Here is a 57671-nt window from a genome sequence, read left to right as displayed (position 1 = left end):
TATTCATCACTTAACAGGACTTGCACAGCGCAGTGGAGAAATTTCCCGACAATATGAAGCAATTGTGCATGGACATGTAGGTCAGGATAGACAATCCATTATTGCGCCTATCGGACGGAAGGATACAAGCATCATTGAGCGAGAGGTACGTGAGGATGGTCAATTTGCCCATACGGATATGACTGTTTTACAGCGTTTTAGTTTTGATAATATACCTATGACTCATATAAGATTAAAGCTTCACACCGGTCGTACACATCAAATAAGGGTGCATATGGCGTATCTAGGACATCCGCTTATTGGTGATGAACTTTATGGTGGTAGTCGAGAACAGTTAAATAGACAAGCCCTGCATTGTGTCTCCTTAGCTATGCTCCACCCGTTGACAGGAGAAAGTCTCCACTTTACAAGTGCATTAAAAGAAGATATGCAGCGATTAATTCATGACTCCTTGGCTTGACTAAATAATCAGTCATAGTGTCACAATATTTTCAGTGAAAGCTAATGCTAAATAATCAAGGAGATGTTCGCGCAATCGGGCATCTCCTTATCGTTTTACTGTAGCGAATAATGAACGCTGGTTGATGATAGTGAATAATTTTTCTTAACGTTATGTTTACAGAAATTATAGCCATTGTAGGGTATAGTAAAATAAAGTTCTATATCTAAGTCAATATAGTAAGTAATATTGAAGTTTTGGCTTGAGATTAGTTTCAATTGTTATGAAATAAAAAAAGGGTTTGCAGAAAAGGTATAATACCCTCTATTATATAGAAGGTAGATTTACGACAACCTATTAATCATTAAATGCTCGGAAGGAGGGGACAAGCATGATAGAGGAAAGAAATGAAAAGGATGATGTGCAATTCGACGAAGCACATTTACGAGAAATGCTGGAAGCACATGATATTGATGCATTCCGTGAAGAGTTTTTAGAGCTTCATCCGTATGATCAGGCAACGTTTTATGAGAAGGTGGAACCTGATATAAGGAAGATCATCTATTCATTCTTGGCTCCGACTGAAATGGCTGATATTTTTGAGGCAATTGATATAGATGATGATGAATATACAGCATATTTAGCTGAGATGGAACCTTCTTATGGTGCTGAAATGCTTTCGCATATGTATGCAGATGACGCAGCGGATGTATTAAATGAATTAGATACAGAGCAACGTGAAAGCTATTTAGGCATGATGGATGAGGAAACGGCTGAAGAAATTAATGAGCTACTTAGCTATGATGAATATACAGCCGGTTCAATTATGACGACAGAGTATGTAGCAATTCCAGAAAATTCGACAGTTCGTTCAGCTATGGCCATCTTACGGAAAGAGGCACCAGATGCAGAGACTATTTATTATATCTTTGTTGTCGATGAGGCGCATCGATTAACAGGGGTTATTTCTCTTCGTGACTTAATTATTGCAGATGAGGATACGTTAATACGTTCTATTATGAATGAACGTGTCGTGATGGTGCATGCAGGAGATGACCAAGAAGAGGTTGCTCAAATTATGAAGGATTATAATTTCTTAGCAACGCCAGTTATTGATGATAAGGGAGAATTACTGGGTATTATTACAGTCGATGATATTATTGATGTTATCGATGAAGAAGCATCAGAGGATTACTCGAAATTAGCGGGTATTTCCGATATGGATAAATTTGATACGACTTCCTTACAAGCTGCAAAGAAACGCTTGCCATGGCTTGTGATACTACTATTTTTAGGTATGCTTACAGCAAATTTAATGGGGCAATTTGAGGCAACATTAGAAAAAGTTGCGTTACTTGCTGTGTTTATTCCACTTATTTCAGGTACCTCTGGAAATAGTGGAACACAGGCTTTAGCAGTAGCGATACGAGGAATCGCAACAGGTGATGTAGAAGAACATAGCAAGCTAAAATTATTAGCACGTGAAGCAGGCACAGGCTTAATGTCTGGAGTAGTATGCGGAGTAATTGTTATTGGCATTATCTATATTTGGAAGCAAGAGCTCTTATTAGGAATGTTAGTTGGGGCAGCATTATGTGGTTCTATTTTAGTTGCAACACTTGCAGGCTCTTTTATCCCACTTCTAATGCATCGCTTAAAAATTGATCCAGCCGTTGCATCAGGTCCTTTTATTACAACATTAAATGATATTACAAGTATTTTAATTTACTTAGGTTTGGCAACAGCATTATTAAGTCAAATAGGCTAAGAACCAAATTACTTACTTTTGCATATTGTATGAAAAAAAGGGAAGTGAGTAATGTGGATCGTGAGCCACGCTTATTTATAAAATCACCATCATATTTCCTGAATATTTCCAAGGTGTTACATGAACTTGAGTTGGATGAAAGTACATCTGTATATGTAAAGGATGGCTATTTTAGTGGGCAGCCTCTTGAGGAAAAAGAAGAAGTGATCGAAGAAGTACAAATAGATCCCTATTTACTAAAGCAACTTCAGTTTTTAGAAAAGCCATTTCGACAAAAAGCGTATCAGCCATTATTAATTTGTTTAAAAGATGGCAGGAAATTAAGCGGTTCAGCATCAGAAGTACAGATTGATTCATTGAAGCTTACTTCTTTAGAATTTAAGACACAAGAGATTATATATTTTGAGGATATTGATCAAATATTTTGGCGAGGAAGAAAATTGCCGACCCTATGAAAAAAGTGTACAGCAGAGGATGCTGTACACTTTTTTTATGTGTAGTGTGTCAAAGGAGAAAAGATTTTAGTCACATATCCCTAAGTCAACATCAGCAATACATTGTACTGCGCAGAAGCAAGATAAATCTACAGTGATACAGCTCTCAGTAGAATTCCAATCATCTACTTTACAGATTTTTTTCATGTTGACACAGCAGCCATCGCGGCTCAATAAATCTACTGTAGTTTCGCTAGAGTCAAAGGAACATAAAGGCTCTAACACACGTAAAGTAGCACAGCACTCATCAAACATATCTTCTACACGGAAGAAGACAGATGTACAGATACATGGATCTGCTGTTGGAGAATTAAAGAATGCTTTAAATGGAGTACCATCTTTTGTAATTAACATGAATACACGTGTATCTGCGTGAGAACGTGCAGGACTTACAATGCCTCCAAGTGGTTCTAAGAAGCAGTTAGCTGTACATGGTTGACACTCTTCTCTCACCGCTTGATTTTGAATATCTAATATAGCGCGAACTACGTCACAAACGCAGCCTGCTGATTGGATTGGTCCAATAGGATTTGTTGGCTTACCACAACCCATATTGTCACCTCCTTTCCTCGTTACTACTTCTACAATATGTCCTTATGAAAAATGAACTCGGGCTTTTGTATGTATCGACAAATGAATAGTTTTTTTATGTATGGAGAAACTTTAAACAAAAGGAGGGAGAGACTTGAAGCTACTCGGATTAATGTTACCTCTATTAGTCAGTTTGTCATTATTAAGTGGTTGTGGTGAAAAAGAAAAATTCGTTATCTACGGTTCGTCAGAAAACGAAAAAGATGTTGAATCCATTTTAAAAGAAGACTATGTGGACAAAACAACGGTTATTCAATATGACGATAGTATGCTTGTAGCAGTTCAAATTAAACCATGGGATAAGTGGAGAAAGACTAAATTAGAAAAAAAATTACAAAAGAAATTTGATAAGAAATATCCAAATAAAGAAGTTTTTGTTTCAGCTGATTATAAAATTTATTATGAAGCCAATAAAATAAAAAAGGATAAAGTTGAAAACAATATACTTAATGATAAAATCACTGAATTGATAAAACTTGCAAAGGAGGAGACATAAGTGGAAAAAGAGCAATATAAGCAGCTCGAACAAAATGTTACGCCGAAGCCCCCTATTTTAAAGAATGTTGTAAAGGCATTTTTCGTTGGTGGCCTAATTTGTACGATTGGACAAGCCGTGTCACTGTTCTACATCATTTTCTTTAATTTTACGGAAGCAACAGCAGGAAATCCAACAGTTGCTACAATGGTCTTTTTCGCCATGATTTTAACAGGCTTTGGCTTATATAAAAGAATTGGTCAATTTGCTGGTGCAGGTTCAGCTGTGCCTGTCACAGGTTTTGGTAATGCTGTTATTTCAGCAGCTATTGAGCATCGATCAGAAGGACTAGTACTTGGTGTTGGTGGAAATTTATTTAAATTAGCTGGATCTGTCGTGTTATTTGGTGTAGTATCTGCCTTTTTTGTTGCACTTATTAAATATATTTTAGTGACGATAGGAGTGGTTTCATGGTAATTATTTTTCAATCGAAGCCATCCTTAATAGCAGGTGGTGTAGTAGCAGGTCCACTTGAGAAACGAAGCATATTTAGCCAATATTTTGATGCAATTTATGATGATGAACGATGGCAAATGAAGACTAATGAACAGGGACATCGGAAAATGGTGGAGGAGGCCTGTGAATTTGCCATAAAAAAAGCAGGGGTGCATAATTCAGATATTGATTATTTAATGGGTGGTGATTTAGTCAATCAAATGACACCAACCAATTTTGCGGCTAGAGATTTAGCCATCCCCTTTATTGGCTTATTTTCTGCTTGTGCGACCTCCATTTCTTCAGTTATTGTAGCGAGTCTTTTAACAGAGGTTGGTGCAGCCAATTTATCATTAGCTGGAGCATCGAGTCAGCATAATGCTATAGAGAGGCAATTCCGTTATCCCGTTAATTATGGCTCGCAAAAGCCCCAAACCGCACAATGGACAGTAACTGCTGCTGGATATGCCATAATTGGTAAGCATCGAGAGGAGTACCCTTCGATAGAGGCTGCGACTGTCGGAAAATCTATTGATTATGGTATGGATGATCCTTTTCATATGGGTGCGGCAATGGCGCCAGCTGCCTTTCAAACGATCCAATCTCATTTAGAGCAGCGTAATCAAAAAATATACAATTATGATCTTATTTTAACGGGTGATTTAGGTCAGCTTGGCTTGAAGCTTTTAAAGGGAATGCTTGTGGATAGTGGCATAAAAAATGAAGAGCTAACGATTTTACGTGATGCAGGTGCGGAGTTTTATGGACAGGATGAAGCATTCCAATCTGGTGCAAGTGGTGCAGGCTGTTCAGCAGCTGTTTTTTTTAGTTACGTTATCCAGCAAATGCGAGCGGGTACCTATAAGCGAGTGCTTCTTGTTGCAACAGGGGCATTACTATCTCCGCTTTCATTTCAGCAAGGTGAAACAATTCCGTGTACGGCACATGCAGTTGAAATTACAATGAAATGAGGCAAAAATTATGGTAATGACATTTGTGTTTGCATTTATTGTCGGAGGTATTATTTGTGCTATGGGTCAATTAATGATGGATGTTGGTAAATTAACACCAGCCCATACATTAAGTACATTAGTTGTAGTGGGTGCCATACTAGATGGTATGGGATTGTATGAACCCATTATTGATTTTGCAGGAGCTGGAGCAACTGTGCCGATTACGTCCTTTGGAAACTCATTAACACATGGTGCAATTGCAGAGGCAGAAAAACATGGGCTTGTAGGTGTATTAACGGGTATGTTTGAAGTGACAAGTTCAGGTATCAGTGCAGCTATAATCTTTGGCTTTATTGGAGCATTAATTTTTAAACCAAAAGGAAATATCGATTAGACGAATAACCCTCCCATTTCTACACCGAAAACATATTATAGGTTGTAGAAGGGAGGGTTGCTTTTATGGGATATCAAGGCTGGTGCGCTCAACCGTATGGAGGTAATGTTGGTAGCTGGAACAATAATTATTGCGGAGGCAATGACTATGGTGGCTATTGCTATGGAGGCTATAGCGGTGGCAATAGTTCAACATTTGTTCTAATTGTTGTACTTTTCATTCTTTTAATTATTGTAGGCGCTACTTTCGTAAATTAATGTGACATTAGATAAAGGGCTTTAACTTTTCTTTGGAGTAACATTTCTAAAACAAGTTAAAGCCTTCACTAGTTGCTATGACATGCATACAATAGTGAGAATTAAACTGAATTGTAATGATAGGAGGGGAAACATGAATCGCTCGTTTTTTAATTCAATTGAACAAAAAACAGGAGTATCAATGGAGGAAATCTTCGCATTAGCAAATGCTATTCAACATGCAGATTTTAAAAGCGAAAAACAAGTAAGAAAAATCGTACGACGTGTAGCTAAGGTATCCAATAGACAAATAACTCAAGAGCTTGAGGATAAATTAGTACAATCTATTATTCAAGATGGAGCTTCACTAGATTTAGATAAAATTACTAGAATGATGAAATAGTATGAATTTACTATTATGCAAGAAAATATGTCAAATAAGACAAGATAAGGATTGGTTAAATGAATGTTCATTTATAAATCAATCTTTTAAACAGTGTAGAGAAATAAAAAGGGTGTTACGATATGCTGCAGCATTATCGTAACACCTATTTGTTAAATCTCTTTTTCCATAGCACGATGCGGAATGTCAGCATCCATAAATTCAGGTGAAGTGACTGTGTAGCCAAGCTTCTCATAAAAAGGGATAGCATAGCTTTGGGCATGGAGCTTTAGTTTTAGCTTATTCATGGAAATGGCGTGTTTCTCCATTTCCTTCATAATTAAAGCACCCAGTTTTTTTCCGCGTTGATCTTGTAAAATGCAAACACGTTCAATTTTCACAGCATCATTTTCAATACTGCGTAAACGTGCAGCACCAACAGGATTGTCGCCCTCATACATAATGAAATGCGTTGCGGTTGCATCCTCTGCATCACATTCAAGATGAAGAGGAACACCTTGTTCTTCTACAAAAACTTTTTTGCGGACTGCAAACGCATCATCATGTTCTTTCTTTGTTTCCACTATCTTTACGTTGTACAAAACTTACTCAGCTCCAGTCAATCGGAATGTTTCATAAGTTGTCCATGAGCCGTCCTCTAATTGATATAGTAGATGAATGCGGTCAATCGTATCTTTTTCATCAACGCCCGTCATACGTAATTGTCCAAAAATATCATCGTGCTCAGAGTCTGTCATTTTTTGTGCAATTGTAATATGTGGGACAAAGACATGCTTTGGTTCGCCGAATGGTACTTTTTCTTGTATAGCTTCGTTGAATGCTACTAACTGTTCAGTTGGTTCAATGCGGAAATAAATCGCATTGGTTGTTGGGAAAAACGAACTTATGCGTGATGCATGAATATTTAAAGGTGCATAATTGGCAGTAAGCTCATCTAATTGCTTTACGATGGATTGAATATCTTCTTCCGTAGCATCAAAGCTGTCTTTTAACGTCATATGCGGAGTAATTTGCGCATAATGAGGATCGTAACGTTTGCGATAAGTGTTCGCTAAATCTTGCAATTTTTTTGATGGAAATGCCACAATACCGTACTTCATAGTCCATTACCTCCCGAAAATAAACAATTTTTCTAATTAAGTATAACAGATTTTTACCTTTTCGTAATTTGAATCGCCTAAGATTAATTGAAATTTTCTATCAATGCACGTCTTAAATCAGGCTTCCAGTATTTCCACGTATGATTGCCTTCAAATTCATCATAAAATGTAGAAAATCCTTTGCTAAGCATGAGATTATGCAGTTGACGATTAGGTGTTAAAAAATCTTTTACGGTTTTGTCCATCGTTACAACTTTATCTTCTCCCTTGCCAACAATGTGATAGATAGAAATCGCCCCTGGATCTTTAAAATTCTCTACAGCCTTCAGAACATCCTCATCTACATAGGGTGATTGCATAATGACCTTACCAAAAATACTTGGGTATTTTAATGCGACCATTAAGGAAGCGGTTGCAGCCATCGAATCACCAATTACTGCACGACTCATTCCCATCTGGTAGGTTGCATATTCAGCATCTAAATATGGCACAAGCTCATGGGCTAAAAAACGCAGATAGGCTTCGTGCTGTTCTCCACTTGGAATATATTTGTGGCGTCGATCCTTAATATCCTTATAAGGAACGAATGCAATAATTAAATTTTCGATTTCATAGTCATCAATCAGCTCATCAGCAAGCTTTGTAATACCCCCAAGCTGGAAGTAATCCCGGCCATCAGATGCAATCAAAATGTTATATTTATATAGTGGTGAATAATTAGCAGGAACATAAATATAAAGCTGTAATTCCTCCTGTAATGCTTCACTATAGAACTTTAAATCCTGTACAGTTCCCTTATCCAATGGTGACACTCCTTCTTGTGTTTGTAACAAAATTGTACCATATTACCAAAGTAAAGGTATAATAGGTTGGGCTAGACTTATACTAGCAATAAAAACGAAATGAGGGTTAGTTATGCATGATAAAAGTAGTCGAATACACTCTGATGAAGTAGCAAAGGCAGCTCAAGCTGCACTCATTCGTCGCGGTGTAACACTGGAGGATATTGCAGAGATCGTTTATGAAATGCAAAAAACCTATAATGAAGGCTTAACATTAGAGCATTGCGTTCATTCTGTCGAGCGGGTTTTACGTAAACGTGAAGTTCAACACGCTTTATTGGTAGGCATTGAATTAGATGAACTTGCTGAGAAAAAATTATTATCAGCACCATTACAGCAAATAATTGAATCTGATGAAGGATTATTTGGTGTGGATGAAACAATCGCACTCGGATCTGTTTTTACATATGGCAGCATAGCAGTAACAACTTTCGGACACCTAGACAAACAAAAAATTGGTATTATAAAAAAACTCGATACGGATCCTGGGCATCATGTCAATACGTTTTTAGATGATTTGGTTGGTAGCATCGCAGCATCTGCCGCCTCACGTATTGCACATCGTATGCGCGATTTGGAAGAAGAGGGCGAGACATTTGCAGACATTGAACCACAGGAGCTAGGGCCAAAACCAAAATCACATAATGAGATTTAACATAGTGTTTACGAAATAGTAATGAGCCTCCTCAAATTTAATTGAAGAGGCTCTGTTTTAGTATGGTTAGAATTCTACTTTGTATGTTTATGTAAAGTGAAAAAAAGTTGTTTAAAGAATGCGAAACATTCAATAATCGGGGCAGATTGTTTAACAAAAATGAAGCTCTTAATTACAAAATTGTTGAATAAAATGGAACAAATTTACAGATCGTTCGTATTAATAGGTAGTAGAATTATCAGAAAAATGGTTGGTTCTCATATAAAAGGGGAGGGGTATATATTGAAGAATTCTTCGAATGTAATTGAATGTCCAAAATGTGGTGGGAAGGAGTTGGGGAAAGGCAAGCATAGTGGATATGGGACAATGTACCCGGACGGTAAGATGAGTTTAGGTTCGGATATTGAATATATTATTTGCACAGAATGTGGTTTTATAATCGAAGGCTATGTAAAAAAACCAGAGAAATTTAAGGGTACACTTTTTTGAGGAAGTATTGTAAATAAAACTACATAAGAGGCTTTCCTTAATGAAGATGAAATTAATCAAGTAACGAATGCGATTTATTAAAAAATCATATTTTTAACCCCGTCCTACATTTAGAACGGGGTTTGAGCTTTTAAAACGTTAAATAGCTTTATTTAATTTATTGCATGGAAAGATTACTTTGCGTCATTATAGGCTTTTAAAAACTCTTTTACTTTTTCGCTGTCAGCCTTAAGCTCTAATCCAGTGTTAACTAATGGTGAAACAGTAGATACAGCAGGTTTTTTATTGCCTTGGTAGTAGCTTATAAATTCATCCTGGTTGATGGAGTATAGTATAGCTTTACGTAAGTCCACTGAATCAGATACGGCACGGCCTGAAGTATTCATTTGTAAATATGATACAGCGTTACTGTCAGCAGTATTTAAAGTTAATTTATTATCAGATTTTACTATATCAAGCTTTGTTTCAGGTACTGTCTGAAGTACGTGGATTTCTCCATTACGAAGTGCAGATAGGGCACTATCATTATCCGCGATGAAACGAACATTGATTTTCGCAATTTTTGGTTCAAACTCACTACCAACACGGTATGCTGGGTTTTTCACAAATTGTGCTTCATAATCATTTTTCTTCACAAGAATGTAAGGTCCGCTTGCATATAAATGGTTGTTATATGTTGATGTACCCTCTGTTACTGTTGCTTGATCACCATATGCGATATCCTTATCTGGATTATAGCTAGCTACATCATAAGTATTGATACTTGTTACTTGTTTCTCAGATACAATCCCGCCAGATTGGTGTGCTAAATAATTTAACACCTGAGGGAATGGAGTCGGTGTTGTAATTTTTACAACCTGGTAAGTACCTGTTGCATTTTTTACAGCACCCTTATCTTTTGCTAATTGTGTTACAGAAGCAGGTAGGTTTTGAGAAAGTACATCTAAAATAGATTGGTCTGATCCTGATACTTTTTTATTTTGTAATTCTGCTAAATCTGAAACAATTTCTACAGATTCGATGTTTTCGTGGATACTATAAGTACGGTGATCAGGTACTGATGTTGAATCTTTTGCACGATTTAATGAGAATACAACATCTTCCCCAGACACTAATTCACCTGTATCTACTGCAACACCATCCTTGATAGCCGCGAAGTGAATATCATCACGTAAAATAAAGTAATACTCTTGATTACCTTCAGCAGTTGCATGGTTATAAGATAGTGATCCATCTGACACAACTTCATCTGTATCCGTTAAGTTGACAAGTCGAACATACATATTTGTATTCAATGTATTGATTGAGCCGTCATTACCTTTAATCGGATCAAGTGATGTTAAAGAATCTAGTGTTTGGTGTAAAATCAATGGTTCTGTCGCATTTTTAGATGCATCATTAAATTCAATGCTTTCCCAAACTTGTGCACGCGATTTAGATAAATGAACAGTTTTTGGATTCACTAATTCAGAGTATATGCCTTGATACTTATTAGAAATATATAAAGGCGCAATATATGCCTGATCGAAAACTAATAGCTGCTCTAATTCTTTATATTTTGCGGCAGCTTCATCACCAGTTAATGTACTTGCTTCATCAATTAAAGCATCTAATTTCGAGTCAGCAACAACACTATAGTCACCACCCGTTTTAAATAAACCACGAACAGCATAATCAGGATTTCCTGTAACTGTTGTCCAGCTAGAAAGTGCTAAATCATAATTGCCCGCCTCTTTTTGGGCAGAGAATGAACCATAATCAGGCTGAATGTTGAGTTTTACATCAAAGCCATTTTTCACTAATTGATCTCGTACAATATTCATATCCTCTTCAGAAGCGGACATGCCTAATAGTTCAATTGTTGAATTGCCTTTTCCTTTTGAATCTTTATTGCCTTCTACGTCCTTTTTTGTTTGAACACAGCCGGACAGTGCTAATACTGCTATGAATAACAATATAAGTAATCTCTTCATGTAAGAACCTCCATCTTAATTTGTTTTTGGATCTAAAGCATCCCGTAATCCATCCCCTAAGAAATTAAAGGAAAGAACGAGAAGCATAATACAAAGACCTGGGAAAATCGCAACATAGGAGTGTGTTTCCAGGTACGTACTACCAACCTTTAAAATATTGCCCCATTCAGGGATATGTGGCTCAATGCCAAGCCCTAAAAAACTTAAACTACTTGTTGAAATAACAGCTCCACCAATTGTTAGAGTTGCTTTAACAATCATTGGTGCTAATGAATTAGGAACGATATGCTTAAAGATGATTGAGGCATCAGAAGCACCTAATGCTCTAGCTGATTCCACAAATTCGAAATTAGCAAGCTGCATAACATTAGCTCGCATTGTACGAGCATATGTAGGAATAGCTCCAACACTAAGAGCAATGATTAAATTAACCGTATTGGCTCCAAAAGCAGCAATAATCGCAATAGCTAATAAAATACCAGGAATCGCATATAAAATATCAAGGCTACGCATGATAATGTTGTCTGTAGCTTTGCCATAAAAACCTGAAAACGCTCCAAGCACCCCCCCAATAAGTGCGGGAATAATGGTTGAGAAAAAGCCAACAATCAACGATATTTGTGCACCGAAAATAATGCGAGAAAATAAATCTCTGCCATAATTATCAGTGCCAAGTGGGTATTCCAGTGACGGTGTTTGTAGCAAAGCACCATAGTTATTTTCCGTAGCCAAATCATAGTCAAATGTCCACGAGCTTGTGACAGATAATGAAAATATTAAAACTATGAAAAATAACCCGAAAACGGCCATGGTATTACGTAAAATCTTTTCCCAAATGTTTTGCCATTTTTCTATGGATGATGGATTTGTCTTTCGTGCCTTTTGAATAAGGCTATAACCTAGGAATGTTGCAAAAAGATTGCCAGTAAGAGTTGCAAATAACAGCAATATACCAGGCAACAGCATCCATTTTGGAGCAGATTTTGGTGTAACAAATTTGTTACATAAAATTAGCATCACAATATAAAAAAGTGCAAGACACAGGAAAAGCCCCATCGCAACTAAAAAGGTATCTGTTACATACGGCTTAAACAGGTTAAGTGCTGAAATACCGATGATGAATAGCTGTGTAATAAGTGCATACGCAGCAAAAGTATATTCAGCTGTCTTTTTCTTAGACACAAGCATAAAAGCAAATGATGCTGAGAAAATATTACCTGTAGCTACTGTTAAAAATAATGGATATCCAAGGAGACGAGTGCTTTTTTTAATCTCTCCTAGCTTTGCTAAATTCTGTTTGATTCGAACAGTTAGGAAACCAACATAAGCGGTGGTAATCGCATAAATTATGAAAAAGGTACATACAATTGGCCGCCAGCTTTGGTTAGAGAAATCGTAGCTATAAGCTAGAAACAATAAAGAAAACAGGAAGGAAAAGACAAATGTAAAATGAGCATTGACATATTCCTGTGTAATCTTCAAGAGTAGTTTGACATGTAAGATGTTTTTCACAGATGCTCCCCCTTTAAGACTTCTTCATTTTTGAGCGAATGCGCGGATCGAAAAAGGCATACAAAATATCAATGAAGAGGTTAACAATCGAAATTGTAATAGCGATGTATACGACCCCACCTAGAATCGCTGGGATATCAGGGATAAACTGTTTGTCAACGATATAGCTACCAATACCACTGATATTAAAAACCTTTTCTGTAACTGATGCCCCTCCTAACATGCCGCCGAAGAGAAGCCCGATTACTGTAATAATAGGAATCATGGCATTACGAATCGCATGCTTTGAAATGACTTTAAATTCATTTAAACCTTTGGCCTTTGCTGTAATAATGTAATCCTCATGTATAACCTCAAGCATGCTCGATCTAGTCATACGGGCAATAGAAGCAGTAATAGATGTACCTAAAACTATTACTGGCATAATTAGAGATAACCAGTTTTGCGGATTATATGTAGCTGGTAACCACTGTAGCTTTAGCGCGAACGTCAAAATAAAGATCAAGCCCTGCCAGAAGCTTGGAATAGATAGTCCGATTAAAGCAATGAACATAAATGTATAATCCAAATAGGAATTTGGACGAACCGCTGAAATAATGCCAACCGGAATGGCAATAGCAATTGCCATTAACAATGAAAGGACGGCAATTTCAAGTGTGACAGGAAATTTATTTGCAATACTGTGAGTAATGTCTTCTTTCCCTGCAAAGGAAGTACCTAAATCGAAAGTGAATAGACCAGATAAAGCATTCCACAGCTGAGAGAAATAAGGTTGATCTAGGCCGTGAATGCGATTAAAATTTGCAATTTGTTCAGCCGTTGCCTCGACCCCTAATAAATTTCTTGCGGGATCGAATGGAGACAAATACAAAATTGTAAAAACTAGTGTAGCCACTCCTACAATAACAATGAAGCTTTGTAGTATTCGTTCAATGATGAATTGTAGAAATGGATTCGCATATAAAAGGAGTACTACATAAAATAAAGCAGCAGGTAAAAACGTAAAAGACAGGAATTTTCTATTTTTTAGTTGTTCACTAAAAAACTGTAAATATGAGAGATCCTCTATGCCTTCCTTTAATAAATCCTGCTCAATAAATTGCTGGATTTTTGCTTGAGCTAATCTAGAAGCTGTCTCCTGTATTTGCTTTTCAGATACTGTTTCATGAAAGAATGTAGCCTTTGATAATTCTTGTTCTGCAAATGTAGATTGCCATTTTGCCAATAAACCTTTTTCCTCGTAGTACAGCCACCGTTGTTCAAAAGCTTGTTTGTATTGTTGTGATTGTTTTCTTTTTCGATAGAAATAGTATGTAATTGGATGGACCAAAATACTTAAAAGAAAGAGCAACATATTATAGAGTTTTTGAGTTTTGAGCTTTTGATAAACCGTGAAAAAGAATACATGTTCTGTAGTTGCTGAATGATTGTTTGATATATCCATGCATTTCCTCCAAACGTAAGTTAAGTAAGTTTTAAGCAATTAAGCCTTCATTACTGATTAGTTTATGCAATATCTCGCTGACTCGTTATAGAAGTGATTGTCCTACTGACTGGATGCGGGATGACATGTTTTGTACTATATTGTATAATTCCTATCAGTATTGTAAAGTATGTATTATACTTGTACTTAAGTCAATCACAAAATTTATAAAGGGTGGATGGAATGAGTGAAAAGCTTCTAGAAATCAATAATCTTCATGTGTCCTTTCTGACAGGAGAGACAGAATTTGAAGCAGTTAAGGGTGTTAGCTTTCATCTAAATAAAGGTGAGACGCTTGGAATAGTAGGAGAATCAGGTAGTGGAAAAAGTGTTACAGCTCGTTCAATCATGCGTTTACTACCAACACCCCCTTCATTTTTGAAGTCAGGCAGTATTTTATTTAAAGGACAAGAAATAACCTCTTTGAGTGAAAAGCAAATGGAAGCAATTCGCGGACAAGATATTAGTATGATTTTTCAAGACCCTATGTCATCCACAAACCCAACTATTCGAATTGGGGAACAAGTAGCTGAAAGTTTAATCAAGCATCAATCAATGTCTAAAACTGAGGCCTATAAACAAACAATTGAACTATTAAAACTTGTAGGTATACGGGAGCCTGAAGAACGCTATAAGCAATATCCACATGAATTTTCGGGAGGGATGAGACAACGTGTCATGATTGCTATGGCATTAGCCTGTAACCCATCTTTACTCATAGCAGATGAACCGACTACAGCACTTGATGTAACGATTCAAGCGCAAATTTTAAAATTAATGCGCAATATGCAAAAGAAAATGGGTACCTCGATTATTTTGATAACGCATGATTTGGGCGTTGTGGCTGGTATGTGTGATCGACTGATTGTCATGAAAGAGGGAGAGATTGTCGAGCAGGGAACAACAGAGGAGATTTTTGCGAATGCTCAACATCCATATACAAAAAAACTATTGAATGCTTTGCCAAAACTCCATGAGAAAAAGCAGCCAAAACCGAATGCACATATGCAAACTGGCAGCAATCAACATAAACCATTAATTGAAGTGACACATCTTTCAAAGGAATTTGAATTAGGGCGTGGTCAAACAGTAAAGGCAGTTAATGATTTATCATTTCATATTTACCCTGGAGAGACATTGGGATTAGTGGGCGAATCAGGCTCAGGCAAATCAACGACTGGACGAACGATTTTACAGCTCCATCAACCTACATATGGAGAAGTCTTATATCAAGGAATACCCATTACAAGATTAACGAAGAAACAGTTGAAGGCAATGCGTCGTCATATGCAAATTATTTTCCAAGACCCATATTCTTCATTAAATCCTCGAAAAAAAGTCGTAGATATTATTGGAGAAGCTTTAGATATTCACAAGCTAGTCAAAACAAATGAAGAACGTCAGCAGCGTGTGGAGGAATTACTTGAACTTGTAGGCTTAAACAAAGAACATGCAATACGTTATCCACATGAATTTTCAGGTGGTCAACGTCAACGTATTGGAATAGCAAGAGCTTTAGCAGTGGAGCCAAATTTTATCGTTTGTGATGAACCACTATCAGCACTGGATGTTTCTATACAAAAGCAAATTGTAGATTTGTTAAAGGATTTACAGCAGCGCCTGGGCTTAACATACTTATTTATTGCCCATGATTTGTCTATGGTGAAGCATATTAGTGATCGTGTAGCAGTCATGTATGGTGGTAAAATTGTCGAACTTGCAGAAAGTGAGGAGCTCTATGCAAATCCTCAACATCCTTATACACAAGCTTTATTACGCTCCATACCAATTCCTGATCCAGCAATCGAAAAGCAAAAATATGCGGAAACTGAAAATGAAGAAACACAACTAAGCTATGAGATTGGAAATAGTCAGCTTGTTGAAGTATCTCCAAATCATTGGGTTGCCATTGCAGCTACATAGCTTGAATGTAGTAGCTTGATATTTTACAATAGAAGCAATGTGAAACTTTTAATTGCTAGGGTTACGGTTTTCCTAGAGATGATTAGTGGAACTAGTTGTACTTTAGGGAGGTTCCTTAAAGTGTAATGGAAGATCAATAGTTGTGAGGGACCTATAACATGAAGATGCAGGATATAAAAACATTAATAACGAGTGGTACTATTATTCTAGCTGTTGCACTATATATGATTTTTGGTAGATCACCAGCTGAAGAAAAAGATGCAACATCGACAGATCAAAACGGCATCATTTCCATTGAACAGGTTGAAGAAAAAACAGGAAATAAACGTTTTACAGTCGACTTTATTAAAGCATATGATGGTGATACAATTCAGGCGACAATTAATGGCAAGAAGGAAAAAATTCGCTTATTGATGGTTGATACACCAGAAATGAATTACAACAAAGGTGAAGCACAGCCTTTTGCTGAAGAGGCAAGAGACTATACGATTAACTTGTTAGAAAACGCCAAAAAGATAGAAGCAGTTTACGATGTAGGACCAGAAACAGACAATTACGATCGACTGTTAGCTTATGTTTTTGTGGATGATGTGTTATTACAGGAATCGTTATTGAAGGAAGGGCTTGCGGCAGTACGTTTTATTCATAAACCAAATAATACGTTTGAGGATGAATTTAGAGATATTCAGCAAGAAGCCGAACAAGAAAAATTAAATATTTGGTCACACGATAATTACTTCCAAAAAGATGGATTCCATCCGGAAGTATTAAATTAACCATAAAAAAACATTTACTGTATATAATCAGTAGATGTTTTTTTAATTTAATTAGAAGGAATGCAGATTTTCGGATACAACGCAAAGGTATTTACTTCCATAAATAATTCATTTACAATAAAATAAATAAACGTTTATTTATTTTATTGTGAGGGATGATAAAATGGCAAGAACAATTAACAATAAACAGAGACTAGTGAAACGAAATGCCATATTAAAAGAAGCAAAAAGGCAATTTCCAAGAGAGGGTTTTTCTAAGACTACTCTTTCTAGTATAGGGAAGGCAATAGGTATTAATCCTGCTACCATTTTGCTTTATTTTCCTAGCAAAGAGGATTTATTTGAGAATACCGTTAAAGAAGCATTTCAAGAAACCAGAAAAGGACAACTTTATTTACCAGAAGACTTAGTACTGGCAGAACAATTAGAGCAGATGGTGAGGCATCATGTGAGACAGTATCATGAAGATCCAACAAACCTACGAATTTTACAATATCTGTTTTCCCAATCTGGAAGGTTTCCAGAACTAGAGCAAGAAGCCATTTCCATCACTTACGAGTTTGTGGAGAGAATGACTGGATTGTTGAAGGAGCGTTCTAGTTCAAATGAAACTGAACAAGAGCTTCGCGATAAAACGTGGGCTTATTTATCTTTCTTAAGTGGATTTACGATGATTATGCTTGAACCTGAAAAATATCCATTATGGGAGGGAATTGTAAAACAAGGGGTTAGACTACTTGAAGCATAGAGGAGTTAAAGAAACATGATTCATAGCGAAATCAAGAAAGTAATGATGCTCTATAGTAGCAAGTTGAATGAAATGTTTCCAAATCAAGTTCTAGGTATCTATTTATATGGATCAACCGTTTTAGGTGCATTTCATCCTGAATGCAGTGATATTGATTTTGTTACAGTTTTTAGTCAAGAATTGTCGGGCAAAGAATTGAAAAAACTATCGCACCTTCATAAGAAAATTCGAGCTGAAAATCCATTGGTCAAAAAGTTTGAATGTGAATATTTATCCTTGGATGAGCAGAATCAATTACATTTACATAAAGCTTACCCGTTTTTTGAAGGTACAAAGTGTAAGGGAAAAAGAAGGCTTATGAAAATTGCGCTTTATCAGCTTGTTCATGACTCATATGCTGTTTACGGTCCAAATTTTTCTACTTATTACTCAAATAAAGTTTTGAATGATGATGTTATGCAGGAGATGGAATACAATCTTAACCACTATATAGCGAGTAAAGTTTCCAAAAGCTATTTGTTTTTATTCGATTCTTGGATTGAGTTCATTGTATTAACCCTATGCCGAGTGTACTATACATTGAAAACAGGAAAGATTACGTCAAAGGAACTGGCGTGTGAAGAAGTGATAAAGGATTTCGATTTAAGCTATTCTGATATTCTTCAAGAGGCACTTAGAATTAGAGGGAGAGTCCAAGACAAGTCCAAATATACAAATCGATGGGAACGAAAGAATGCAACGATCTATTTTATAAACTCTTTGAGTGAGTATTGTAATCGCGCTTTTTTATCTAGATAAATGCGGAATTAGTCCCTTAAGATGAATACTTCAAACTTAGTGGTAAAACATGAGATTTGTGATTTAACTATCTCATGTTTTTTTATTTTCAAAAAAACGAGCTTGCAAAATTTATGAAATATGTATATATTGTATATAAAGTATATACACAATATTCAAAGTGGGGGTACAGAAGTTTTAAAAAAGGTAATGTACATTAAAATGCTTAGGGAAGGATATTTATTTATGAAATGGATAAAACTTTTATTAATAGGATGGTCAACGTTAGTTGCAAGTCTTTTCTTAGCTTCTCTTTCTGGTGAAATTTCTGCACATTTGTTTGATGCATCAAGGGATTTGCAAAATTTTATAAAGGGTCTTTTGATGAGTGGGCTGGTCGTTCCTATTGTTTTGTATTTATATCAGCATGTCTATCGAATGACTGGCAGTAAACCCAGTACGCCCGTATATTCATGGAAAAGGCTGTATCACTTTTTTACTGGGGTTTTCTTGGCAATTGCATTGGCTTCATTGGGACTCATAATTGCTGGTTATCAAGGATGGCTAATCATTGAAGACTGGCATGCCCCTAATCAGTGGTATGGTGCGTTACTAATCAATATTATTTTTGCTTTCTTTTATGAAGCTTTGCCAGAGGAATTGGGGTTACGAGGATTGTTATATGATGTGTTACGTTATCGATTTGCCACTTGGCTTTCAGTATTATTGCAAACCTTACTATTTGTATTAGTCACTATTGCAGTTGCCTTGATTCAAGCACTTGTGGGATTAACCCCAGGAGTATCTATTAACATCGGTTATATTATTTTAATTCTATGCTTTGGATTATGTTTGCAGCTACTTCGTCTATGGACTGGGAGTCTTTGGACATCAATTGGTTTTCATCTAGCATATTTAGAAATCATGAGATTTGTCATCTCACCGCATCAATACGGTGTATCACCAATCATAACCTACGACGGTTCAATGCCTGAACTCGGTGCCTTAATTTCTGTCATTATGATGGTTATTGGGGGTATCATTGTCTCACTCGTTATACTAGGTGCTAAGCGTTTTATACGGAAAAGTACATAATTAAAACGACCCACTAATTTCATTTTTCAATGATTGGGTACGATTATGACTTAAATCAAATTAAAGAAAGTCGATTCCTTTTTATACCGGGAATCGACTCTTTTAGATTACATCTGTTTTGACGTTTTATATTATAATATGTAAAACAACTGTTCGTTATTTTACATCCTTTGACCACTCTGAAACCTTCTCTTCATTGTTTTTAATCCATTTTTTTGCCGCTTCTTTAGGATCAGTGCCTTCCATAATATCAAACATAACGCTTTCTATATCTTCTGCAGTCCAGTGGAAGTTTTTAAGAACACTATATGCGCCTGGATTATCCTCTTTCAATCCATTGCGTGCGAATGTGCCAATATATTCTTCAGCACCGTAAATACCTTTAGGATCGTCTAAATATTTTAAATCAAAAGCATTAAAGATCCAGTGTGGGGACCAGCCAGTAATAATAATTTCCTCGTTTTTAGCTAATGCCTGACTAAGTGCTGCTGTCATGGCACCAGCTGATGAGGTAAGTACATGCCAGCCCTCAAGGTTATGATACTCCTTATAAGCATTTTCTGTTGTCACCATCATATTTGCTCCTGGCTCAATACCTGTAATTGTTCGATTAGCCTCGTTTGTTAAATCTTCAATAGAATTTACATCCATATAACTTGGGACAACTAAGCCAATCTTAGCCCCAGTTAGATTTTCTCCCAAATCGTCTAGTTTATTCTTATACTTTTCAATTTGAGGGGCATGCGTTTGTGGTAGCCATGCTGATACCATACCATCAACCTCACCATTAGCAAGAGCCTCCCACATAATGCCATTATCAAGAGGCGTTAATGTGACATCGTATCCCAAGTTCTCTAAAACTTGTCCTACTACGTGTGTAGAGGCAACTTCAGTATCCCATTCCACATAGGCTAAATTAATCGCTTCATTGTTGGAGTCATCACTAGCTGAGCCACATGCCGTTAATAGCAACATGATTCCCAAAGCCAATCCCATTTTTAATAATTTATCGAACTTCATAAAATCTCTCCTTATTATAAGTTTTATGTTTCAGATAAACTGCATGAATAGTTACTTCTATAAAAATTTTAAAATACTATAAACTAAAAATTAGCAAGTAACAACTTAAAATTAACAAAGAGTTGTTACTTTTGTCAAATCACTAAAATGGAATAAATCTCTAGATGACAAACAATCTAAACTTATTGTCCATGGATTTTTAGGAATGACAGGGAGCTGAGTGGGAATGTAATGGGAGAATATCTAATGACCCATCTTCAAATCAATGCATTTAAGGAAGCCCATAAATCAAAATTTTGCCCACATATGATAGGTGAAAATGGATACTTGGGTTTGAGGAGGCTAAGAATGCATTGGATATCCATCATTCTGATTGGAATAGCTGCTAATTTAGATAATTTAGGAATAGGTCTTGCTTATGGTGTGAAACGGGTGAAAATACCTGCTCTATCTAACGCAGTTATTGCTATTATGTCAATGATTGTCACATTTGTTGCAGTAACAGCGGGGGGAACAATCGTTGAATATATATCCCCTCATATCGCAAATTTGCTAGGAAGTCTATTGCTTTGTACGATTGGATTCTGGACATTAGTGTCCAATCGTTTCTCTCAGCAAGGGATTGCAGAACAACCTGAATTATTTGATGAGGATAAGGACCATATTATTTCATTTAGAGAAGCAATAACACTTGGTTTTATCTTATCTGCTAACTGCTTAGCGGGGGGTATTGCTATTGGCGCACACGGTATTTCAGTCATCTGGACAGTGATTTCTATTGGAACATTTTCATTCATTACAGTTGGAATCGGTAGTCATTTCGGAAATTTACTAACTAAAACTTTTATTGGAAAATACTCAGCGGCTATATCAGGCTGGTTACTCATAATGATTGGGGTTTTGGAAGTTTTAGGATAGTGAAGGTTCATTTATGTAAGGGGTATCACAAATTTTTCGTGTGATATCCCTTTTATTGTAGAAAATTTGACATATTAAGGACGAATTTAGTTTAGCAGTTGACATACGCTGGCATCAACGATTATTCTTGGAAATAGAAGTGTAATTGAGAATAATTTTCGTTTACATGAACATGCTTTCAATCTAAATATTGTGAACCGAATTTTTTTCAATTATAATGTTTTGTGGAAATTAAACGAATATATTCCAATGAGGAGGAGTTCAGCACATGAAGAAAATAATGATGTTCGTTATGCTAGCAACGGTAGTTATTTTCAATTTAGGGTTAACACAAGCATCTGCCCAGCTATCTGACGGCACTCATTCCATAAAATATCAGGTCAATAAGCCTGAAAGCAGCTCAGTTTCCATTGCCAATGATTATTTTGTAAAACCAGCAAAGATAACTGTGAAAAATGGTACGGCGACAGTTCAAATTACCTTGAAAAATAGTAAATGGATTACTAAATTTCAGCCACCTGGTGGAGCAACCGTAGTCAGTGAAGATAAGGCAGCAGATACGCGAATGGTGCAATTCACAGTGAAAGATTTAACGAAACCTGTTGTGACTTCAATGAAAATTGATATTGATGATATTAATTATCATCATGAATATAGTGTTGCATTAGTTTTTGATGCAGCATCTACAGGAAGCTCAGCAGCGCCAAAGGCTAATGATGTACAAGCATCAACGAATTCAACTACTGAAAGTCAAGTGCCAAATCCACAAACAAGCGATACAACACCCTATTTATTAATCGTTGCATTAGTGGGATCAGCATTTTTACTTTATAGAAAAAAACTACAATCCAAAACGGAGGGTCAATAATGACTAAAAAACGTCAATCACGCGCAACAAAAATGGTTCTAGCTTCATTGCTAGCAGCATCTCTAACAGTACCATCATTTGCATCAGCAGCTGAAGTAGTTACGACAAACACGGAAGTAAAGGCTGAGACTACAAAAGCAGAGAAAGCTGATAAGATTGTTAACTTCCAAATCTTTAAACCAGGTACGAACGAAGCTCAACCTGCTATTAGCTCTCATCTTGTAACACAAGGCACAATTGTTGAGAAAGATGGTAAATTTGAAGCAAAATTAACAGTGGCAGCAAAATCTGCACCAATGATTGCAGGATTACAAATTAAACAAGGCGATAAGTATGTAGATGCTACTGAAGTGAAAAATGAAGATGGTACAATTACATATAGTTTCCCAGTTGTAGCTGATGAAGTATTAGCGGCAAAAATTCATGTAGTTGTTGCGGCAGCTAAAATGGACACATGGTATGAATTCGATTTAAAAGCAGTAGAAAATAACGAAGCAACGTCTACTGAAGAAAATGGAAAAACTGAAGAGGTTAAAGAAGAAGTAAAAGAAGAAGTAAAAGAAGAAGTTAAGGAAGAAGTTAAAGTCAATGATGTTGCAATTACTGTTTACAAAAACGGTACTTCTGAAGAATCTATGATGAAGCAATATATTGCACCTAAAGTAGGCGTATCAGTAGTAGACGGTAAAAACATCGTAACGATGACATTCCCTCAAGGCCAATATGTTAAAGGATTCACAGTCGAAGGGAAAGCAGCAACTTTAGTAAGTGAAGATAAAGCAACAAATGCAAGTACGTACTCATTTGAAGTGGCGGACTTAAAGAAACTTGTGAATGCTCAACTGCATATTGTTGTAAATGAGTCAGGCGTGAACTATGATACCAACCACCAAGTACAATTCAGCATTGCAGTGGAAGGCGCAGTGAAGCCAGTGGTGAATCCATTTAAAGATATTAGCAATGATGGTAATAAAGAAGCAATTCTAGCATTATATAGCAAGGGAATTGTGAAGGGGCAAGATAACTTCAAACCATACGACAATATTACACGCTCTCAATTTGCGTTAATGATTGCTCGTGCATTAAATTTATCATCTACAACAGATGCTGGATTTAAAGATACAGCAGCACTTGACGCAGAACGTAAACAAGCAATCAATGCTTTAGCAGAGGCTAAAATTGTTGTGAAAGCAGAGAACTTTAATCCAAATGGTACACTTACTCGCCAGCAGGCAGCTGTAATGATTTACCGTGCAGTAGCGCATGTTGCAGGAAAAGAAATGAACTATGGTGATCCAAGCCTATCTTATTATGCTGATGGCGCAACTGTAACAAGCGAAGAAGCGAAAAAAGCGTTTGCCCTTCTAAATACAGGTAAAATTATGACTGGCTCTGTCAATGCTGAAGGTAAAACAGTGATTAATGCAAACAGTCCTTTAAAACGCACACAAATGGCAAAAATTTTAAATGGTGCATTACAATACATGAGTAAATAGTATTATTACAGCAACTTCCTTTCTCACTTATTTGAGGAAGGAAGTTACTGTGCTTTTCAAGAATTTGGAGGGATTTTCATCGTGATTAGCAACAAAAAAATATATCAAGCATTACTATTCAGCTCTATTTTGCTGATGCTTTTCCCTCCATTTCATTGGCTTCAGGTCAATGCTGAAGAAACTATAATTGAAAATGGAAGCTATCAAGTTGAACTAAGTTTTTCATCTATGGAGGGACTGGGAGAAAATATTTTTAGCGAAGTGGCTACTCTAGATGTAAAGAATGGTCAGTATAAACTAGAGCTATCACTGGAAAAGCAATGGATTGTCACAGACATCCAAATGAAACAGCTAGATGATGATATAACTTCCACTGTTGGGCACGAAAATTTAGTTCAGCTTGATGTCAAAGATATACATCTACCGATTAGGGTAAACGGTGTAGTACACACATCTTCTGTGGAGTCCCTCTCTTTTTTGCAGGAACTCCAAATAAATGTGCAAACACTAAGACCGCTAAATGAGGAGACTATCCCAGATACAGATAATGAAGAAACTACTTCGAAAGATACAGTATCTGAAGAACGGACATTGAATTATGTATTGCTGGTAGATGGCAAAAATGAGCCTTCTATAATGAATACATATGTAAAACCAGTGGCAAAGATCATAGAAAAAGATGGTATATACTATGCTCAAATGACAATATTAAAATCCGCATGGATAACAGGATTTACAGTAGATCAACATGGAAATCAGGTAGAGCCAAAGCTAGTCTCTATTGTTGATAATGTTAAAATTGTTGAATTTGTTGTTAATGATTTTGAACAGCCTATACGTATGTGGGTGAAAGTTGATATTCCTGAGATCTCTTATTATCATCAATATTTCGTTAATCTAAAATTTGATCAGCAGCAAGTTGCCAAGCTTTTCAATAAACCTTCTGAAGTGAATTCCTCTGAGCAAGTGAATAGCGTGAAACCACAAATAATTGAGAAAGAAGTTGAAAAGCAAGCTCCAGTAATAGTGGTAGAGGAAAGCATATCCAAACCGGCTCTGCCAAGGTTTCCTTCACTTCAGCCAACTATGCCAAAGGAGGAGCAGTTAGCATTTGACCGTACATTTGATGCTCCTACAGAAGATGATGAAAAAGTAGAGGCTGAGGAAGCAGAAATAAATAAAGAAATCACTACTGAAAAACCATCGCAAGATTCAAAAGTTAATCAGCAGCTTGCACAGTTAAATGTAGTAAAGGTAATCCTGCTTATAGGAGTTTGTATGTTATCGGGCTTATTGCTCATTCGACGTATCAAAAATTCGAAAAAAGATATGACTGAACAGAAATAAATAGGAGATGACAGTATGCAAAAGAAACGGAAATGGTTGCTGGTAATGGCAGCATTGATGTCATTAGTATTACTAGTTGTTGGCTGTAGTGATAGCAGTAAACAAGAAAATAAGGGAGAATCAACTGAAAAAGAGCAAGTTTCTGCTAAAGCTACTGAGAAGAATGAACAGCGTATCATTGCTGGTACTGTTGTTATTGCAGAAATAATGGATAAGCTTGAGTTGGATGCTATAGCAGTACCAGAAACGGAGAAAAAATTAGCAAAACGTTTTGATGGTCTGCCAACTATCGGTAATGCGATGGAACCAGACATGGAAATTGTGAAATCATTAAATCCGACAGATGTGTTATCAGTATCTACGTTAGAGTATGATTTACAAGATAAATTCAAGCAATTAAATATTCCAGTCAATTTTTTAAACTTTCAAAGTGTAGATGCGATGCTTTCTGAGATTCAAAAACTTGGTGAACGCTATGAGCGAGAAGCACAAGCTGAAGAGTTAGTGAAGGGATTACAAAAAAATATTGAAGCTGTTCAAAATGTAGCTGGCAATAAAGAGGGACCTCGCGTACTCATTTTGCTTGGAATTCCTGGTAGTTATTTAGTGGCAACTGAAAATTCTTATGCGGGCGATTTAGTGAAACGTGCTGGTGGTATCAATGTGATGGAAGGACAGGACGCTGAATACTTAGCATCAAATACCGAATATCTCCATAATAGTAATCCAGATATCATTTTACGCTTATCTCATGGCATGCCTGACGAAGTAGTAAAAATGTTTGATGAGGAGTTTAAAACAAATGATATTTGGAAGCACTTTGAAGCGGTTAAAAATGGCAAAATCTACGATTTAGAGGAGGAGTTATTTGGCACTACAGCCTCCTTACAAGTACCACAAGCTTTAGGACAACTGATGGAAATCTTCTATCGAGAATAGCAATCTGAAAATGTCGCTCATATCACAAGCATAGTCTTGTCATAGAGCGCTTTTCTTATAGCTTAAATGCTGACTAAAAAATGACGGAATTTGAAATGAAAAAGGAAGTCCAATATGACAAAAAAAATTGTAAGTTTTTCAATTGTAATTGTATTATTACTTGTCTCAACAGTTTATGCAGCGACAACAGGTAGCATTAAGATGGGCTTTTTCGAATTTATAGGGGCATTGTTTGAGGATGGAAATAGTCAAATGGAGGCCATCCGAGATTTACGTTTTCCGCGTATTATCGTTGCCCTATTTGCTGGAGCGGCTTTATCTGTTTCAGGGGTCCTGTTACAATCTGTGATGCGCAATCCTTTAGCAGATGCAGGTGTAATCGGTATATCTTCAGGGGCAGCATTCGTACAGCTCTTTATAATTTCCTTCTTTCCCGCATTATTTTTCATGACACCTGTATTAGCCTTTATTGGCGGGGCATTTGCCTGTGCACTCGTGTTTGTGTTGTCATGGAAGTCAGGGTTAAGCCCGTTGAAACTCATATTAGTTGGGATCGCGATTAATGCTATGTTTACAGGACTAACAGAGGCATTTATAAGTCTAGGTGGCTCATTAAATACGTCAGTCTCGGGTGTCATTGGCTCAAACCTAACGATGCGTACATGGAAAGATGTTTCGACAATTGTTACATATGGTACTGTTGGTTTAATAGCAGCTTTCGCGCTGTATAGTTGGTGTAATCTTCTTGTCTTACAAGATAAAACAGCGAAAAGCTTAGGCTTTCCTATTGCACGAGCACGACTAATAATTGCTGCTGTAGCAGTATTATTATCGGCTGTTTCTGTTGTTGTAGCGGGCGTTATTTCATTTGTTGGTTTGTTAGTACCACATATTGCTCGTCGCTTAGTGGGACATGATCATAAGGTGCTTATTCCCTTTACAGCCTTAGCTGGAGCATTACTGATATTAGTGGCTGACACGATTGGACGTACAATAGTTGCCCCAATTGAAGTACCAGCTTCAACCATTATGGCGATTATCGGTGGGCCGTTCTTAATATTCCTATTACGAAAAGAGTGACGAAACATGGACATACAAAATATTATCGTATCGCATGATAATACCCGAAATCATTTAGATGGTGTATCAACAATGATCCAAAAGGGGAAAATCACAACAATTATAGGACCTAATGGCTGCGGAAAATCAACATTATTAAGTGTTATGTCACGTAATAATATGCCAAAGTCAGGGAATGTATCATTAGAAAACAAGGATTTACTGCATTATAAATCAAAAGAGTTTGCTAAAAAATTAGCCATTGTTTATCAGCAAAATGAAATTCCAAAGGATTTAACGATTGAAAAGTTAGTAAGCTTTGGACGTTTACCGCATCAGACAATACTGAAAAGAAATCATGAGGAGGACGCTAAAGCTATTGAATGGGCACTTGCTTGTACAAATTTACTCGAAAAACGCAATAACGATTTAGAGGCTTTATCGGGTGGAGAGCGTCAGCGAGTATGGATTGCCATGGCCTTAGCGCAGCAATCTGAAATTTTATGCTTGGATGAGCCGACAACCTATTTGGATATTTTCTATCAAATTGAATTATTGGAGCTAGTAAAGACATTAAATGAGGAACATGGCTTCACAATTGTTATGGTACTTCATGATATTAATCAGGCAATTCGTTATAGCGATCATATTATCTTGATGAAGGCAGGACAAATAGTCGCCGAGGGTGCACCAAGAGATGTGATTACAAGGGAAGTTATTAAAGAGGTGTATGGAGTCGAGGCTATTTTTCACGAGGATAAGCAACTTGGATTTTACATGGTTCCCCTTGGTATTTAGGTGGTGACAGTATGAAAAAATGGACTTCTAAGCTATTAACAATAGTATACTTAGCTATATTTTTATTTTCTGGCTTTTCTTTAGCAAAGTATTTATATACGTATTATGAAACTTCTAAATCTCTGGAAGAAGTGCAAACGATTTATGAATCTTCATTGGCTGCTCATGATAAAGCATCTAAAGAAAAAAAGAATGAGGAACCTCTATCGCCCTATACTATTCGACCGCAATTTGAAGACTTGCTTGCTGTCAATAAAAATATCGTTGGATGGATTTCTATCGATGGCACAAAGTTAAATAACCCTATTCTTCAAAGCGACAACAATGATTTTTATTTAAACCATAATTTTAAAGATAGAGAAAGTCGTGCGGGAAGTGTCTTTATGGATTACCGCAATGAAGTACAGACTATCAATCGAAATACTATTTTGTATGGTCATGCCATGAAGAATGACACAATGTTTGGCAGTCTAAAAAATTATTTAAAGCAGGATTATGCAAATCAATATCCTATTATTTACTTAGACACATTATATGAAGGATACGATGTTGAAGTCTTCGCAGCCTATGAGACAACCATTGATTTTTATTATATTGAAACAGAATTTGATAGCGATGAGGCTTTTCAAACATTTTTACACGATATTCAAGCACGATCTTTGATTGAAATGAATGTAGATGTTGGCCCAAAGGATAAAATACTAACTTTGTCTACTTGTAAGGATTCAGTTTTAAGTGATGATTATCGTTTTGTTGTTCAAGGTAAATTAGTAAGACGCTGAAAGTATAGAAGTTTTCTCAATTAAATGGGGAAGCTTCTTTTTGTTTGATGAAAATACTTTAGAAATAAGGAGATTTCTCTGGCCAGGCTAGAAATTGATTAGGCTCTAGAGAAAACGCTCGGGTTGAGCCAGCAACTGCTCGGACCCAAAAGAAAAACACTCGGGTTGAGCCCGAAACAGCTCAGGTCCCAGAGAAAGACGCTCAGGACCGGGCCGAAACAGCTCGGGTCCCCAGGAAAAACGCTCAGGTCGAGTCAGAAACAGCTCGGGTCTCCAGGAAAAACGCTCAGGCCGGCCCCAAAACAGCTCGGGTCCCCAGGAAAAACGCTCAGGCCGAGCCCAAAATAGCTCAGGTCCCCAGGAAAAACGCTCAGACCAGGCCCAAAACAGCTCGGGTCCCCAGGAAAAACGCTCAGGCCGTGCCCAAAACAGCTCGGGTCTCCAGGAAAAACGCTCAGGCCGGGTCCAAAACAGCTTGGGTCCTTCAGGAAAAACGCTCAGGCCGGGTCCAAAACAGCTCAAGTCCCAGGGAAAAAAGCTCAGGTCGAGCCCAAAACAGCTCAGGTCCCCAGGAAAAACGCTCAGGCCGTGCCCAAAACAGCTCAGGTCCCCAGGAAAAACGCTCAGGGCGAGTCAGAAACAGCTCGGGTCTCCAGGAAAAACGCTCAGGCTGGGCCCGAAACAGCTCAGGTCCCCAGGAAAAACGCTCAGGTCGAGTCAGAAACAGCTCGGGTCTCCAGGAAAAACGCTCAGGCCGTGCCCAAAACAGCTCGGGTCTCCAGGAAAAACGCTCAGGCTGGGCCCAAAACAGCTCGGGTCTCCAGGAAAAACGCTCAGGCCGGACCCAAAACAGCTCGGGTCTCCAGGAAAAACGCTCAGGCCGTGCCCAAAACAGCTCGGGTTCCCAGGAAAAACGCTCAGGTCGAGTCAGAAACAGCTCGGGTTCCCAGGAAAAACGCTCAGGCCGTGCCCAAAACAGCTCAGGTCCCAGGGAAAGACGCTCAGGTTGAGCCAGAAACTACTGCTCTGAGCCCAAAGAAAAAAGCTCAGGTCAAGCCAATAACTGCTCGAATCACAGAAATTCAACCATTCATGATGTATTTGTAAAAGTTCTAAATAATTACTTGACGTAAATTGTTTATTAATATATAGTAGGTTACATAAAGTAATTGATTACTTTTAGTAACTTTTATGATATTGGATGTACAAAAAAGTAACTACAATGTTTAATCCCCACTACCTTGGGTAACATAATTAATGTAGTTACTTCATATTTTATCTTATATCTCGAAATCGAGATAAATAACAACTCAATTGGAGGAAATTTAAAATGGCAAAATGGAACATCGATTTAGGACATTCAGCAATTAACTTTCAAGTAAAACACATGATGGTATCAAAAGTAAAAGGTGTATTTGATAGCTATACAGCAGATATTGAAGCAGCAGACCTTGCAGATTTAACAACAGCAAACATTAGCTTCACAATTGATGCAGCAAGTATTAACACACGTAGTGAAGATCGTGACAATCACTTAAAAGCTGAGGATTTCTTTGATGCAGACGCATATCCAACAATTACATTTAAATCAACAAATATTACTAAAAAATCAGCAGACCAATATGCCCTTACAGGTGATTTAACAATTAAAGATGTAACAAAATCAGTAACTTTTGAAACTGAATTTAATGGGAAAGGTACAAATCCATGGGGCCAAGAAGTTTATGGCTTTGAAGCTGAAACAACAATTAATCGTGAGGAATTTGGTCTTACTTGGAATGCTGCATTGGAAACAGGTGGCGTCTTAGTTGGTAAAGATATTAAAGTGACAGTTGAATTAGAAGTTAATCCAGCATAAACGTGATGAACTGTGTCTGAAGTAGTATACTTGGACACAGTTTTTTTGATTCAATCTTCCCCCGAAAAAGCTCCCATATTCCATAAATACAAAACAACAGCACTCTGTTAAAATAATCCGTAAATAAGTTACTTGCATATTTTTGGAAATGCTTGCATATAAAACACCATATTGTTTTTGGGGGCGATGGGATGAATGTGTTAGTGACAGGTGGCTACGGTTTTATTGGGAGTGCTGTGGCGAGGCGATTTCATAATGAAGGGGCAAATATATATATCATTGATAATTTAAGCACTGGTCATTTACGCAATGTCGAATTTGAACATAAATCCTATCTTTTGAATGTCGAAGATGAGGTCTGTGAGCATTTCTTTAAGGAAATTGCCTTTGACGTTGTTGTGCATTGTGCAGCCCAAACTAGTGTTCAAAAATCAATGCAAGAGCCAGTGAAGGATATATTGACGAACATTATTGGGCTTAGTCAGATGCTTTTCTTATCGTCAAAATATAAGGTAAAGCATTTTGTTTTTGCTTCGTCAGCAGCTGTGTATGGAGATAGTCATTATCCACCGTTAGAAGAAACGGATATTAGTGAACCCATTTCTATGTATGGTCTAAATAAAAGTATTGGGGAAACATACTGTGAAAAATGGCAAAAGGATTATGGATTGCCAACATTAATTTACAGATTTGCGAATGTATTTGGTCCAAGGCAATATATGCAGGGAGAAGCGGCTGTTATTCCTAGCATGCTAAAAAGCAGTATGGAAGGAAAGCCCTTTACGATTTATGGAGATGGAGAACAGACACGTGATTTCATTTATGTGGATGATATTGCAGATGCGATTTATGCTGGTGTTCAAGCGAAATTACAAGGAATTTATAATGTTTCAACGAATGAGGCATGGTCAATTCATCAAGTAATTTTATTACTACAGCATTTAAACCATCCATTAGAAATACAATATGCTCCTGCAAGAGAAGGTGATATCGAGCATTCGTTTTTAAACAATGAAAAGCTTGCAAATGCAATAGGATGGAAGCCTAAGATTTCCTTTGCAGAAGGCATAGAGCGTACATTGCAGGCATTACAAAATGAAAAAATAGTGGGAATTTAATAGAAGAGTTATTTTTATTCATTCAACGCCAAGCTAGGAACCTTGGCGTTGAGTTTTTATTTACATAACTGAAACTTTATTTGAAATTTCTTGAAGCGCTTTTTTCATCTGTTTGACTAATGGTTACAGAATAGAGAGCGTTAAGTAATACTAACACAGTAATAATTCAAATGTATAAGACTATAAAATTTCTGAATAGACGAATAATATTAATTTTTAAAGCTCCGTTTACAAATCTATAAAAATAGATATAATGAATTTTATGGAACCTTCACAAATCTATAAAGCATTATCAAACGATACAAGACGTCAAATATTATTATGGTTAAAGAATCCAGAGGAATTTTTTGATGAAAAACTTTATTTGCAACAAGGGATTAGTTTTCAAGTTGGAGTATGTGTAAGAGATATTCAATTAAAAGCAGGACTGGCTCAATCGGTTATCTCTAATTATTTATTAACTATGCAACAAGCTGGATTATTACAATCCGAACGTATTGGAAAGTGGACTTATTATCGTAGGAATGAGAAAACCATACAAGAATTTCGAGAGTACGTTCAAAAAGAATTATAAATAGAAAGGAGGATTTCTTTTTTTTTGCTCTATATATCTATATATACAGATATATATATAAATGTATATATAATTTATGGTTTCACATCTATCAGTTTTTGTAACAATATTCAACTAATTTTTATTAAATCAATTTAAGATTGGAGATTTTTATAAATGCGAAAAATAAATTCTTTACTTATTTTTATACTAGCAATAGGTGTATTTGGAATTATTACAACAGAAATGAGTATTGTCGGAGTATTACCACAAATAGCTCAAAAATTTGAGGTTTCAACCGCACAAGCAGGTTTGTTAGTAAGTATATTTGCTCTAGTTGTTGCTATCTCTGGGCCATTTTTAATATTACTTGTGTCTGGGATTAATCGTAAGCTACTTTTATTAACAACAATATTTATATTTGTTATTTCTAATATTTTTTATGCTTATACGACACATTTTGAAATTATGCTTATTTTTCGTATTATACCTGCGGCACTTCACCCTCTATTCTTTTCAATAGCTCTTGTAACTGCAGCTAATCTTGTTCCTCCAGAAAAAAGCAGTCGAGCAGTTACTAAAGTTTTCATGGGAATTACGGTTGGCTTTGCTTTAGGTGTACCATTAACTTCTTATCTTACAGAACAGTTTTCATTAGAAATTGCTTTCTTGTTTGGAGCGATTGTAAATGCTGTAGCCTTTATAGGAATATTAATTTTGCTACCCTCTATGCCTGTTAAAGAAAAAATGTCTTTTGGCAAGCAAGTCGGTATATTACGAAAAACAGAATTATGGTTAAATATAGGAGCTGTTGTATTTATTTTTGCAGCTATGTTTTCGGTATACAGTTATTTTGCCGAATACCTTGCAAAAGTCACTCACATGAATGGCTCCTTGATTAGTATTATGTTGCTAATATTTGGTGTAATTATGATTTTAGGTAATTCTTTATTTGGATTTCTTTTACAAAGAAACATGTTGAAAACTGTAATATCTTTTCCGGTACTATATTTATTCGTTTACTTATTCGTTTATTATTTAGGTTCTTATTTCGTTCCAATGATTTTTATGGTATTCATTTGGGGAATCGTACATTCTGGCGGTTTAATCATTAGTCAGGCATGGTTAATAAGTGAAGCTAAAGAAGCCCCTGAATTTGGTAATAGCCTATTTGTTTCATTTTCAAATCTTGGAATAACTTTAGGAACATCTTTTGGCGGTTGGTTTATTTCTCAATTAGGAATTCATCAACTTATTTGGAGCGGCATTATTTTTTCACTACTTTCTTTTGTATTGATATTAATAAAAATAAAACTTTTCAACTCTAGTATTCTATCGCCATCAAATTAAAATAATTGGGAGCCCCAGTACGGAGCGAATGTGTTTTGTGCGAAAGCGAAGCGACAGCAACAATGATTTATCTGTGCGAAAGCGAAGCGACAGCAACAATAAGGCGGAGGAAGCGGCTCGACGTTCGCTCGTAGGACAGCGAGTAGCCTGTAGCGGAAATCATCGTCTTCCAATAATAAAAATGGTTAATGTATTGTTTGTTCTACGAAAAACGAGAAACTTTAAACTTATAGCGTTTTATAGATTTATCTTCACTCAACAAATATTTTTTGTAGCGTAAGTGAAATGTCAGTTACAGAAGACCCCCATCTCTGAAGGTGGCGAAATGAATGCGGATGTGGTTCCTTTTCAGTGGGTGTCCAAACACCTACTGAATGAAGGTAAAGCCTCCGAACGCAATTACGTCAAGGCGAAATTGATTCTGCATTTAATTAGTATTAATCTGAGTAATATGTCTTTTTTCACGTCTATAGTATAATAATCTTTTAAAGGAATGTTGTGGAATTGAACGGGGGCTTACACATGCTTGTAGATTTTAGAGTGAAAAATTGTTTAAGTTATAAAGATGAAACACTATTTTCAATGGTGGCGGGAAGCCGTATTCGAAAATTAAAGGACTCACATACTATTCAGCTGGAAGCCTTTCGACTTGTAAAAAGCGCCTTTATTTTCGGACCAAATGGCAGTGGAAAATCAAATTTGTTTACAGCTATTAAAGTGTTGCGTACGCTATTATTTAATTTTGAAAACCTTAATAATGTTAAACAACTACGCTTGCCCTACCAACCGTTTAAGCTAGGAGGGCAGCAAGAGCAGCCAACTGAGTTTATGATTTCATTATTATTAGATGGGATTCTATATGATTATGAGGTACAGTATAATGCATCACAGGTACTTTATGAGAGACTTACTAAGGAAACAAAGTCCACGAAGGAGCAGCTCTTTAGCAGACAGTGGGATGGGGCAGAATATTTATATGAAACGGCTCAACATACAGCTCTTGAATTGACAAAATATACAAGGAATAATACCGCTTTTTTATCTGTTTTAAATGTATTTAATGATTCTGATGCTACGAAAATATTTGATTGGTTTTTACATAAAATTCTGTTCTTAGATGAGGCCAATCGGTTATCAAGTCACCCTCTTATTCGTAAACTTGAAGAGGAGCCATTTAAGAGTGAGGTAATCAAGCTACTAAAAATTGCTGATTTTTCTATTCAGGATGTAACAGCTAGACGGGTTGAACGTAGAGAAAAAAATACTATTGGCTATGAATTTGACTCACCCGAAGTTATCCAAGAGGTTGATATTGATTTGCACTATTTATCGTTCGATGAAGCAGGTGCACCAATTGGAACAGAGACGATTAATTGGACGATGGATTCAAAGGGAACTGTGCGAATGCTGCATTTAGCCTGTGTTATGGTCGATGCATACAATAAAGGAAAGACCATTTTTATAGACGAATTTGATACGGCCTTTCATGTATCCATTTGCGAATTTTTAATGGCTATCATGAACAGCAAGCGAAATGTCTGCAATCAATTCGTTGTCACTAGCCATGAAATTGATTTACTAGACCAGCCACTCCGTTCCGATCAAATTTGGTTTGTCAATAAAAGCTTTAAAAATGAATCAGAATTATACTCCCTATTTGATTTTGCAGATTTGCAGAAGAAACGTGGAGATATTTCCTATGCAAAGCGTTACTTAAAAGGAGAGTTTGGTGCAACACCAATTATTAATGAATATTTATCAGATCAATATTTAAGTGAAGTGGAGGTATCTGAGCAGTGAGAGTACGTCAACAAGGAAATCGAACACTGCGTAAAACCATTTTAATTTATTGTGAAGGTGAAACAGAGCGCATTTATTTTGAGCAAATGCGTATTTTAAAGCGCTCTAAGATGGTAAGTGTCAAAATAAAAAATGTTAAACGTTCAGCGATTAAGCTAGCCCAGCATGCCTATCGAGATTCAAGCTATCAATATTTTGATGAGGTCTGGATTGTCTTTGATAAGGATGATTTAACGGAAAGGCAATTAGAGGAAGTCAATGATTTTTGTGAGGAGAAAAACATTCACATTGCTTACACAAATGAAGCATTTGAACTATGGCTACTCTTACATTTTGAGGAGGTCGATATTTCAGAAAAGTATCCTCGTGCTGTATTAAATGACAAAATGGAACAGCATCTAGGCGTCTCACGCTATTTTCGTCATAAGGCGAACGAGTCAGTTATTGCACCTATCGCATTGCGTCATGAGGTTGCGATAAAAAATTGCACAGAAATGATGGCATTTCGGGAAACACAGAGTCGTGACAATCCTTATTGCAATATACATGAAATGATAAAATACATATTTTAAAAATAAAATGGCAGATTTTCTAGTTACTATAGAAAATCTGCTTTTTATTGTTCTTAGGCAGTAAATTGTCTGAATACAAATTTTTTTCATAAAATTAGGTTGTAATTTTGGACTGAGTATAATAAAATAACTTAAAACATATTAAACCTAGTAAAATTATAAGAATAAAACGAGGTGACATTATTCAGATGACAGCACCGTTAATTTCTATTCAGCAGGTAGGTAAAAAATTTATCGAACAAATAGTGCTTAATCAAATTTCATTGGATATTCAAAAGGGTGAAATAATCGCCATTTTAGGTAAAAGTGGTTGTGGTAAAAGTACACTTTTAAATTTAGTTGGAGGCTTTGAACAACCAACAACTGGACAAGTACTACTAGATAATCAGCCTATAACAAAGGCCAGCAAGCGTTGTATTATGCTGATGCAAAATTATGGGCTACTTCCTTGGCGTTCTGTTCAAAAAAATGTGGAGTTGGCTTTAGAAGGGGAGGCATTATCCAAGATAGAGCGTCAGCAGCGTGCTAAACACTATCTCAAGCTTGTAGGTTTAGATGACCGTTTTTCCGCATTACCTAGTGAATTATCAGGAGGAATGCAGCAGCGTGTGGCAATTGCTCGTGCCCTGGCAATACGACCTGAGGTGATTTTGATGGATGAACCATTTGCAGCACTTGATACATTTACTCGTTACTATTTGCAGGATGAGCTTCTTGCCATTCAAAAGGAAGAACGAACAACAATTTTATTGGTAACACATGATATTGATGAAGCGATTTATTTGGCAGATCGAATATTTATCATGAGTCCAAATCCTGGGCGAATTCATCGTGAACTACATTTACGAAGTACTAAGCCTAGAGATCGAGCAGATTCAGAATTCCAACATTTCCGAGAAGTTATTTTTAATGAATTCCAATTTACACAATCGCAGGACACGATTGAATACAACATTTAATACGGAGGAAGATCGATGAAAAAATATTTACCATTGTTTTTTATATTGATTTTATTACTTATTTTATCAGCTTGTGGAAAAAGTGAAGAGAATGGCGGTACAAATACAGCAGACGATAAAAAAATTGTTAAAATTGGCTATCTGCCTATTACACATGCGGCACCACTTTACATGCAGACAGACAAAAAATACGAGGGCTATGCTATTGAACTGGTGAAATTCGGGTCTTGGCCGGAGCTAATGGATGCATTAAATACAGGTAAAATAGATGGTGCATCCGTACTAATTCAGCTTGCAATGAAGGCAAAGGAGCAGGGAATAGATTTAAAGGCTGTAGCTTTAGGACACCGTGATGGTAATGTTGTCGTAGTGGCACCTAATGTTGAAAAAGCTGAAGATTTAAAGGGGAAAAGCTTTGCTATCCCAAATAAATACTCCACACATAATATTTTATTGTATCGAATGCTTCAGGACGCTGGTATAAATTATCAGGATGTTGATGTTGTGGAGCTTCCTCCAGCAGAAATGCCAGCTGCTTTAGCAGAAGGTCGAATTGCAGGATATGTGGTTGCAGAGCCATTTGGTGCGATTTCTGTATCACTCGAAAAAGGAAAGGTTTTATTCCAGTCTGAAGAAATCTGGCCAAACTCTATTGACTGTGGTTTAGTATTACGAAATGCATTTATTGAGGAAAATAAAGATATTGCTAAACAATTTGTGAAGGATTATGCTGCTGCTGGTGAGTTGATGAATGCCAATGATGACCATGCTCATGAGTTAGTGGCAGAGTATATAAAAGTGGATAAAGAAGTGTTAGATTTATCGTTGAATTGGATCTCTTATAATAATTTAAAAATTGAAGAAGATGCCTATAAGATTTTAAGAGATTCACTAATAGAAATGGGCTTATCAGAAAATCCGCCGACATATGATGAATTTGTGGATTCTTCATTAATTGAAGAAAAGTAGGGTGATAGCTGAATGAAAAAAATAGGACCTATTTTACTTGGATTAATACTATTACTTTGCATTTGGCAACTAGTTACGGTTATTGGAGGACATGATGCGGCATTATTTCCACCACCATTAGATGTTTTAACAGCATTAATGGAAATTATTAAGGATGGCTCTATTTTTGAGCATATACAAATTAGTTTATTTCGATTTTTTAGTGGTTATTTATTAGCAGTGGTAGTAGCAGTTATTTTGGGACTTTTTCTAGGTAGGTGGACGAAGGTTTGGTCTATTTTAGATCCAATTGTGCAAGTACTACGCCCTGTTTCGCCAATTGCATGGTCACCATTTATTGTCTTGTGGTTTGGTATTGGAAATATGCCAGCTATTGTTATTATTTTTATTGCTGCGTTTTTTCCTGTACTACTATCAACCGTGTCAGCAGTGAAAAAAGTGGATAATGTTTATCTACGAGTTGCAGCAAATTTTGAAATGTCTCAGTTTCATTTATTAAAAAAAATAGTTTTTCCAGCCGCCTTTCCAATGATCGCGAATGGCTTGCATATGGCCTTAGGTAGTGCATGGATATTTCTTGTGGCGGGAGAAATGGTAGGTGCACAATCTGGTCTCGGGTTTTTAATAGTGGATGCACGAAATTCACTTAGTCTGGATTTAGTCATGGCAGCTATTATTGTGATTGGTGTACTAGGCTTACTTTTAGACAAAGCCATCCGCTATTTTGAAAATTGGGTGACAAAAATCTGGGGAGGACAGGGGGCATAGGATAGCTCCTTAGAATTCTGCCAAGGTATGGCAGAATTCCTGGCTATGTAGAGGATATAAGTTGTTCAATCAGTTTATTTTGCAATGGGGCGTATTTGAATGGTATCAATGCGTTCACCCGTATTTTTTGCATAATAGCCAATCTCTACACGTTCCCCTGTTTTTGCATCAACAATTTCCTTGTAGCACTGGTCTAAATGTTCACTGCCCCATAAAATCATGGCGTTAAATATTGGCTCCAATGCCTTACCTGCATCTGTTAGTGAATAGGCATAACGTGGTGGATGTGCTGAATAAAGGGTTGATCCTACTAATCCAGCTTCCTCCAATGATTTTAAACGTGCAGATAAGAGATTCGCTGAAAGTCCTGGCAAATTTAATTTAATATCATTGAAATTTGTTTGACCAATTAAAAGCTCATGCAAAATGAGTAAAGTCCAGCGATCACCGATAATATTTAAAGTTTGTGCAATATTGCATGGTAAGTCATAACGTGTTTTCATTGTAGTTCCCTCCATGCAGTAGTGTAGCACAAAATATAATTTTTAGTAAATTCAGTTGTTTTTATTAAGTAAGTATAATAAAATAACTCACATAAAGAAAAAACTAACTATTCGGAGGTATTTACTATGAGTTTATATTTGGTAGAATCAACAGTAAGTGAAATTTCAAACAAAGAGCAGTTTTCAGCATTAGTGGAGCGTATCAGTGATTCACAGGATGTGACAGTGATTGAGGTGCAGGTAGCTAAAGATTTCAGCCGCGCTTACTTCATTGTAGAAGCTAATGAGGAAGCCCAAGCAACTGTGGCATTGACTGCTCAGCATGTACAAGCAGATTTAGTGAAGGAAGTACGTCTTGTTGGTAAAGAGCTTGAGGATGTGAAGCAAAATCAGGAAGTAGTGAATTACTTAGTGGAGTGGGAAATTCCTGCGGAGATTACAATGGATCAATACTTAGCACGTAAAAAGAAAAATTCAGTTCACTATGAAGAAGTACCAGAAGTACATTTTTCACGTACTTATGTTTGTGAGGATATGTCGAAATGTTTATGCTTCTATGATGCACCAGATGAAGCAGCAGTAAAACGAGCTCGAGAAGCTGTACAAACACCAATTACATCATTAACAGAATTAGCAGATAAGTAAAATTAAGAAAACAAAAAATCTAGTTCTCAGTATAGCAGGATAATTGAAGGATAGGAGTGGGAGCCATGGCAGTAGAAGCAGTAGTTTTACAGGCCTTAATCGATGAAAAATTAAAGCCGTTGGTAAAAAAGATTGATGAGGAAGCTTATTATGCGGAAGAATATTTATTTGCTCTTGGAAAAGCAGGCTTTTTCCAATCATCACAAAAGGATGAACAAAGTACACTTCTAGATGAGCTAACAATTGTACAAGAAACGGCAAAGGTCTGTATGACAACTGCATTTTGCCTATGGTGCCACCTTGCTGCATTAACGTATATTCGTAAAACGAGCAATTCTGGGTTACGTGCAGCAGTATTACCTTTACTTGAAGGTGGCGAGCTGCTTGGAGCCACAGGTTTATCGAATCCTATGAAGTTTTACGCAGGTCTAGAAAAGCTGCATTTATCAGCTGAACGTGTTGACGGTGGCTATGTTTTAAACGGTGTGTTACCTGCTGTTTCCAACTTGGCTGATAATCATTGGTTTGGAGCCATTGCCTACTATGAAGGAAAAGAAGTAATGCTATTCGTCAATACAAATAATTCAGCGATCACGCTGAAAGAAAAAATTCATTTCTTAGGGGTTAATGGTAGTGCCACTTATAGCTGCAAATTTGATCAAGTCTTTGTAGCTGATGAATATGTAGTAGCACACAATGCTAGTATATTTGTTGATAAGATTCGACCAACATTTGTACTGTATCAAATACCACTAGGGTTTGGTGTGATGGAGGCATGTATTGAAGGAATTGGAAAAGTGAAAGCAAAGCAGAATGGCTGTAATGATTATTTACAGGTTCAGGCAGATGAACTTGCAAAAGAGCTTCAGCAATTACAAGAAGCTTTACAATCAAGCATACTAGCAGGTGAAACGGATTTATATAAAATCTGTCAGCTTCGCTTACAGACAGTCTATGCCACATTGGCGGCAGTACAGGCAAATATGCTGCACAATGGATCTGCTGGTTATATCGTTGGTAGTACACCTTCACGTAAGCTTCGAGAGGCCTATTTCTTTGCCAATTTAACACCAACAGTCAGACAGCTTGAGAAAATGACAAATATTTTAAAGATTGCAGAATAACAATGAGAAACCTTGAGAGGCTTATGGCCAATCAAGGTTTTCTTTATAAACAAAAATACTGTGTTTTGTCATTCTTTGTAGACTGCTTTTGAAAGCATGTTTATTCCAGACAAACATATAGTGTATATTGAGAATTCTGAGTATGGAAATGAAAGGGGATTGTGTGGATAAATCTAAGTCGAATCAACGCAAAGATTTGGAGGAGAATGCAAAGGATCAGCAGTTAGAGCAATTTCGTGTCGATAATGATGGAACAAAGATGACGACAAATCAGGGGCTTAAAGTTTCGAATGATGAGGATTCGTTGAAAGCGGGTGTACGTGGCCCAACGATTATGGAGGATTTTCACCTCAGAGAGAAAATAACCCATTTTGATCATGAGCGTATCCCAGAGCGTGTCGTTCATGCAAGAGGCTTTGCTGCTCATGGTGAGTTTGAATTGTATGAGTCGATGAAAGAGTATACGAAGGCAAAGTTTTTACAGGAACCTAGCAAAAAAACGCCTGTCTTTGTCAGATTTTCGACAGTAGTGGGCAGTCTTGGCTCGATGGATACAGCTCGAGATGTGCGTGGGTTTGCCACGAAGTTTTACACAGATGAAGGCAATTATGATTTAGTTGGCAATAATATCCCTGTTTTTTTTATCCAGGATGCCATTAAGTTTCCTGATTTAATTCATGCAGTAAAACCAGAGCCTCATAATGATATGCCCCAAGCTGCCTCTGCACATGATACATTTTGGGACTTTGTCGCGAATAATCAAGAAATTGCACATATGGTGATGTGGGTTATGTCGGATCGTGCAATACCTAGAAGCTTTCGGATGATGGAGGGCTTCGGTGTCCATGCATTCCGTTTCGTCAATGAAAAAGGGAAATCGAGATTTGTAAAGTTTCATTGGAAGCCTGTGCTAGGTGTTCATTCATTGGTTTGGGATGAGGCACAAATTATCGGTGGAAAGGATTCAGACTTTCAAAGACGTGATTTATGGGAAGCTATTGAAATTGGCGATTATCCTGAATTTGAGCTAGGCGTGCAGATGCTTGAGCCAGAGGATGAATTTAAATTTGATTTTGATATTTTAGATGCTACAAAGCTTTGGCCTGAAGAAATAGTGCCTGTGAAAAAAATTGGCAAAATGACCTTGAATCGTAATGTGGATAATGTTTTTGCTGAAACGGAACAGGTCGCCTTCCATCCAGGAAATGTAGTACCTGGTATAGATTTTACCAATGATCCACTTTTACAGGGGCGTCTATTTTCTTATTTAGATACACAGCTCATACGCCTAGGCGGACCTAACTTTGCAGAAATACCGATTAATCGACCTGTTTGCCCAATTCACAACAATCAACGCAATGGCTTCAGTCGACAAACCATAAATTTAGGAAGGGTCAGTTACCATAAAAACTCTTTGGCAAATAATACTCCTTCGACATCTACAGCAAAGGAGGGTGGCTATGTCCACTATGAGGAAAAGGTGGAAGGGCGTATTACACGAGCGCGAAGTAAATCCTTTGATGATCATTTTTCACAGGCTAGGTTGTTCTGGAATAGTATGTCGCCTCCAGAAAAGCAGCATATTATAGAAGCCTTTAGCTTTGAGGTAGGAAAAGTAAAAAGTAAATCAGTACGTCAGCAGGTCGTCAATATGTTTGTTCGAGTGGATAAAGCGATGGCAAAGACAATTGCAGATAATGTTGGTGTCAATCGTCCAACCGGTGAACAAATAAATGTTACAGCATCCTCCCCAGCACTGAGCCAGGCTAATACTATAAAAGTACCTCAAACACTAAGGGTTGGTGTGCTGATTGGTGATGGTTTTGATGCTAATGAGGTGGGGGAAGTACTGAAGTATTTAACGCGACAAGGCGTACGATACAGTATTATTTCAGATAGGCTAGGGGTAGTGACAAGTAGTAACGGTGTACAATTTACCGCAAGTGAAACATTTATTACAACCGACGCAGTATTATTTGATTCATTATACGTTGTAGGTGTAAAGGCGAATAATCAGGCAAAGTTCAATACACATATTGTTAACTACATGAACGAATCGTATCGACATTATAAGCCAATTGGTATTGCTGCAACGGGAACGACATTTTTTAATATGTCCAATGCAAATGTAGGACCAGGTATTGTACTGGCAACTGGTAATAAAGACTTTGCTAAAAAATATGTAGATGCTATTGCCCAGCAACGTTTTTGGCAGCGCAATATTTATTAACTTGCCGTAATTTATTCACAAGAAATGGCTCACTGATCTGCATTATTCATTATTCAATACTTTAACGCTAAGTCGAGTAAATCATGTATGCGTGACACCTTTTTCGATTATTAATAAAGTCTCTCATGTTTCTAGAAAGAAGATGAGGGGCTTTTTAATGCTTTTTGTACTTTATTATCAAATTGCTACTTATTAATTAATGAATGTTTCTATAGTCCTTTATTTGTTTTCTTTGACAGCTAGCAAAATACTATTTCAATCAGGTGAATATTACCGAATTCTCTGTTCGTGATAAGCCATTGCATTCAAATTTTGTAAGTGATATGGTGGTAAATGAGGTGAATTTTATGGAAAAATTTGATATTGCAATTATTGGCGCAGGTCCTGGTGGCTATGTAGCAGCTATTTATGCAGCTAAAAGTGGCAAGAAAGTAGCTTTAGTAGAGCGCCATAAAGTAGGAGGGGCCTGCTATAATGTTGGGTGTATCCCTTCAAAGATTTTGCTGGAGCATAGTAAGCTTATACAGGAAATAAAACGTGGTAATGACTGGGGTATTGAAACACCTGAAGTAAATATTAATTTTACTCGATTGATGCAGCGGAAGGACTCTCTAATTGAAGAACTTTTAGCAAATATTGAAGGATATATTTTAAGTAATCACATTACGTTTTACAGTGGTGAAGCTTCAGTTGCTAAGGATTTGACTGTAACTGTCGGAAAAGAAATATTTACTGCAACGGATATTATTTTAGCAACAGGAAGTAAACCATTTGTACCACCATTCAAAGGAATAGAGTCATCTAGATACTATACGACAGATACTTTTTTTACTATTGATGAGCTACCAAAACAGTTAACCATTATTGGCGGCGGTGTTATTGCAGTAGAAATGGCATTTAGCTTAGCGCCACTTGGCACAAAGGTAACAATGCTGAATCATAGTGAGGATATTTTACAGACAGAAGAACCAGATGCAAGACCTCTAATTCGACAAAAAATGAAAAAACTTGGGATTGAACTTGTAACGAATTTTCAATTTAACCATTTTAAAGACAATGAAATTCATACATCTAAAGGAATTTATACATATGAAAATCTCTTATTTGCGACAGGTAGACGTCCAAATACAGAAATAGCTCAGCAATTGGGATTAACATTTGACGGTCGTTTAATTGCTGTCAATGAGCATCTAGAAACGAGTCAGCCACATATTTATGCAATAGGTGATTTAGTTGGTGGCTATCAGTTAGCTCATTCAGCTAGTGCAGAGGGTATTCATGTGATTGATCATATCTTAGGAAATAAACCGCCATTAATTGAACAAGAAGCTATTCCTCGTTGTGTTTATACACATCCTGAAATTGCTACATTTGGTTTATTAGAGAATCAGGTGAAGGAGCCATATACTGTTGTAAAGATACCTGTTCACTCCAATTCTAAGGCACTAATGGAGGGAAATACAGAGGGCTTTGTAAAGCTGATTGCAACAAAGGCGGAAGGGCATATTTTAGGTGCATGTGTAGTCGCCGATGGAGCAACAGAAATACTAAATGCAATTTTAGCGACGAAAAATGCTGGTGGTACTGCTCATACGCTCGCAAAAATGATATTCCCACATCCAACAGTATCAGAGCATATTGGTGATGCAGCAAAAGGCATTTTCGATAAAGTGATACATCAATAGCCTATATCTACATTCATTAACAAACTGATTTGATAAATGAATGTAGATTTTTTTTTTGGTAAAAAGCGTATTGACTTTGTAGGGTTTTATGATAAATTAAATTTATAGGATTACTAGGTATTTTAAATTAAGTTGACTAGACATCTAGAGGCTTCTATTACAAAGCGAGTTTTCACTTTGTAAAAGAGGCTTTTTTATTATTTTTAAGTCATTTTCTATTTGAATAGAGGAAAAGTTTAGTCAACATGTTAGGAGATTATTTTACTAATTAAAGGGAGTGGTCAGGATGACAAAAGCAGTTATTATTAATGGAAGTAATTCAAAAAATTCTCGTGTAACAGCAATTCAAGAAAAAGTGGAGAACTATTTTAAAGCACAGGGGGTAGCTGTCCATAATAATTTCGTATATGAATTGCCGGCAGAGGATTTGATAACAGCTAATTTTACAAGTGAGGCTATTATTTCTGAAAATAAGCAAATAGAAGAAGCAGACATCGTTGTTGTTTTAACACCAATTTATAAAGCATCCTATACAGGTATTTTAAAAACTTACATTGATTTGTTACCTCAAAAGGCATTACATGGAAAGCTAATTTTACCGATTGCTGTGGGCGGCTCTATTGGTCATTTACTTGCGCTAGAATATGCATTAAAACCGATTTTGGCAGTTTTAGGGGCCACAACGATTGCACATTCTGTATATATTTTGGATCAACAAATTATTAGACTTGAAAATGGAGGCTTTGCAATTGAGGAAGAAGCCATTCAACGATTAGATGCAGAGTTAAAGCAAATACAGCAATTAGTGATAGTTAATTAATGAAAACGTATGAAGCACGAAAAATAGCGCATTATAGGAAATACATCCCTATAATGCGCTACATAGTGTTGAAAAATTAAATAGTCAAGGGACTCTTTGTGAATATTTAGTCAAAATGAAGGTGATTTCCGTTCTAGGCTACTCGCTTTGCCGCTGACGCTTCGCTTTCGCGCAGAGCAAGGCTTCCAGTGGGCGAGCGACGAGCCGCTTCCTGCGCTGACGCTCCGTGCAGGGTCTCGTCTGTCTCACTATCCCACGGGAGTCGAGTAGCCTTGCACTTCAATCAGCAATAGTGTAGAACTTTAAATATATTCTTCCCTCAAAAGTAAAGTAAAAGCATGTTACTCACCAACATTAAATGTATAGAATATTGGTACAAATTCTACAGCTGTTAACCTACATTTTATGCGTAAAACTACTTTGTAACTTTACATAAAGTACTGCTCTGCTTTCGCATAGAAAAATGTTATCAAAGCCCCATTTTTGCACTATATAATGATGGCTAAGACTTCAAACTTATCACTATACATTTGTGTGAAATGCCAATAGAAAATACTATGAGCAACGGTTGATTGGAGTGTAGACTGAGTGACTCCTCGGGGATTCAGCGTCACAGATGAGACCCTGGAGCGAGCTACGCGAGTGAAGCGGCTCATCGGACGCCACCAGGAAAGCACTCAGTCGAAACGGAGATCAACCCCTCGTTTTGAAAAAGGGCTATACTTTTTACTTTGTCACCTTGATGTCATTGACATAATAGTATTTCAACAACATGTAGCGCATTATAGGAAATACATCCCTATAATGCGCTATTTTTAATTGATATCAGACTCTTCATTTTTCTCTGTTGGTGCTGTAGAGAGATATAAGAAAGCCTCATCTTGCAATAGCAATATTTTTTCTTCACAAATACCGTGTGCTAATGGTCCTGAAAAAATAGACTCCCACCAAGTTCCTGTTGTTGTTGTCATTCATCTACGCCCCCGCTTCAATTTTAAATATGTAGTTGTATATTTCCAAAAATCAAAAAACTAAAACATCCTCATGAAGGATTAAGCTCATTAGAATCATCAACACCACCTTGTTAGAAAGAGGAATTTTTGTCTTCAATGTTGTATCGTATAGACAATGATAGTTTGTTTCGAAATGAAAAAACTATGTATGCCATTTTAAAAAAAAGGGGTGCTTTGAGATGAATTTTACGACTCAAGATGTGGAAAATATGATAACTGAGCAACGTCAATTTTATTTTTCAAGAGCGACGAAGAGTGCTAAATTTCGAAAAGAACAATTAATTAAACTGAAGAAATCTATTTTAAAATACGAAAAAGAAATTTTAAATGCGCTGTATTTAGATTTGCGAAAAAGCGAATTTGAAGCATACGCAACAGAAATTGGTATTGTGTTAGATAGTATTTCTTATATGGTGAAGCATGTGGAGGAATGGATGGAGCCAGAAGCTGTTAAAACGCCCATCCAATATCAGATGGGAAAAAGCTTTATTGTGCGAGAGCCATATGGAGTGACACTCATTATTGGTCCATTTAATTATCCATTCCAGCTTGTTATGGAGCCATTAGTAGGAGCCATTGTTGGGGGGAATACAGTAATTGTAAAACCATCAGAAACGTCCGTGCATACGGCAGCGATTGTAAAGAAAATAATTGAAGAAACATTCCATCCCTTCTATGTACGCGTTGTGGAGGGAGAAAAAGAGGAAGTAACAGCCCTTATTCATGCCTCATTTGACTATATATTTTTTACTGGTAGTGTTGCAGTAGGTAAAGTGGTTGCCAAGGCGGCAGCGGAAAGATTAACACCAGTTGCCTTAGAGCTTGGGGGAAAAAGTCCTGCGATTGTCGATCAAACAGCTAATTTAGAAGTAGCAGCTAAAAGAATTGCCTGGGGGAAATTCACAAATACTGGACAGACATGCGTAGCGCCAGATTATCTACTAGTCCATAAAGATGTCTATGACCCGTTTATGAAATTATTAAAGGATACCATTCGTTCTTTTTATGGGAAAAATGCATTGAAAAGTCCTGATTACGGTCGTATTGTTAGTTTAAGACAATTTGATCGTCTACAGAGAATTATAATGGAGGAACGCGATGCTATAACATTTGGGGGAAGAACAGATCGTGATGACCTTTATATTGAGCCTACCATTATTGAATACGTGAAGTGGTCAAATCCTTCCATGCAAGATGAACTGTTTGGTCCCATTCTACCTGTCATGATGTATGATGATTTACCACTGGCAATTCATCAAATACGTCAGTTACCAAAGCCTTTAGCGGCCTATTTTTTCTCAGAGCATGACAAGGCTATCCAGTACTTCTTAGAAGAACTGCCATTTGGCGGTGGTTGCATTAATGATACGATTACACATGTTGGCAATTTACATCTGCCATTTGGGGGTGTTGGACCGTCAGGAGTAAAGGCTTACCATGGGAAGGCTAGCTTTGAAAACTTTACGCATCCAAAGTCCATTCTAAAAAAATCTTCGAAATTGGAGACAAATGTTCTCTTTCCGCCATATAAACAAAAAGTTAAAATTGTGCGAACAATTATGAAATAGCATTGAGGGAGGTGTCAGACTATAAAAATCTAGACACCTCTCTGTTTTATTTGCTTGATTCTCCAAAGACCACATTTTCTAATTCACTTGAATTATAGTTGTCGATAAATGGCGATTATTAATTAAGAAAGACCAATTTAGACCGATTATTAACTTTATATTGAAATGATAACGTTTTCATTGCAAAACAATTCATGAGACATTTTATTTATCGAGAAATAAGTAGTAAAATAAATTCAATAGAATGTGGGGGAATTCATATTGTCATTTTTTGTCGAAAAACAATGAATGATGAAATGAGTGTTGAGATTGATTGGAGGACTATGAAATGTATGCAGAGGAATTGTTAAGTGCATTACCTTTGAAAAAAATAATTGGAGTGTTACCAGACCAAGTCTGTGATATTGTGGTGGATTCTCGAAGTGTGCAGCCTAATAGCATGTTTGTTTGTATAAAAGGGTACACAGTGGATGGTCATGACTATGCACTAAAAGCAGTTGAGGGTGGCGCGACAATCATAGTGACCGAACGTGAATTACCATTAGGAGATTCGATTGCACAGGTTATTGTGAAAGATACCGACAGAGCAGTTGGCTTACTAGCTGCTAAGTTCTTTGATTATCCCTCAAAGGATATAACAATGATCGGGGTAACAGGAACAAATGGCAAAACATCGGTTACAGGAATTATTCAGAATATTATGCATGGTATGGGTGAAAAGTCAGCACTAACTGGAACCATTGGCTTTAATTTAAATGGAATTTTATATGAATCTGCTAATACAACAAGTGATGCTTTATCAACGCAGCAAATGATTTTCCGTGCCAAAATGGAAGGCTGTCGTCTTATGACAATGGAGGTTTCTTCCCACGGTTTAGCACTAGGGCGTTTGGCTGGCGTCGACTATGATGTAGCCATTTTTACAAATCTTACTCATGATCATCTTGATTTCCATGGTACGATGGAGGAATATGGTCATGCAAAAGGCTTACTATTCTCTCAACTTGGACAAGATTTAGAAAAAAATAAATTTGCGGTGTTAAATGCTGACGACGCATGGTCAGAGCGCTATGCTGCAATGACACCCTTCCCAGTATGGACATATGGTCTGATAAATGAAACAGCTGATTTCCGAGCAATTAACTGTGAGTATCATGATTATATGACTTCCTTTGACGTCGAAATGCCAGAAGGGATATTCCGCGTAAAAATGAATTTACTAGGGGAATTTAATATTTACAATGTACTTGCTGCAATGATTGCTTTTTATGGTCGTGGTTACTCTATGGAAACTATTATTGAGCAGATTGAGCATTTGCCACCAGTAAAAGGACGAATGGAGAAAGTTTGCTCAGATTTACCAGTGCAAATTTTTGTGGATTATGCACATACTCCAGATGCAATTGAAAAGGCGATTGCAGCAGCTCAACCGTATAAAAAAGGGAAACTCATCTTCCTTGTGGGTACAGGTGGTAATCGTGATAAATCGAAGCGTCCAGCAATGGCTGAGAAGGCATCAGCAGCTGATTATGTGATATTGACGACAGATGACCCACGCTACGAAGCCTACGATAGTATAACAGGTGATCTTGCCAAAGGGATGCTTCATGAACATTATGCTTGTATTGGGGATCGTGCAGAGGCTGTTCGTCATGCAATTGAGATTGCCGAACCAGGAGATATGATTATTTTTGCTGGTAAAGGTCATGAGGATTACCAAATTATTGAGAATACAAAATATCCACATAACGATGCAGAGATTGCTATAGAAGCGGGCCGATTAAAATTTGTATAATGAATGCCCCATTATCAATGTCTGTTTGAAATTTTCTAAACGATTATATGTAAATTTCAATAACTCAGGCATACTGATGGATGTAAAAGTACCCTTTTAGTAGTCACTAAAGGGTTTTCTTTTTGGGGAATTCATGTAAAAAGCTTGTATGAAAGGCAAGTCTTCTTTTATTATTAGTAAGTATGAAAAAAGGAGAATGACGAGATGAATTCAAATTTAGAAAAAGATATATTATCGCGTCGGACATTTGCCATTATCAGTCACCCTGATGCTGGGAAAACGACGATTACAGAAAAACTTTTACTATTCGGTGGTGCGATTCGTGATGCTGGTACAGTAAAAGGGAAAAAATCAGGTAAGTTTGCAACATCTGACTGGATGGAAATTGAAAAGCAGCGTGGGATTTCTGTAACTTCCTCCGTGATGCAATTCGACTATAGTGGCTCACGTGTCAATATCTTAGATACTCCAGGTCACCAAGATTTCTCAGAGGATACGTATCGTACATTAATGGCTGTAGATAGTGCTGTTATGGTTGTCGATGCTGCCAAAGGGATTGAAGCACAAACTTTAAAGCTATTCAAAGTTTGTAAAATGCGTGGAATTCCGATTTTTACCTTTATTAATAAACTAGACCGTCAAGGGAAAGAGCCACTTGAGCTGATTGAAGAGCTTGAGGAGGTACTAGGCATTCACGCGTACCCAATGAACTGGCCAATCGGTATGGGTAAAGAGTTTCTAGGTATTTATGATCGTTATAATAAACGTATCGAGCAATTCCGTACTGATGAAGAAGAACGCTTCTTGCCAATTGATGAAAATGGAGAACTTGCAGTTGAGCATCCTATGAAGGTCACTTCTTATTATTCACAAGCAATGGATGACATTATGTTGCTCGACGAAGCGGGAAATGCGTATTCTGAAGAGAAGATTCGTCGTGGTGAATTAACTCCAGTTTTCTTTGGCTCTGCTTTAACGAACTTTGGTGTCCAAACATTCCTTGAAACCTATTTACAATTTGCACCAACACCTCAACCTAGAATTACTGAAGATGAACAATTTATTGATCCTGTTGAACATGGAGAATTTTCAGGCTTTATATTCAAAATCCAAGCAAATATGAATCCTGCCCATCGTGACCGAATCGCTTTTGTTCGTATTGTATCTGGTAAATTTGAACGTGGTATGAATATGACATTATCGCGTACAGGCAAATCGTTCAAGGTGACACAATCTACACAATTCCTAGCAGATGATCGTGAAACAGTAGATGAAGCTGTTGCTGGCGATATTATCGGTTTATATGATACAGGAACATATCAAATAGGGGACACTGTTGTAGGTGGTAAGAAAACATTCCAATTTGAAAAATTACCACAATTTACACCGGAGTTATTTGTGCGTGTAACAGCGAAAAACGTGATGAAATCGAAGCAATTCCATAAAGGGATTTTGCAATTAGTACAAGAAGGTGCTATTCAATATTATAAAACACTGCATACAGAAGAAGTCGTTTTAGGGGCTGTTGGTCAATTACAATTTGAAGTTTTTGAACATCGTATGAAAAATGAATATAATGTTGAAGTGAAAATGGAGCCAATTGGATCAAAAATTGCACGATGGATTGAAAATGAAGAGGATGTAAAAGAATCCATGTCTTCAGGTCGTTCAATGCTCGTTAAAGACCGTTTTGATAACCTTGTTTTCCTTTTTGAAAATGAGTTTGCTATGCGTTGGTTTGCTGATAAAAACGAAAACATTAAACTATATAGTCTCTTATAATAACAAACACGAATCGACATTTTGCGATTCGTGTTTTTTTACAAGGAAAATTGGAGCAACGTGTAGAATATATACAGTATTAGGAAATACAGTTTATCACTACAAGTCAGGTCGACATGCTTTGAGCAATAATTAATATTACCTTGTCACTTCTAGCCTTCGCCAACTCGTACATTTATCCGAAAAATTTACTGCTGCAAGTGAATTCGTCAATATAATATACCAATTTATAAATTATTCTCCTTTTCGGTTATCATAGGAAGAAGAGATAGAGAAGGAGTTTTGTACAAAATGAACATTAGTGATTTTTCAATTAAAAGACCCGTTTTTACAATTGTTACAATGCTATTTGTCATTATTTTAGGTGGGGTTTCTTTATTAAAAATACCAATTACGTTAATTCCTGAGCTACATCCACCTATAGGCGTCGTTGTTACTTCTTATCCTGGTGCGAGTCCAACAGAAGTGAATGAAAAGATAACCAAGCCTTTAGAAACAACGCTCGCAACCCTGCCTGGTATCAAAAAACTACAGTCTACCTCGCAAGAAGGATCCAATTTAATTGTACTTGAGTTTAATTGGTCAACCAATATAGAAGATGTGCAGCTTGATATTTTACAGCGAATTGATATGACTCCCTTACCGAATGATGCTGGGAAGCCTAGCTTTTTAAAGTTTGACCCATCTCAATTTCCGATTATACAGCTTTCGCTACGTGCAGAAAATGATGATGTAGACGTGCGATTATTAGCAGAGGACTTAGAAAAAGAGCTTCGTCGAACAGCAGGCGTCGCAAGTGTAAATGTCTCAGGTAAGCTTGTAGAAGAGGTTCAACTAACTTTAGATGAATCGAAGCTAGTTGAACGAGGATTAACGCAAGCGGATATCATACAAATCATTCAATCGAATAATGTATCTCTCCCAGGAGAGCCCGTGTTAACAAACGATGGGAAAATGCTAACTACACGTATCCTGAGCACATTAAGTACACCTGAAGACATTGCAGATTTAATTGTTTCAGTAAATCCATTAGATGGTAAAGCCTTGACAGTTGGAGATGTAGCGGCTGTTGAACGTGTAGAGCAAAAAACCATGACGACAACGCGAGCAAATTACCATCCAGCTGTATTAATGTCTGTTTTACAGGAGTCAGGTGCGAATACAGCAGAGGTATCAAAGGCCTTTCAAGATGCGTTAAATGAATTATTAGCAAAGAAACAGTATCAAGAAATTGTTGCTGATGTACTAACAGATCAGGGAAACTATGTTGATTTGGCGATTAGCAATATTGGATCGTCATTACTTTTAGGTGGTTTATTCGCAATGTTCGTGCTATTTGTCTTTTTACGTAGCGTAAAAAGCCCTATTATTATAGGCATTGCTATTCCATACTCAGTAATTGTTACATTTGTTTTAATGTATTTTGCAAACTTCTCCCTCAATATTATGACATTAGGAGCTTTAGCGCTTGGGATTGGGATGCTTGTAGATAATGCCATAGTTGTTATTGAAAATATTGAGCGCCATCTAGGAATTGGCAAGAGTCCTATAATAGCAGCCAAAGAAGGAACGAAAGAGGTAGCACTTGCTATCACCGCATCCACCCTTACTACAATTGCAGTATTTATTCCTGTCATGTTTATTGAAGGATTAATAGGACAAATATTTACAGAATTTGCCTTAACGATTTCCTTTAGTTTAATTGCATCTTTAGTGGTTGCATTAACGGTTGTTCCAATGCTTGCAAGCCGTCTTTTAAAAATGAAAGCTGTTAACATTTATGAGAAACGTAATGAGTCATTCTTATATAAAAATTATAAATCGTCTATTGTTTGGGTATTGCGACATCGAATGCTTGTCCTTATCTCAACAATCGTATGTTTTGGTATCGCGCTGTTTGGTCTTATGCGAATTGGTACAGAATTTTTACCTCCAACCGATGAAGGATTTACTTCTATTAACGTAAATTTAGAGAAGGGTGTTGCTGTATCTGAAACGGAGAAAATAGTTGCGAAAATTGAAGATCGCTTAAAACAGGAGAACGATGTGGATGTATATGTCAGCTTAGTCGGTGGCACACAGCAATCACAGGCTCGTGGTCAAACAAGTGCAAATCAGGCTGAGCTATATGTAAAGCTGGTTCCTTTAGCAGATAGAAAACGTTCAATTTTTGAATTTGTTGAGGAGCTTGAGCAAGATTTACATGCTGAGCTAGGTGAACAGGCAGAAATCACTTTTAATGTCTCCACATCAACTGGCTCATCTCCAAATACCTTGACATTTAGATTAACAGATTCTGACGAGCAGCGGCTTCATAGTGCTGTCAATAAAGTACAACAGGAGCTTTTAAAGGTAAATGCTGTGACTAATGTTTCCACAGATTTAGATAACACTGTACAAGAAATTCAAGTGGAGGTAGATCGAGAAAGGGCAAAAGATTACGGATTTGTTCCTGCACAAATTGCACAAATGGTTAATCAAATGACAAAGGGACAGCTAACCACACAAATCATTGCAGAGGATGGTGCAGTATTACCTGTCTATACAGGCTTTGGACATATCTTTAATGATAGTATTGAATCTTTAAAATCAATGCAGCTACGTTCTCCTGCTGGCTTATTTGTAAAGCTTGAGGATATAGCTACTGTTGCTGTTCAAGAAGGACCAGTATCAATTAGACGATCTGATCAAGCGGCAGCTGTAGCATTTTTTGTAGAGTATGAAACAAAGGAATCTTTAGGAGGTATTTCGGCTAAAGTAGACCAAGCATTGCAAAAGGCTAAGTTACCTTCTGAAACACAAGTAGTCTTTAGTGGAGATCGTGAACTTTATGATAGTGCCATCAATGATATGCTATTAGCCGTTGCACTAGCTGTAGTGCTTGTATATATCGTAATGGCAGCACAATTCGAATCATTTAAGCATCCATTTGTAATCATGTTTACAGTACCATTAATGATTATTGGCGTTGCCATAGCAATGTTTATGACGAATACGCTAATTGGGGTGACCTCTGTTATAGGCATCTTAGTCTTGGTAGGGATTGTCGTTAATAACGGAATTGTGCTCGTAGATTATATTAATCAGCAAAAGTCTAAGGGAATGGGAACCTATGATGCGATCTTACTCGCTACCCAGGACAGGCTCCGCCCAATTTTAATGACTGCGCTCACGACCATTTTAGGTTTGCTACCACTGGCACTGGGCTTTGGTGAAGGAACAGAGATGAATCGGCCTATGGGTATTGCAGTTATTGGCGGACTTGTGACATCGACTTTGCTGACATTATATATTGTACCGACAGTTTATAGCTTAATGGATAAAGAAACTCGGAAGATGCGGCAGGCTCAGGGGGAATGAGAGATGGGAGTTCATTTTTTTACAGGTTTTCCAGGATTCATTTCAAGTCAATTGATAAGGGAGTTATTTCGGAAAAATCAGGCACAGGAAGTTGTAGTTATCGTTTTAGCGGGAGAATTAATGAAGGCTAATATTGAAAAAGATTCTATTATCGCGGAGTTTCCGAATTGTTCAATTCGTATAGTAGAGGGAGATATTACATTACCGAATATTGGATTAGAAAATCAAACAGTACAGGAAGTTGTACCTCAAATAGAAGTGCTTTGGCACTTAGCTGCCATATATGATTTAGCAGTACCACGTGATATAGCTTGGAAGGTTAATGTGCATGGTACAACAATGGTCAATGATTTTGTTCGAAGTCTTCCAAATTTAAGACGTTATATGTACTTTAGTACAGCCTATGTGGCAGGTACACGTGAAGGTGTTTTAAAAGAAAATGAACTCATTCGTCCTCTTGCATTTAAAAACTATTATGAGGAAACAAAATATGAAGCTGAGCATCGTGTAGAAGATTTAAAATCAGAAGTTCCATTAACGATTATTCGGCCTGGTATTGTGCGTGGTCATTCGGAAACAGGAGAAACTATCAAATTTGATGGTCCCTACTTCTTTTTAAATATGGTAGACAAATTAAAATGGCTGCCTTTTATTCCGTATATTGGTCAATCTACATCAACAATTAATGTAGTTCCAGTAGACTATATTATTAATGCTTCAACGTATCTAGTTGATGAAAAATGCGCTGAAGGGAAGACCTTGCATTTAACAGATCCCAATCCACATCCAATACAGGAAGTATATCGAACAATGGTAAAATTGTTAACGAATAAAAATCCTAAAGGACAATTACCATTGATTCTAGCAAAAGTATCTTTGCAAGTACCACTAATTCGAAAAAAGCTTGGGGTAGAACAAGAAACATTAGACTACTTAACGTGGAATGCTCATTTCGATACAACTGAAGCAGCGGCAATTTTGATAAAGGGTGGGGTTACTTGTCCTGATTTTATAGATACGATGCCTATAATGATTGATTTCTATTTAGCACATAGAGAAGATAGAAACTTTCAAATTCAGATAAAATAGTATCGCCTATAAATCTTATTTGCTATTAGATAAACTAGTGGATAGATAATTTTGCCACCATTTAATGATAGTGCTATAATAATTTTTACAGAAGAACACCTTCGACATTTTGTCAAAGGGGAGTAGCTAGCAGATACGAGCGTTGTAGCTGGTTTCACATTCGTCAAGACATGGTTGTTACCATCGGGTGTGATAGTAAATTACTCTATGCTTTTATATAAAAATTAGCATGGAGAAGATATTATTTACTTAGCGAGACCTTTGCCTTTTTATAGGGCAGAGGTCTTTTCTTTTGTACCTGTATAGTAATTACTAATTTGGGTATACAGAGGTAGAGGAGGCACTTACATGGAAGCAATTTTATTACAATATGGGTGGGTACTTATTGTACTTATTGTTTTAGAAGGATTATTAGCAGCAGATAATGCAGTTGTAATGGCTGTAATGGTAAGACATTTACCACGCGAGCAACAAAAAAAGGCATTATTTTACGGATTATTTGGCGCATTAATTTTCCGATTTTCAGCGCTTTTTATTATTACAGTGCTAGTGAATTATTGGCAGATTCAAGCGCTTGGAGCAGCATATTTATTATTCATGTCTGCTAAAAATATATATGATTTACGCCATAAAGAGGATTCAACAGATGAAACGAATGAGAAAGTTGCAAAAAGAGGTAGTGGTTTCTGGATGACTGTGCTTAAAGTAGAGGCTGCAGATATTGCATTTGCTATCGATTCTATGCTTGCAGCAGTAGCTATAGCGGTCACACTACCTGAGCTGGGGCATTTTGATATTGGCGGTATCAATGGCGGTCAATTTACAGTGATGTTACTCGGAGGGTTTATTGGCGTAATCATGATGCGGTTCGCTGCACAATGGTTTGTAAAAGTATTAAATGACTATCCTTCACTTGAAACGGCTGCGTTTTTAATTGTAGGATGGGTTGGGGTGAAGCTTGTTGTGTTAACATTGTCACACGAAAGAGTTGGTATTTTACCAGTGGAGTTCCCTCATTCTACAGTGTGGGAGGTAACTTTTTGGGTTGTACTAGTAGCAATTGCACTAGTCGGTTACTTAGTAGGTGTACGGAATAAAAATCATACACATTAATTTTTTAGAGGAATAGTCATATCTATTCCTCATAGTGTTGAAAAATTAAATAGGCAAGGGACTCTTTGTGAATATTTAGTCAAAATGAAGGTGATTTCCGTTCCAGGCTACTCGCTTTGCCGCTGACGCTTCGCTTTCGCGCAGAGCAA

Annotated in this window: 55 protein-coding genes (1 of these 55 running past the window's edge); 44 read left to right on the top strand and 11 right to left on the bottom strand. The window is 36.9% G+C overall.

Annotated features, from left to right (window positions below):
* The 3 genes from ACQKIM_RS02490 to ACQKIM_RS02480 form a co-directional block, all read left to right on the top strand.
* On the top strand, positions 1 to 460 hold the 3' portion of the coding sequence (locus ACQKIM_RS02490) for an RluA family pseudouridine synthase (protein WP_427538886.1). 449 nt of this gene lie to the left of the window's left edge; the window shows 460 of its 909 coding nt (coding positions 450-909); its start codon lies off the left edge, out of view; the stop codon is at positions 458 to 460.
* A 370-nt stretch (positions 461 to 830) separates the two neighbouring features.
* Positions 831 to 2207: a magnesium transporter gene (gene mgtE / locus ACQKIM_RS02485; protein WP_427538564.1), complete on the top strand. Its 1377-nt coding sequence runs from the start codon at positions 831 to 833 to the stop codon at positions 2205 to 2207.
* 53 nt (positions 2208 to 2260) lie between these two features.
* Entirely contained in the window at positions 2261 to 2662 is a 402-nt protein-coding gene (locus tag ACQKIM_RS02480; protein WP_427538561.1) for a hypothetical protein, read from the top strand.
* Between the two features lie 66 nt (positions 2663 to 2728).
* Here the strand turns inward: ACQKIM_RS02480 and ACQKIM_RS02475 are convergent, their stop codons facing one another.
* Entirely contained in the window at positions 2729 to 3253 is a 525-nt protein-coding gene (locus ACQKIM_RS02475) for a CotY/CotZ family spore coat protein (protein ID WP_427538558.1), read from the bottom strand.
* 133 nt (positions 3254 to 3386) lie between these two features.
* Here ACQKIM_RS02475 and ACQKIM_RS02470 point away from each other — a divergent pair, with 133 nt between their 5' ends.
* The 6 genes from ACQKIM_RS02470 (at position 3387) to ACQKIM_RS02445 (ending at position 6248) form a co-directional block, all read left to right on the top strand.
* Positions 3387 to 3788, top strand: a complete 402-nt coding sequence (locus tag ACQKIM_RS02470; protein ID WP_427538555.1) for a YhcN/YlaJ family sporulation lipoprotein — start codon at positions 3387 to 3389, stop codon at positions 3786 to 3788.
* Positions 3789 to 4244, top strand: coding sequence for a stage V sporulation protein AC (spoVAC, locus tag ACQKIM_RS02465; protein ID WP_427538552.1), 456 nt, complete (start codon positions 3789 to 3791; stop codon positions 4242 to 4244).
* Positions 4238 to 5233 (top strand): stage V sporulation protein AD, encoded by a 996-nt coding sequence (locus ACQKIM_RS02460; protein ID WP_427538549.1) that lies wholly within the window; start codon positions 4238 to 4240, stop codon positions 5231 to 5233. Before spoVAC ends, ACQKIM_RS02460 begins: the two co-directional genes overlap by 7 nt.
* 16 nt (positions 5234 to 5249) lie before the next feature.
* On the top strand, positions 5250 to 5609 hold the full coding sequence (gene spoVAE / locus ACQKIM_RS02455) for a stage V sporulation protein AE (protein WP_427538883.1): 360 nt from the start codon (positions 5250 to 5252) through the stop codon (positions 5607 to 5609).
* 65 nt (positions 5610 to 5674) lie between these two features.
* On the top strand, positions 5675 to 5866 hold the full coding sequence (locus tag ACQKIM_RS02450; RefSeq protein ID WP_427538546.1) for a YjcZ family sporulation protein: 192 nt from the start codon (positions 5675 to 5677) through the stop codon (positions 5864 to 5866).
* Between the two features lie 133 nt (positions 5867 to 5999).
* The gene (locus ACQKIM_RS02445; protein ID WP_283870892.1) at positions 6000 to 6248 is read left to right on the top strand and encodes a stage VI sporulation protein F; all 249 of its coding nucleotides are present in this window, start codon (positions 6000 to 6002) and stop codon (positions 6246 to 6248) included.
* Between the two features lie 152 nt (positions 6249 to 6400).
* Here ACQKIM_RS02445 and ACQKIM_RS02440 read toward each other — a convergent pair whose 3' ends face one another.
* The 3 genes from ACQKIM_RS02440 to ACQKIM_RS02430 form a co-directional block, all read right to left on the bottom strand.
* The gene (locus tag ACQKIM_RS02440) at positions 6401 to 6829 is read right to left on the bottom strand and encodes a GNAT family N-acetyltransferase (protein WP_427538541.1); all 429 of its coding nucleotides are present in this window, start codon (positions 6827 to 6829) and stop codon (positions 6401 to 6403) included.
* A gap of 3 nt (positions 6830 to 6832) precedes the next feature.
* Positions 6833 to 7348 (bottom strand): YjcG family protein, encoded by a 516-nt coding sequence (locus tag ACQKIM_RS02435; protein ID WP_427538538.1) that lies wholly within the window; start codon positions 7346 to 7348, stop codon positions 6833 to 6835.
* Between the two features lie 83 nt (positions 7349 to 7431).
* On the bottom strand, positions 7432 to 8151 hold the full coding sequence (locus tag ACQKIM_RS02430; RefSeq protein WP_427538535.1) for an alpha/beta hydrolase: 720 nt from the start codon (positions 8149 to 8151) through the stop codon (positions 7432 to 7434).
* A 112-nt stretch (positions 8152 to 8263) separates the two neighbouring features.
* Between ACQKIM_RS02430 and ACQKIM_RS02425 the strand changes: the two genes are divergently transcribed.
* Entirely contained in the window at positions 8264 to 8845 is a 582-nt protein-coding gene (locus ACQKIM_RS02425) for a phosphatidylglycerophosphatase A family protein (protein ID WP_427538532.1), read from the top strand.
* Positions 8846 to 9127: 282 nt separating this feature from the next.
* Positions 9128 to 9334 (top strand): transcription initiation factor TFIIIB, encoded by a 207-nt coding sequence (locus tag ACQKIM_RS02420; RefSeq protein WP_427538529.1) that lies wholly within the window; start codon positions 9128 to 9130, stop codon positions 9332 to 9334.
* A gap of 173 nt (positions 9335 to 9507) precedes the next feature.
* Here the strand turns inward: ACQKIM_RS02420 and ACQKIM_RS02415 are convergent, their stop codons facing one another.
* From ACQKIM_RS02415 to ACQKIM_RS02405, 3 genes are read right to left on the bottom strand one after another with little or no spacing between them, the layout of a single operon-like run.
* Positions 9508 to 11307, bottom strand: coding sequence for an ABC transporter substrate-binding protein (locus tag ACQKIM_RS02415; RefSeq protein ID WP_427538526.1), 1800 nt, complete (start codon positions 11305 to 11307; stop codon positions 9508 to 9510).
* 15 nt (positions 11308 to 11322) lie between these two features.
* Positions 11323 to 12819, bottom strand: coding sequence for an ABC transporter permease (locus ACQKIM_RS02410; protein ID WP_427538523.1), 1497 nt, complete (start codon positions 12817 to 12819; stop codon positions 11323 to 11325).
* Between the two features lie 13 nt (positions 12820 to 12832).
* Positions 12833 to 14263, bottom strand: a complete 1431-nt coding sequence (locus tag ACQKIM_RS02405) for an ABC transporter permease (protein ID WP_427538520.1) — start codon at positions 14261 to 14263, stop codon at positions 12833 to 12835.
* A 222-nt stretch (positions 14264 to 14485) separates the two neighbouring features.
* Here ACQKIM_RS02405 and ACQKIM_RS02400 point away from each other — a divergent pair, with 222 nt between their 5' ends.
* From ACQKIM_RS02400 to ACQKIM_RS02380, 5 genes are all read left to right on the top strand, one after another.
* Positions 14486 to 16225, top strand: a complete 1740-nt coding sequence (locus tag ACQKIM_RS02400) for an ABC transporter ATP-binding protein (RefSeq protein WP_427538517.1) — start codon at positions 14486 to 14488, stop codon at positions 16223 to 16225.
* Positions 16226 to 16383: 158 nt separating this feature from the next.
* Positions 16384 to 17001, top strand: coding sequence for a thermonuclease family protein (locus ACQKIM_RS02395; RefSeq protein ID WP_427538515.1), 618 nt, complete (start codon positions 16384 to 16386; stop codon positions 16999 to 17001).
* Positions 17002 to 17164: 163 nt separating this feature from the next.
* Positions 17165 to 17749, top strand: a complete 585-nt coding sequence (locus ACQKIM_RS02390; RefSeq protein WP_427538512.1) for a TetR/AcrR family transcriptional regulator — start codon at positions 17165 to 17167, stop codon at positions 17747 to 17749.
* A gap of 15 nt (positions 17750 to 17764) precedes the next feature.
* Positions 17765 to 18547: an aminoglycoside adenylyltransferase domain-containing protein gene (locus tag ACQKIM_RS02385; protein ID WP_427538509.1), complete on the top strand. Its 783-nt coding sequence runs from the start codon at positions 17765 to 17767 to the stop codon at positions 18545 to 18547.
* A 225-nt stretch (positions 18548 to 18772) separates the two neighbouring features.
* A complete protein-coding gene (locus tag ACQKIM_RS02380) occupies positions 18773 to 19621 on the top strand; it encodes a CPBP family intramembrane glutamic endopeptidase (RefSeq protein WP_427538506.1) in 849 nt (282 codons plus the stop codon).
* Between the two features lie 156 nt (positions 19622 to 19777).
* On the opposite strand, the gene ACQKIM_RS02375 is transcribed toward ACQKIM_RS02380, so the two are convergent.
* Positions 19778 to 20641, bottom strand: a complete 864-nt coding sequence (locus tag ACQKIM_RS02375) for a glycine betaine ABC transporter substrate-binding protein (RefSeq protein WP_427538503.1) — start codon at positions 20639 to 20641, stop codon at positions 19778 to 19780.
* Positions 20642 to 20989: 348 nt separating this feature from the next.
* Between ACQKIM_RS02375 and ACQKIM_RS02370 the strand changes: the two genes are divergently transcribed.
* From ACQKIM_RS02370 to ACQKIM_RS02290, 17 genes are all read left to right on the top strand, one after another.
* Positions 20990 to 21559: a manganese efflux pump gene (locus ACQKIM_RS02370; RefSeq protein ID WP_427538500.1), complete on the top strand. Its 570-nt coding sequence runs from the start codon at positions 20990 to 20992 to the stop codon at positions 21557 to 21559.
* A 268-nt stretch (positions 21560 to 21827) separates the two neighbouring features.
* On the top strand, positions 21828 to 22427 hold the full coding sequence (isdC, locus tag ACQKIM_RS02365) for a heme uptake protein IsdC (protein ID WP_427538497.1): 600 nt from the start codon (positions 21828 to 21830) through the stop codon (positions 22425 to 22427).
* Positions 22427 to 23923: an NEAT domain-containing protein gene (locus tag ACQKIM_RS02360; RefSeq protein WP_427538494.1), complete on the top strand. Its 1497-nt coding sequence runs from the start codon at positions 22427 to 22429 to the stop codon at positions 23921 to 23923. The genes isdC and ACQKIM_RS02360 overlap by 1 nt, the downstream gene beginning before the upstream one ends.
* 81 nt (positions 23924 to 24004) lie before the next feature.
* Positions 24005 to 25270 carry an NEAT domain-containing protein gene (locus tag ACQKIM_RS02355; RefSeq protein WP_427538491.1) on the top strand — a complete coding sequence of 422 codons (1266 nt, stop codon included), beginning with the start codon at positions 24005 to 24007 and terminating at the stop codon, positions 25268 to 25270.
* Positions 25271 to 25285: 15 nt separating this feature from the next.
* Positions 25286 to 26209, top strand: a complete 924-nt coding sequence (isdE, locus tag ACQKIM_RS02350; RefSeq protein WP_427538488.1) for a heme ABC transporter substrate-binding protein IsdE — start codon at positions 25286 to 25288, stop codon at positions 26207 to 26209.
* A gap of 114 nt (positions 26210 to 26323) precedes the next feature.
* On the top strand, positions 26324 to 27289 hold the full coding sequence (locus ACQKIM_RS02345; RefSeq protein WP_427538485.1) for a FecCD family ABC transporter permease: 966 nt from the start codon (positions 26324 to 26326) through the stop codon (positions 27287 to 27289).
* Between the two features lie 6 nt (positions 27290 to 27295).
* Positions 27296 to 28066, top strand: a complete 771-nt coding sequence (locus ACQKIM_RS02340) for an ABC transporter ATP-binding protein (RefSeq protein WP_427538482.1) — start codon at positions 27296 to 27298, stop codon at positions 28064 to 28066.
* 11 nt (positions 28067 to 28077) lie between these two features.
* Positions 28078 to 28848, top strand: a complete 771-nt coding sequence (gene srtB, locus ACQKIM_RS02335; protein ID WP_427538479.1) for a class B sortase — start codon at positions 28078 to 28080, stop codon at positions 28846 to 28848.
* Positions 28849 to 30178: 1330 nt separating this feature from the next.
* Positions 30179 to 30706 carry a YceI family protein gene (locus tag ACQKIM_RS02330; protein WP_427538476.1) on the top strand — a complete coding sequence of 176 codons (528 nt, stop codon included), beginning with the start codon at positions 30179 to 30181 and terminating at the stop codon, positions 30704 to 30706.
* A 191-nt stretch (positions 30707 to 30897) separates the two neighbouring features.
* Entirely contained in the window at positions 30898 to 31824 is a 927-nt protein-coding gene (locus ACQKIM_RS02325; RefSeq protein ID WP_427538473.1) for an NAD-dependent epimerase/dehydratase family protein, read from the top strand.
* A gap of 262 nt (positions 31825 to 32086) precedes the next feature.
* A complete protein-coding gene (locus ACQKIM_RS02320) occupies positions 32087 to 32398 on the top strand; it encodes an ArsR/SmtB family transcription factor (protein WP_387079579.1) in 312 nt (103 codons plus the stop codon).
* Between the two features lie 156 nt (positions 32399 to 32554).
* Positions 32555 to 33727 (top strand): MFS transporter, encoded by a 1173-nt coding sequence (locus ACQKIM_RS02315; RefSeq protein ID WP_427538470.1) that lies wholly within the window; start codon positions 32555 to 32557, stop codon positions 33725 to 33727.
* Positions 33728 to 34249: 522 nt separating this feature from the next.
* Complete coding sequence (locus ACQKIM_RS02310; protein ID WP_427538467.1) at positions 34250 to 35527, top strand: AAA family ATPase; 1278 nt, start codon at positions 34250 to 34252, stop codon at positions 35525 to 35527.
* Complete coding sequence (locus tag ACQKIM_RS02305) at positions 35524 to 36099, top strand: RloB family protein (RefSeq protein ID WP_427538464.1); 576 nt, start codon at positions 35524 to 35526, stop codon at positions 36097 to 36099. The genes ACQKIM_RS02310 and ACQKIM_RS02305 overlap by 4 nt, the downstream gene beginning before the upstream one ends.
* A gap of 188 nt (positions 36100 to 36287) precedes the next feature.
* A complete protein-coding gene (locus tag ACQKIM_RS02300) occupies positions 36288 to 37058 on the top strand; it encodes an ABC transporter ATP-binding protein (RefSeq protein WP_427538461.1) in 771 nt (256 codons plus the stop codon).
* Positions 37059 to 37073: 15 nt separating this feature from the next.
* Entirely contained in the window at positions 37074 to 38027 is a 954-nt protein-coding gene (locus ACQKIM_RS02295; protein ID WP_427538458.1) for an ABC transporter substrate-binding protein, read from the top strand.
* Positions 38028 to 38039: 12 nt separating this feature from the next.
* Positions 38040 to 38795, top strand: coding sequence for an ABC transporter permease (locus tag ACQKIM_RS02290; RefSeq protein WP_427538455.1), 756 nt, complete (start codon positions 38040 to 38042; stop codon positions 38793 to 38795).
* A gap of 74 nt (positions 38796 to 38869) precedes the next feature.
* On the opposite strand, the gene ACQKIM_RS02285 is transcribed toward ACQKIM_RS02290, so the two are convergent.
* Positions 38870 to 39298, bottom strand: a complete 429-nt coding sequence (locus ACQKIM_RS02285) for a winged helix-turn-helix transcriptional regulator (protein WP_427538452.1) — start codon at positions 39296 to 39298, stop codon at positions 38870 to 38872.
* A 126-nt stretch (positions 39299 to 39424) separates the two neighbouring features.
* Here ACQKIM_RS02285 and ACQKIM_RS02280 point away from each other — a divergent pair, with 126 nt between their 5' ends.
* The 5 genes from ACQKIM_RS02280 to ssuE all read left to right on the top strand — a co-directional run bounded on the left by ACQKIM_RS02280 (position 39425) and on the right by ssuE (position 45802).
* Entirely contained in the window at positions 39425 to 39943 is a 519-nt protein-coding gene (locus ACQKIM_RS02280; RefSeq protein ID WP_427538449.1) for a DUF4242 domain-containing protein, read from the top strand.
* Between the two features lie 65 nt (positions 39944 to 40008).
* The gene (locus ACQKIM_RS02275; RefSeq protein ID WP_427538446.1) at positions 40009 to 41067 is read left to right on the top strand and encodes an acyl-CoA dehydrogenase family protein; all 1059 of its coding nucleotides are present in this window, start codon (positions 40009 to 40011) and stop codon (positions 41065 to 41067) included.
* 148 nt (positions 41068 to 41215) lie between these two features.
* Complete coding sequence (locus tag ACQKIM_RS02270; protein WP_427538880.1) at positions 41216 to 43297, top strand: catalase; 2082 nt, start codon at positions 41216 to 41218, stop codon at positions 43295 to 43297.
* Positions 43298 to 43644: 347 nt separating this feature from the next.
* Entirely contained in the window at positions 43645 to 44982 is a 1338-nt protein-coding gene (lpdA, locus tag ACQKIM_RS02265; RefSeq protein ID WP_427538443.1) for a dihydrolipoyl dehydrogenase, read from the top strand.
* 286 nt (positions 44983 to 45268) lie between these two features.
* The gene (ssuE, locus tag ACQKIM_RS02260) at positions 45269 to 45802 is read left to right on the top strand and encodes an NADPH-dependent FMN reductase (protein ID WP_427538440.1); all 534 of its coding nucleotides are present in this window, start codon (positions 45269 to 45271) and stop codon (positions 45800 to 45802) included.
* A gap of 488 nt (positions 45803 to 46290) precedes the next feature.
* On the opposite strand, the gene ACQKIM_RS02255 is transcribed toward ssuE, so the two are convergent.
* Positions 46291 to 46458, bottom strand: a complete 168-nt coding sequence (locus ACQKIM_RS02255; protein ID WP_427538437.1) for a hypothetical protein — start codon at positions 46456 to 46458, stop codon at positions 46291 to 46293.
* Positions 46459 to 46617: 159 nt separating this feature from the next.
* A complete protein-coding gene (locus tag ACQKIM_RS02250) occupies positions 46618 to 46773 on the bottom strand; it encodes a hypothetical protein (RefSeq protein WP_427538434.1) in 156 nt (51 codons plus the stop codon).
* A 221-nt stretch (positions 46774 to 46994) separates the two neighbouring features.
* Here ACQKIM_RS02250 and ACQKIM_RS02245 point away from each other — a divergent pair, with 221 nt between their 5' ends.
* The 6 genes from ACQKIM_RS02245 to ACQKIM_RS02220 all read left to right on the top strand — a co-directional run bounded on the left by ACQKIM_RS02245 (position 46995) and on the right by ACQKIM_RS02220 (position 57522).
* Positions 46995 to 48383, top strand: coding sequence for an aldehyde dehydrogenase (locus ACQKIM_RS02245; RefSeq protein WP_427538431.1), 1389 nt, complete (start codon positions 46995 to 46997; stop codon positions 48381 to 48383).
* Between the two features lie 328 nt (positions 48384 to 48711).
* On the top strand, positions 48712 to 50178 hold the full coding sequence (locus ACQKIM_RS02240) for a UDP-N-acetylmuramoyl-L-alanyl-D-glutamate--2,6-diaminopimelate ligase (RefSeq protein ID WP_427538428.1): 1467 nt from the start codon (positions 48712 to 48714) through the stop codon (positions 50176 to 50178).
* A gap of 204 nt (positions 50179 to 50382) precedes the next feature.
* Positions 50383 to 51960 (top strand): peptide chain release factor 3, encoded by a 1578-nt coding sequence (locus tag ACQKIM_RS02235; RefSeq protein ID WP_427538425.1) that lies wholly within the window; start codon positions 50383 to 50385, stop codon positions 51958 to 51960.
* Between the two features lie 291 nt (positions 51961 to 52251).
* A complete protein-coding gene (locus tag ACQKIM_RS02230; protein WP_427538422.1) occupies positions 52252 to 55320 on the top strand; it encodes an efflux RND transporter permease subunit in 3069 nt (1022 codons plus the stop codon).
* 3 nt (positions 55321 to 55323) lie between these two features.
* Positions 55324 to 56409, top strand: coding sequence for an SDR family oxidoreductase (locus ACQKIM_RS02225; RefSeq protein WP_427538419.1), 1086 nt, complete (start codon positions 55324 to 55326; stop codon positions 56407 to 56409).
* Positions 56410 to 56757: 348 nt separating this feature from the next.
* Complete coding sequence (locus ACQKIM_RS02220; protein ID WP_427538416.1) at positions 56758 to 57522, top strand: TerC family protein; 765 nt, start codon at positions 56758 to 56760, stop codon at positions 57520 to 57522.
* Positions 57523 to 57671 lie beyond the last annotated feature (149 nt).

Source organism: Lysinibacillus sp. NPDC047702 (assembly GCF_050272555.1).
Lineage (GTDB): Bacteria > Bacillota > Bacilli > Bacillales_A > Planococcaceae > Lysinibacillus.
This window is presented reverse-complemented; position numbering and strand designations above follow the sequence as displayed.

Excerpts from the sequence above, each read along its gene's own strand:
- ACQKIM_RS02395 (WP_427538515.1), top strand. The coding sequence starts at position 16,384 with ATGAAGATGCAGGATATAAAAACATTAATAACGAGTGGTACTATTATT.
- ACQKIM_RS02230 (WP_427538422.1), top strand. The coding sequence starts at position 52,252 with ATGAACATTAGTGATTTTTCAATTAAAAGACCCGTTTTTACAATTGTT.
- ACQKIM_RS02270 (WP_427538880.1), top strand. The coding sequence starts at position 41,216 with ATGAAAGGGGATTGTGTGGATAAATCTAAGTCGAATCAACGCAAAGAT.
- ACQKIM_RS02280 (WP_427538449.1), top strand. The coding sequence starts at position 39,425 with ATGAGTTTATATTTGGTAGAATCAACAGTAAGTGAAATTTCAAACAAA.
- ACQKIM_RS02460 (WP_427538549.1), top strand. The coding sequence starts at position 4,238 with ATGGTAATTATTTTTCAATCGAAGCCATCCTTAATAGCAGGTGGTGTA.
- ssuE (WP_427538440.1), top strand. The coding sequence starts at position 45,269 with ATGACAAAAGCAGTTATTATTAATGGAAGTAATTCAAAAAATTCTCGT.
- ACQKIM_RS02250 (WP_427538434.1), bottom strand. The coding sequence starts at position 46,773 with ATGACAACAACAACAGGAACTTGGTGGGAGTCTATTTTTTCAGGACCA.
- ACQKIM_RS02275 (WP_427538446.1), top strand. The coding sequence starts at position 40,009 with ATGGCAGTAGAAGCAGTAGTTTTACAGGCCTTAATCGATGAAAAATTA.
- ACQKIM_RS02380 (WP_427538506.1), top strand. The coding sequence starts at position 18,773 with ATGAAATGGATAAAACTTTTATTAATAGGATGGTCAACGTTAGTTGCA.
- ACQKIM_RS02450 (WP_427538546.1), top strand. The coding sequence starts at position 5,675 with ATGGGATATCAAGGCTGGTGCGCTCAACCGTATGGAGGTAATGTTGGT.
- ACQKIM_RS02425 (WP_427538532.1), top strand. The coding sequence starts at position 8,264 with ATGCATGATAAAAGTAGTCGAATACACTCTGATGAAGTAGCAAAGGCA.
- ACQKIM_RS02390 (WP_427538512.1), top strand. The coding sequence starts at position 17,165 with ATGGCAAGAACAATTAACAATAAACAGAGACTAGTGAAACGAAATGCC.
- spoVAE (WP_427538883.1), top strand. The coding sequence starts at position 5,250 with ATGACATTTGTGTTTGCATTTATTGTCGGAGGTATTATTTGTGCTATG.
- ACQKIM_RS02285 (WP_427538452.1), bottom strand. The coding sequence starts at position 39,298 with ATGAAAACACGTTATGACTTACCATGCAATATTGCACAAACTTTAAAT.
- ACQKIM_RS02445 (WP_283870892.1), top strand. The coding sequence starts at position 6,000 with ATGAATCGCTCGTTTTTTAATTCAATTGAACAAAAAACAGGAGTATCA.
- ACQKIM_RS02405 (WP_427538520.1), bottom strand. The coding sequence starts at position 14,263 with ATGGATATATCAAACAATCATTCAGCAACTACAGAACATGTATTCTTT.
- ACQKIM_RS02245 (WP_427538431.1), top strand. The coding sequence starts at position 46,995 with ATGAATTTTACGACTCAAGATGTGGAAAATATGATAACTGAGCAACGT.
- ACQKIM_RS02310 (WP_427538467.1), top strand. The coding sequence starts at position 34,250 with ATGCTTGTAGATTTTAGAGTGAAAAATTGTTTAAGTTATAAAGATGAA.
- isdC (WP_427538497.1), top strand. The coding sequence starts at position 21,828 with ATGAAGAAAATAATGATGTTCGTTATGCTAGCAACGGTAGTTATTTTC.
- ACQKIM_RS02340 (WP_427538482.1), top strand. The coding sequence starts at position 27,296 with ATGGACATACAAAATATTATCGTATCGCATGATAATACCCGAAATCAT.
- ACQKIM_RS02315 (WP_427538470.1), top strand. The coding sequence starts at position 32,555 with ATGCGAAAAATAAATTCTTTACTTATTTTTATACTAGCAATAGGTGTA.
- lpdA (WP_427538443.1), top strand. The coding sequence starts at position 43,645 with ATGGAAAAATTTGATATTGCAATTATTGGCGCAGGTCCTGGTGGCTAT.
- ACQKIM_RS02290 (WP_427538455.1), top strand. The coding sequence starts at position 38,040 with ATGAAAAAAATAGGACCTATTTTACTTGGATTAATACTATTACTTTGC.
- ACQKIM_RS02235 (WP_427538425.1), top strand. The coding sequence starts at position 50,383 with ATGAATTCAAATTTAGAAAAAGATATATTATCGCGTCGGACATTTGCC.
- ACQKIM_RS02385 (WP_427538509.1), top strand. The coding sequence starts at position 17,765 with ATGATTCATAGCGAAATCAAGAAAGTAATGATGCTCTATAGTAGCAAG.
- ACQKIM_RS02325 (WP_427538473.1), top strand. The coding sequence starts at position 30,898 with ATGAATGTGTTAGTGACAGGTGGCTACGGTTTTATTGGGAGTGCTGTG.
- ACQKIM_RS02375 (WP_427538503.1), bottom strand. The coding sequence starts at position 20,641 with ATGAAGTTCGATAAATTATTAAAAATGGGATTGGCTTTGGGAATCATG.
- ACQKIM_RS02300 (WP_427538461.1), top strand. The coding sequence starts at position 36,288 with ATGACAGCACCGTTAATTTCTATTCAGCAGGTAGGTAAAAAATTTATC.
- ACQKIM_RS02475 (WP_427538558.1), bottom strand. The coding sequence starts at position 3,253 with ATGGGTTGTGGTAAGCCAACAAATCCTATTGGACCAATCCAATCAGCA.
- ACQKIM_RS02240 (WP_427538428.1), top strand. The coding sequence starts at position 48,712 with ATGTATGCAGAGGAATTGTTAAGTGCATTACCTTTGAAAAAAATAATT.
- ACQKIM_RS02370 (WP_427538500.1), top strand. The coding sequence starts at position 20,990 with ATGCATTGGATATCCATCATTCTGATTGGAATAGCTGCTAATTTAGAT.
- srtB (WP_427538479.1), top strand. The coding sequence starts at position 28,078 with ATGAAAAAATGGACTTCTAAGCTATTAACAATAGTATACTTAGCTATA.
- mgtE (WP_427538564.1), top strand. The coding sequence starts at position 831 with ATGATAGAGGAAAGAAATGAAAAGGATGATGTGCAATTCGACGAAGCA.
- isdE (WP_427538488.1), top strand. The coding sequence starts at position 25,286 with ATGCAAAAGAAACGGAAATGGTTGCTGGTAATGGCAGCATTGATGTCA.
- ACQKIM_RS02255 (WP_427538437.1), bottom strand. The coding sequence starts at position 46,458 with ATGAGCCGCTTCACTCGCGTAGCTCGCTCCAGGGTCTCATCTGTGACG.
- ACQKIM_RS02220 (WP_427538416.1), top strand. The coding sequence starts at position 56,758 with ATGGAAGCAATTTTATTACAATATGGGTGGGTACTTATTGTACTTATT.
- ACQKIM_RS02345 (WP_427538485.1), top strand. The coding sequence starts at position 26,324 with ATGACAAAAAAAATTGTAAGTTTTTCAATTGTAATTGTATTATTACTT.
- ACQKIM_RS02360 (WP_427538494.1), top strand. The coding sequence starts at position 22,427 with ATGACTAAAAAACGTCAATCACGCGCAACAAAAATGGTTCTAGCTTCA.
- ACQKIM_RS02295 (WP_427538458.1), top strand. The coding sequence starts at position 37,074 with ATGAAAAAATATTTACCATTGTTTTTTATATTGATTTTATTACTTATT.
- ACQKIM_RS02320 (WP_387079579.1), top strand. The coding sequence starts at position 32,087 with ATGGAACCTTCACAAATCTATAAAGCATTATCAAACGATACAAGACGT.
- ACQKIM_RS02435 (WP_427538538.1), bottom strand. The coding sequence starts at position 7,348 with ATGAAGTACGGTATTGTGGCATTTCCATCAAAAAAATTGCAAGATTTA.
- ACQKIM_RS02400 (WP_427538517.1), top strand. The coding sequence starts at position 14,486 with ATGAGTGAAAAGCTTCTAGAAATCAATAATCTTCATGTGTCCTTTCTG.
- ACQKIM_RS02415 (WP_427538526.1), bottom strand. The coding sequence starts at position 11,307 with ATGAAGAGATTACTTATATTGTTATTCATAGCAGTATTAGCACTGTCC.
- ACQKIM_RS02225 (WP_427538419.1), top strand. The coding sequence starts at position 55,324 with ATGGGAGTTCATTTTTTTACAGGTTTTCCAGGATTCATTTCAAGTCAA.
- ACQKIM_RS02330 (WP_427538476.1), top strand. The coding sequence starts at position 30,179 with ATGGCAAAATGGAACATCGATTTAGGACATTCAGCAATTAACTTTCAA.